The organism is Bacillus sp. 1021, from assembly GCF_014534735.1.
GTDB lineage: Bacteria > Bacillota > Bacilli > Bacillales > Bacillaceae > Bacillus > Bacillus siamensis.
Genome location: NZ_JACVSR010000001.1, coordinates 969474 through 1027144, shown reverse-complemented (window position 1 = coordinate 1027144; position 57671 = coordinate 969474). Strand labels below are relative to the sequence as shown.

Annotated in this window: 26 protein-coding genes and 2 pseudogenes (2 of these 28 cut by a window edge); 25 read left to right on the top strand and 3 right to left on the bottom strand. The window is 48.4% G+C overall.

The features are described from left to right. From ICW23_RS04870 to ICW23_RS04815, 12 genes and pseudogenes are all read left to right on the top strand, one after another. A protein-coding gene (locus ICW23_RS04870) for a non-ribosomal peptide synthetase (RefSeq protein WP_188154118.1) crosses the window boundary here: on the top strand, positions 1–2383 show its 3' portion. It extends 5264 nt beyond the left edge of the window; the window shows 2383 of its 7647 coding nt (coding positions 5265–7647); its start codon lies off the left edge, out of view; its stop codon occupies positions 2381–2383. A gap of 25 nt (positions 2384–2408) precedes the next feature. Further along, entirely contained in the window at positions 2409–13184 is a 10776-nt protein-coding gene (locus tag ICW23_RS04865; RefSeq protein ID WP_188154117.1) for a non-ribosomal peptide synthetase, read from the top strand. Between the two features lie 18 nt (positions 13185–13202). Then, positions 13203–17006, top strand: a complete 3804-nt coding sequence (locus ICW23_RS04860; RefSeq protein ID WP_188154116.1) for a non-ribosomal peptide synthetase — start codon at positions 13203–13205, stop codon at positions 17004–17006. A 72-nt stretch (positions 17007–17078) separates the two neighbouring features. Further along, a complete protein-coding gene (locus tag ICW23_RS04855; protein WP_045927036.1) occupies positions 17079–17459 on the top strand; it encodes a DUF1360 domain-containing protein in 381 nt (126 codons plus the stop codon). A 117-nt stretch (positions 17460–17576) separates the two neighbouring features. Further along, on the top strand, positions 17577–19115 hold the full coding sequence (locus ICW23_RS04850) for a glycoside hydrolase family 10-like protein (RefSeq protein ID WP_188154115.1): 1539 nt from the start codon (positions 17577–17579) through the stop codon (positions 19113–19115). Between the two features lie 139 nt (positions 19116–19254). Next, a complete protein-coding gene (locus ICW23_RS04845) occupies positions 19255–20397 on the top strand; it encodes an acyl-CoA dehydrogenase family protein (protein ID WP_188154114.1) in 1143 nt (380 codons plus the stop codon). 32 nt (positions 20398–20429) lie between these two features. Beyond that, positions 20430–22082: pseudogene (locus ICW23_RS04840) on the top strand (AMP-binding protein); the annotation flags it as partial. Between the two features lie 21 nt (positions 22083–22103). Next, positions 22104–23453 (top strand): acetyl-CoA carboxylase biotin carboxylase subunit, encoded by a 1350-nt coding sequence (locus tag ICW23_RS04835; protein ID WP_188154113.1) that lies wholly within the window; start codon positions 22104–22106, stop codon positions 23451–23453. Continuing rightward, positions 23450–23662, top strand: coding sequence for an acetyl-CoA carboxylase biotin carboxyl carrier protein subunit (locus ICW23_RS04830; protein ID WP_016935929.1), 213 nt, complete (start codon positions 23450–23452; stop codon positions 23660–23662). The genes ICW23_RS04835 and ICW23_RS04830 overlap by 4 nt, the downstream gene beginning before the upstream one ends. A 15-nt stretch (positions 23663–23677) precedes the next feature. Next, positions 23678–24577: a hydroxymethylglutaryl-CoA lyase gene (locus ICW23_RS04825; RefSeq protein ID WP_188154112.1), complete on the top strand. Its 900-nt coding sequence runs from the start codon at positions 23678–23680 to the stop codon at positions 24575–24577. 15 nt (positions 24578–24592) lie between these two features. Then, positions 24593–25372 carry an enoyl-CoA hydratase gene (locus ICW23_RS04820; protein WP_188154111.1) on the top strand — a complete coding sequence of 260 codons (780 nt, stop codon included), beginning with the start codon at positions 24593–24595 and terminating at the stop codon, positions 25370–25372. 17 nt (positions 25373–25389) lie between these two features. Then, the gene (locus tag ICW23_RS04815; RefSeq protein WP_188154110.1) at positions 25390–26919 is read left to right on the top strand and encodes an acyl-CoA carboxylase subunit beta; all 1530 of its coding nucleotides are present in this window, start codon (positions 25390–25392) and stop codon (positions 26917–26919) included. Positions 26920–26974: 55 nt separating this feature from the next. On the opposite strand, the gene uptA is transcribed toward ICW23_RS04815, so the two are convergent. From uptA to ICW23_RS04800, 3 genes and pseudogenes are all read right to left on the bottom strand, one after another. Continuing rightward, a complete protein-coding gene (gene uptA, locus ICW23_RS04810; protein ID WP_016935933.1) occupies positions 26975–27565 on the bottom strand; it encodes an undecaprenyl phosphate transporter UptA in 591 nt (196 codons plus the stop codon). 74 nt (positions 27566–27639) lie between these two features. Next, a complete protein-coding gene (galU, locus tag ICW23_RS04805; protein ID WP_188154109.1) occupies positions 27640–28533 on the bottom strand; it encodes a UTP--glucose-1-phosphate uridylyltransferase GalU in 894 nt (297 codons plus the stop codon). A gap of 6 nt (positions 28534–28539) precedes the next feature. Next, positions 28540–29000: pseudogene (locus ICW23_RS04800) on the bottom strand (GtrA family protein). Positions 29001–29191: 191 nt separating this feature from the next. Here ICW23_RS04800 and ICW23_RS04795 point away from each other — a divergent pair. The 13 genes from ICW23_RS04795 to ICW23_RS04735 form a co-directional block, all read left to right on the top strand. Further along, entirely contained in the window at positions 29192–29962 is a 771-nt protein-coding gene (locus ICW23_RS04795; RefSeq protein WP_188154107.1) for a 6-carboxyhexanoate--CoA ligase, read from the top strand. After that, positions 29959–31305: an adenosylmethionine--8-amino-7-oxononanoate transaminase gene (bioA, locus tag ICW23_RS04790; RefSeq protein WP_016935937.1), complete on the top strand. Its 1347-nt coding sequence runs from the start codon at positions 29959–29961 to the stop codon at positions 31303–31305. The genes ICW23_RS04795 and bioA overlap by 4 nt, the downstream gene beginning before the upstream one ends. Continuing rightward, complete coding sequence (gene bioF / locus ICW23_RS04785; RefSeq protein WP_188154106.1) at positions 31295–32449, top strand: 8-amino-7-oxononanoate synthase; 1155 nt, start codon at positions 31295–31297, stop codon at positions 32447–32449. Before bioA ends, bioF begins: the two co-directional genes overlap by 11 nt. Beyond that, positions 32446–33147, top strand: coding sequence for a dethiobiotin synthase (gene bioD, locus ICW23_RS04780; RefSeq protein WP_188154105.1), 702 nt, complete (start codon positions 32446–32448; stop codon positions 33145–33147). Before bioF ends, bioD begins: the two co-directional genes overlap by 4 nt. A gap of 2 nt (positions 33148–33149) precedes the next feature. Then, the gene (gene bioB / locus ICW23_RS04775; RefSeq protein ID WP_016935940.1) at positions 33150–34169 is read left to right on the top strand and encodes a biotin synthase BioB; all 1020 of its coding nucleotides are present in this window, start codon (positions 33150–33152) and stop codon (positions 34167–34169) included. 1 nt (position 34170) lies between these two features. After that, positions 34171–35367, top strand: a complete 1197-nt coding sequence (locus tag ICW23_RS04770; protein ID WP_188154104.1) for a cytochrome P450 — start codon at positions 34171–34173, stop codon at positions 35365–35367. A 311-nt stretch (positions 35368–35678) separates the two neighbouring features. Then, positions 35679–37124 carry a GntP family permease gene (locus ICW23_RS04765; RefSeq protein WP_188154103.1) on the top strand — a complete coding sequence of 482 codons (1446 nt, stop codon included), beginning with the start codon at positions 35679–35681 and terminating at the stop codon, positions 37122–37124. Between the two features lie 24 nt (positions 37125–37148). Then, on the top strand, positions 37149–37850 hold the full coding sequence (locus ICW23_RS04760; RefSeq protein ID WP_016935944.1) for a CoA transferase subunit A: 702 nt from the start codon (positions 37149–37151) through the stop codon (positions 37848–37850). A 17-nt stretch (positions 37851–37867) separates the two neighbouring features. Next, complete coding sequence (locus tag ICW23_RS04755) at positions 37868–38524, top strand: 3-oxoacid CoA-transferase subunit B (RefSeq protein WP_016935945.1); 657 nt, start codon at positions 37868–37870, stop codon at positions 38522–38524. Positions 38525–38536: 12 nt separating this feature from the next. After that, a complete protein-coding gene (locus tag ICW23_RS04750) occupies positions 38537–39322 on the top strand; it encodes a 3-hydroxybutyrate dehydrogenase (RefSeq protein WP_016935946.1) in 786 nt (261 codons plus the stop codon). Between the two features lie 596 nt (positions 39323–39918). Further along, a complete protein-coding gene (gene fabD, locus ICW23_RS04745; RefSeq protein WP_016935947.1) occupies positions 39919–41118 on the top strand; it encodes an ACP S-malonyltransferase in 1200 nt (399 codons plus the stop codon). Between the two features lie 19 nt (positions 41119–41137). After that, a complete protein-coding gene (locus tag ICW23_RS04740) occupies positions 41138–53086 on the top strand; it encodes a non-ribosomal peptide synthetase/type I polyketide synthase (protein WP_188154102.1) in 11949 nt (3982 codons plus the stop codon). A gap of 45 nt (positions 53087–53131) precedes the next feature. Beyond that, positions 53132–57671, top strand: partial view of a non-ribosomal peptide synthase/polyketide synthase gene (locus ICW23_RS04735; RefSeq protein WP_188154101.1) — the beginning only. 11546 nt of this gene lie beyond the right edge of the window; only the first 4540 of its 16086 coding nucleotides appear in the window; it begins with the start codon at positions 53132–53134; the stop codon falls past the right edge of the window.

The window sequence follows — 57671 nt, the reverse complement described above, 5'->3', positions numbered from 1 at the left end:
ATCACGATTGATTATCGGCGGAGAAGCACTGTCCCCAAGCCATGTCAACCGGGTTCGGGGAGCACTGCCGCATCTTGCAGTATGGAATGGATACGGACCGACGGAAAACACAACGTTCTCGACATGCTTTTTGATTGAACAATCATACGATCATTCGATCCCGATCGGGCGCCCTGTCGGAAATTCAACCGCGTATATTATAAACGGCAGGGGAACACCCCAGCCGATCGGCGTCATCGGCGAATTATGCACGGGCGGAGACGGTGTGGCGAGAGGATATTTCGGACGTCCTGAGCTGACGGAAGAAAAATTTGTCCCTAATCCATTTGTTCCCGGAGAACGAATGTACCGCACCGGAGATTTAGCCCGCTGGCTGCCGGACGGAACGATCGAGTATGCGGGCCGAATGGATGATCAAGTGAAAATCCGCGGTTATCGGGTGGAGCTGGGAGAAATTGAAGCCGCTCTGAGGAGCTTGGACGGCGTGAAAGAAGCCGCAGTGTCAGTCAGAACCGGACAGTCCGGCAATAAAGAACTGATCGCATACATGAGCCTGCAGGCGGACATGAACATAGAAACAGTGCGTTCTTTACTTTCTCAGCGCCTGCCGAATTACATGATTCCGTCCTATATGATGGAGCTTGAGAGGCTGCCGCTTACGCCGAACGGTAAATTGGATCGGAAAAATCTGCCCGAACCGGAGCTCGCGCTTCAAACCGCATACACAGCTCCCCGCAATGAGCTTGAAGAACAGCTTTCCGCAATCTGGCAGGAAGTGCTCGGCGCAAAGCAAGTCGGAATTGAAGACTCATTTTTTGAATTGGGCGGCGATTCAATCAAAGCGCTGCAAGTTTCCGCACGGCTCGGACGCTATGGGTGGAAAATGGCGGCAAGTGACTTGTTCCGCCATCCGACCATTAAGGAACTCGCGCCTCTTATCCGGAAAGCGGAAAGAGTCATCGATCAGCGGCCGGTTGAAGGAGATATTCCTTGGACCCCCGTTCAGCACTGGTTTTTATCACAGCGGATGGAAAACAGAAATCATTTCAATCAGTCCGTCATGATGTTCAGCTCGGACGCTTTGCGTAAACAGCCGCTCAAAGAAGCTTTGCAGCATCTCGTCATTCATCATGATGCACTCCGGATCACTGTCAATGCAGAAAACGGAAGTCTCAGACAAATCAATCACGGCATCCAAAAGGATGAACTGTACAGCTTGGATATATGGGATCTGTCTGAAACGGATTCATGGGAAAGAGAAATAGAAACTGAAGTGGCAACACTCCAACAGCGGATGGACATTGAAAGAGGGCCGCTATTAAAAGCCGGCTGGTTCAAAACCCGGTCTGGGGATTATTTATTCATTACTATCCATCACTTGGCGGTTGACGGAGTGTCATGGCGTATTTTGCTGGAGGATTTATCAGCCGCTTACACTCAAGCCGTAAAAGGTCAGCCGGTTCAGCTTCCGCCAAAGACTGATTCCTTTAAGCAGTATGCAGAAAGGCTTTCAGAATACGCAAAAAGCAGCAAGCTGATGCGTGAAGAAGACTATTGGCGTTTTACTGAAGAAGAAACCGCCGCCGGGCTTCCTTATGAAAAACCGCTGCATCAGACGGGAGCCGACAGCATTCGGCAAACGGTAAGCTTTACGCTCTCAGAAGAAGAAACGTCCGTTTTGCTGCAGCAGGTCAACCGGGCCTACCATACCGATACGCAGGATATTCTCCTGACTGCGGCAGCCTTGGCTTTACGGGACTGGACAGGAGGCAGACTCCGCATCGCGATGGAAGGGCACGGAAGGGAGCATATCATGCCGGAGCTTGACATCAGCCGCACCGTAGGCTGGTTTACTTCCATGTATCCGGTGCTCATTGACTTGAATACAGCCGGTTCAGAACTTGGGACCGCGGTAAAAACAGTAAAAGACACACTCGGAAGAATACCGGATAAAGGAATAGGCTACGGTATTTTAAAATATATGACACCGCCTGAGCAAAAAACAATTCGGTTCGGACAAGCGCCTGAAATCAGCTTTAACTATTTAGGGCAATTCAATGATACAGAAGATCAGCACACGTTCAGTTTATCCGGTCTTGCGAGCGGGCACGACATTACGCCGACATGGCAGCGGGAACAAGCGGTGGAAATGAGCGCGATGGCTGCACAGCACAAGCTTCACTTCAGTTTGAGCTATCCGCCGAGCCGCTTTCGCAAAGAAACGATGGAACAGCTGCTGCAAACCTTACAACAATATTTGCGTGATATTATGGCGCACTGCACTGGCAAAGAAGAATCAGAAAAAACCGTTAGTGATTTTAGCAGCAAAACGTTAACATCTGATGATTTGGACAGCATAGCGAGTTTTGTCGAGGAACTGTAGAAAAAGGCGACGGGGAGATCATAACATGACAAAAAAGAATGCAATTCAGGATATTTATCCGCTGTCTTATATGCAGGAAGGAATGCTTTTTCATTCCCTCCTGCAAAAGGAATCACAGGCTTACGCCGAACAGGCCTCCTTTTCTATCACGGGGAAGGTTGACACCCGCGTGTTTGAAGAGAGCGTCCATGTTCTTTTCGAAAGACATGATATTTTCAGAACGATCTTTATCAGCCAGAACGTGTCCGTTCCGCAGCAGGTCGTATTAAAAGAGCGGAACGTCAGCATCATTGAAGAAAACCTCACCAATTTAAACAAGACTGATCAAACAAAATATATCGAAGAAGCCAAACGAAGAGACCGTGAGAAAGGATTTCATCTGCAAAAGGACATGCTGATGCGGGTGACGCTGCTGCAAACCGGAGAACGTGAATACACGTGCATATGGAGCTTCCATCACATCATTATGGATGGCTGGTGTCTCGGAATCGTGCTGAAAGAGTTCTTCCAGATATACGCCTCGCGGCTCCGCCAAACACCGTTAACGCTTGAGCCCGCTGTGCCGTACGGGACCTATATCAAGTGGCTGATGGAGCAAGATAAAGAAAAAGCCGCTTCGTACTGGGAGCGATATCTTGAAGGCTTTGAACAGCAGACTGTTCTGCCGAAACAGAAAAAAGCCGGCGGCAGCAGACAGGAGGAAGTGACGTTTTCCTTTTCAAAAGGGGACACAGCCAAGCTGAAAGAGCTGGCCGTGAAAGAAGAGGTCACACTGAGCACCATTTTCCACACGCTCTGGGGCATTTTGCTCCAGGCGTACAATCAGACAGAGGATGCGGTTTTTGGTTCTGTCATCTCCGGAAGGCCGTCTGAAATTGAAGGCATCGAGCGAATGATCGGCCTGTTCATTAACACCGTCCCTGTCCGGATCAGCGGAGCGGACATCCCGTTTCAAAAACTGATCAAAAACGTGCAAAAGGACGTTTTGAAAGGGCAGGCTTACAGCTATCATCCGCTTTATGACATACAAGCGAATTCACAAGTAAAACAAGGCTTAATTGACCATATTCTCGTCTTTGAGAATTATCCGGTTGAACAAGAACTTGACGTGCTGAACAGCGAGGGGGATACGAAAGATCTTTTCCACATCCATGATTTCAGCATGGAAGACGAAACCAATTACAGTTTTTATCTTATGGTGGCGCCGGGTGACGAGATTCATTTGAAAATGAGATACGATTCAAGCGTGTATGACCGCCAATTTATCGAAAATATCAAAGGTCATTTGACACATATCGTTTCCCAGATTCTCGACAAACCTGATATCACGCCGGATAACCTTGTAATCATAACTCCTGAGGAAAAAGAGCAGCTGCTTGCTCCAATTTCTGAAGAAACCGAAAAGCCTGAATATGACACAATTCATGCGATGTTTGAACGGCAAGCCGCACAAACGCCGGATCAAATCGCGATCAAGTATGAAGGCGAGTCAGTGACGTACAAAGAGCTGAACGAATCGGCTAATAAGCTGGCCCGCCTTCTGCAAAAACGCGGATTAAAGCGGGAGGAGCCGGTAGGCGTCATGCTCGGCCGTTCCCCTTCTTTAGCGGCGGCCGTTCTCGGTATTTTAAAAGCGGGCGGCGCCTTTGTCCCGATAGATCCCGGCAGTCCAAAGGAGCGTATCCGCTATATCATTGAAAACAGCGGCTGCGTCCATGTTGTAACAGAGCGGCACCAGTCAGTTCCCGCGGAACAAACGCTGCAAGTTACATACATAGAAGAAGCCGGGACAGAAGCGGACGGAAGCAATGTGCAATCCATTAATACAGCGGACGATCTGCTTTATATGATTTATACATCAGGAACGACAGGGAAACCGAAGGGTGTGCTGCTCGAACATAAAAATATGGCCAACCTGCTTTCTGACCAATTGGCGAACACAGACATTGATTTTTGCACAAATGTGCTGCAGTACGCATCTGTGGCATTTGACGTCTGCTACCAGGAGTTATTTTCAGTACTCTTGAGCGGCGGCACTCTTTGTATCGTGCCGGAATCAATCAAACGAGATGTTTCTCAGCTGTATTCGTTTATCGATCAGCATAAAGCGGAAGTGGTATTTTTCCCGACTGCCTTTGTCAAAATGCTTTTCAATGAAGACGATTATGCACAGTCTTTTCCCCGCTGTGTGAAGCATGTCATTACGGCCGGAGAGCAGCTGACCGTCTCGCGGTTGTTCAGGCAGACGCTCCGTTTACACGGTATGCATTTGCATAATCATTACGGGCCGTCAGAAACCCATGTGGTTTCAACGTACACGATTTCTGCGGGAGATGACATACCTGAACATCCGCCGATCGGGAAACCGATCCATCATAACAAGATGTATATTTTCAGCAAAAACAGACAGCTTCAGCCTCTCGGAATTGCTGGAGAATTGTATATTTCCGGAGCGAATACAGGAAGAGGCTATGTGAACAATCCGGCGCTGACCGAAGAGAAATTTTTGCCGGATCCGTTCAGAAAGGGTGCCGTCATGTACCGTACCGGAGATTTGGCAAGACTGCGTGCGGACGGCCAAATTGAATACATCGGCCGGACAGATGATCAAGTGAAGATCAGAGGGTATCGGATTGAACCGAAAGAAATTGAAACCGTTCTGGCAAATCATCATGCCGTGAAAGAAGCTGCCGTGCTGATTCAAACGAATGAGTCGGGCGAAAATGAATTATGCGCCTACTGCAGCGTCTCACAAGCAACTGATCCTTCTCAGCTGCGGAGCGATTTGGCGAAAGAGCTGCCTGATTATATGATTCCGGTTAAATGGGCTTTTGTTGACGCGATTCCGCTCACTGCAAACGGAAAAGTCGACCAGCGTGCCCTTCCGGAAGCTTCGGGGTACGCCGCAGGCCGTCAATACACGGCTCCCCGGAATGTGACAGAGCTGAAACTGACCCGGATATGGGAAGAAGTGCTTCAGAGCGGCCCGATCGGTGTTCACGATCACTTTTTCGAGCTTGGCGGCCATTCATTAAAGGCGACGGCGCTCGTGGCAAAAATAGCCAAAGAGTGCAGCGTGCAAATTCCGCTGAGCGATGTCTTCAGCCATCCGACCGTAGAAGAACTCGCCAATATCATCAGCGAAGCAGAAGAGAATCCGTTCGCATCTATAGAAAAAACAGAAACGAAAGAAACCTATCCTGTCTCATCCGCCCAAAAACGGATGTACGTCCTTCACCAGCTTGAAAATGGAGGAGTCAGCTATAACATTCCAGCCGTTTTAGAGGTGAAGGGGCCGTTTGACCCAAACAGGATAGAAGCCGTGTTCAAGGAACTGATCCGGCGGCATGAACCGCTAAGAACGTCCTTTGAAGAAAAAGACGGACGGCCGGTGCAGAGGATTCATGACGAGGTTCCGTTTGCATTTACACAAGAACAATCAGCTGAAGCGTTTATCCGGCCGTTTGACCTCGGCAAAGCGCCTCTTTTCCGGGCCGGATTTGTCCAAATTGAAAAAGACCGGCACCTGCTTTTAGCTGACATGCATCATATTATTTCAGACGGCGTATCCGTCAACCTTTTGATACGTGAATTCAGTGAACTGTATGCTGGGAGAAGTCTGCCTCCGTTACGGATTCAATACAAAGATTATGCCGTTTGGCAGCAATCATTCATGGCCGGCGCCGCATACAAAAAACAAGAGGAGTACTGGCTGAACCGTCTTGCCGGGGTGCTTCCCGTACTTGAATTGCCGGCTGATAAGCCGCGTCCGCCGGTGCGGAGCTTTTCCGGTGACCGGGTGTCATTTGTCATCAGCGAAAAACATACGGCACAGTTGAAAAAGCTGGCGAAAGAAAACAAATGCACACTGTATATGACGCTGCTCGGTGTGTACACCGTTCTGTTAGCCCGTTTAAGCGGACAGGAAGATATGATTGTCGGGTCTCCGATTGCGGGAAGGCCTCATGCCGATCTTGATAGCGTTCTGGGCATGTTTGTCAATACGCTTGCAGTCAGGACGCGCCCCGCAGGAAGCAAGACATTTAAAGATTATTTACAGGAGATTCGCCAAACAGCGCTTGAGGCCTACGAACATCAGGATTATCCGTTGGAGGAACTCGTCGATAAGCTCGGTGTGCCGCGGGATATGTCCCGAAATCCGCTGTTCGATACAACATTTGCGCTGCAGAACATGGAACAGCAAAAGCTTAGGGCAGACGGGCTTGAACTGCAGCCGGCAGACATCAGCCTGCCGATTTCTAAATTTGATATGTCACTGTACATCTCGGAAAATGCTGGTGAATTGTACTGCCAGTTTGAATACAGTACCGATTTGTTTGAGAGAAAAACGATTCAAAAATGGGCGGGATTTTTTGCGACACTTGCCGAAAACGCCGCTGCTGATCCGGGATTGGAATTAAACGATATTTCCGTCTTATCAGAAAAAGAAGAAATGTCCCTGCTTCACGATTTCAGCCCCTTGCAGAAAACAGCGTTTCCGCTTGAGCAGCCTCTTCATGCTCTGCTGGAACAGCGGGCGGAGAAAACGCCGGACCGTCCGGCAATTTTAACTGACGACATTTCGATTACGTATCAAGAGCTGAACGAAAGGGCAAATGAGCTTGCGCACCAGCTGATAAAGCGGGGGATAAGGCTGGAGGATAAAACCGCCATCATGGGCCGGCGTTCTCCTGACATGCTGATCGGCATTTACGCCATCTTAAAAGCAGGCGGTGCATATCTGCCGATTGATCCGGATTACCCGAAAGAGCGGATTCGCTTTTTACTGAAAGACAGCGGCGTAAGATTCTTACTTGCGGAACCGGAACTTTCGGCCGCAGATCTTTTTGACGGAGAGATCATATCGCTGAAAAGCGGGCGAACAGGGAACCCGGAAGCCGCAGCCAACCCGAATGTTCCCGTAAAACCCGATTCATTGGCTTATATCATCTACACATCCGGTTCTACCGGACGCCCAAAAGGCGTGCAGGTTGAACATCAGTCAGCCGTAAACTTTTTATACTCGCTGCAAACGCGTTATAGATTAAGTGATTCTGACATCATTTTGCATAAAACATCATACTCTTTTGATGCTTCGATTTGGGAGCTGTTTTGGTGGCCGATCGCGGGAGCTTCTGTTTTCCTTCTTCCGCAAGGCGGTGAGAAAGACCCTGAAATAATACTGAACGCACTGGAGAATAACCGCATAACGGCGGCCCATTTTGTGCCTTCTATGCTTCATGCGTTCTTGGAATATATAAATTCCAGAAAACAGTCCGTCAAAAAGACCAGCTTAAAAAGGGTTTTTGCCGGCGGCGAACAATTGGGCCCGCACCTGGTTTCCCGTTTTTATGACCTTCTGCCGAAAACGGAATTGACAAATTCCTACGGACCGACAGAAGCGACTGTGGAAGCCTCGTACTTTGATTTACGCCGAGGAAGTGAATTTCACAATGTTCCGATCGGCATTCCAGGACATAACATGCGGCTGTATGTTTTAAATCAAAAGAAACGGCTTCTCCCGCCGGGATGTATCGGAGAGCTTTACATCGCGGGGGCAGGGGTGGCCCGGGGCTATTTGAACCGTCCTGAACTGACGGCGGAACGTTTTCTCGATGATCCGTTTTATCCGGGAGAGCGCATGTATCAGACGGGCGATATCGCACGCTGGACAGAAGACGGGCTAGTCGAATGGCTCGGCCGGTCAGACGGACAGGTGAAAGTCCGCGGCTACCGGATTGAACCGGGGGAAATCGAAGCGGCGATCCGACGCATTGACGGTATTCGTGAGGCGGCGGTCACCGCCCGGACTGAACACGGCGAAACCGCGCTTTACGCCTATATCGAAGGACGGGGAAGCGATGACGTGCGGGCGGAGCTTGCGACACGCCTACCGGCCTACATGGTGCCGGCTCAGTTTATAGAAATGAGCGAGTGGCCGGTCACACCGAGCGGAAAGCTTGACCGCCGCGCGCTGCCGGCTCCTGACGGAGCGGCAGGCAGACAGGCGTACACCGCCCCGCGGAACGTCACGGAAATGAAGCTTTGCGCCCTTTGGGAAGAGGTGCTGAAAAACGGCCCCGTCGGCATCCGGGATCACTTTTTTGAGCGGGGCGGCCATTCGTTAAAAGCGACGGCTCTCGTCTCCCGCATCGCCAAAGAGTTCGGCGTTCAGGTGCCGTTACAGGACATCTTCGCCCGGCCGACGGTGGAAGAGCTCGCTTCGGTCATTCAGGACCTCGAAGAGAGCCCGTATGAAGCGATTCAGCCAGCGAAAACACAGGATACTTATCCGGTGTCTTCAGCCCAGAAACGGATGTATGTGCTCCAGCAGCTTGAAGACGGCGGTGTCGGCTACAATATGCCGGCTGTGCTGGAACTGACGGGCCCGCTTGACCGCGGCCGGCTGGAGGAGACGTTCCGGCAGCTTGTGGAGCGGCACGAGTCGCTCAGAACGTCCTTTGAAACGGGACATGACGGTGAACCGGTGCAGCGCATCCATGACAGCGTGCCGTTTCAGCTGGATGAAGCCGAGTCAGCTGACGCATTCGTCCGGCCGTTTTGTCTGGAGGAAGCGCCGCTCTTCCGCGCGGCCCTCGTGAAAGAATCGGACGAACGCCATCTTTTATTAACGGATATGCATCACATTATTTCCGATGGTGTGTCCGTCAACACCTTGATTAAAGAATTCGGCGAGCTGTATGCCGGCCGCTCGCTTGCGCCGATGCGTCTTCAATATAAAGACTATGCCGTCTGGCAGCGGGCGTTTCAGCAGAAGGAAGGATACCAGAAGCAGGAAGCCTACTGGCTGAAGCGGCTTGAAGGTGAGCTTCCGGTGCTTGAGCTTCCGGCTGACAAGCCTCGTCCGGCTGTCAGAAGCTTTGCGGGTGGGAACGTCTCGTGCACGCTTGATGCTGAAACGGCATCCGGCCTTCACCGCATCGCCCGCGATCACGGCTCCACTTTGTACATGGTGCTTCTCGCCGCGTACAATACGCTGCTCGCGCGATTGAGCGGACAGGAAGATATCATCGTCGGCTCGCCGATTGCCGGGCGCCCGCACAAAGACCTTGAACCGATTCTGGGGATGTTCGTCAACACGCTCGCCATCAGAACGGAGCCGAAGGGAGACAAACGGTTTACCGATTACTTGGCGGAAGTCCGCCAGGCGGCGCTTGAAGCGTATGAGCATCAGGACTATCCGTTTGAAGAGCTTGTGGAACGGCTCGGTGTGCAGCGGGACACAAGCCGCAATCCGCTGTTTGATGCCATGCTTGTCGTACAAAATATGGAGCATGAGGAATTGCTTCTGGACGGTTTGCATATTCAGCCTGCGGACATGTCCCGTCCGGTTTCCAAATTTGATTTCACTTTGCAGGCTTCTGAAGGCGGGGGACAGATTCATTTTCTGTTTGAATATGCCGCGGCTTTATTCCGGAAAGAAACGATGGAACGCTGGGCTTCCCACTTTTTGACGATGCTTGAACACATTGTCCGTGAACCGGAATCCTCTTTACGGGAGATCAATATGCTGACAGCACCGGAACGAAACCGGATTCTTGCGGATTTTAACGGCATGACGGATAAACAGCTGCCGGAAAAAACAGTTCATGAACTGTTCATCACCCAGGCACAAAAAACACCTGATGCTGCGGCCCTTATCAGCGGGGAAACATTGGTCACATATAAAGAATTAGATGAATGGTCGAATAAAATCGCCAGAGCTCTGCAAAAACGGCAGATCGGACCTGATGCAGCCGTCGGCATTGTGATACCAAGATCGCCGGAACAAATAGCGGCAGTCTTCGGAGTTTGGAAAGCCGGAGGCGCCTACGTCCCGATAGATCCTGAATATCCGGAGGAACGTAAGCAATATATCATCTCAGACAGCGGCGCAGCGATTCTTCTTACCGTACGGGGCGCGATAGATCAAGTGCCTGATCGTTTTAAAGGTGAAGTACTCGCATTGGAAGATATACAAGAACAGGACGCTTCACCGGTTCAGTCACTGTCGGCGCCGGAGGATTTGGCTTACATCATCTATACGTCAGGGACGACAGGCAGGCCGAAAGGGGTTATGGTCGAACATCGATCCGTCAGCCAGACCCTTCAATGGCGGAGCGGATTTTATGATCTGAATGAGAAAGATACGGTTCTTCAGCTCTTTTCATTTTCCTTTGACGGATTTGTAACAAGTATGTTCACACCGCTGATTTCCGGCGCGAAAGTGGCCGTTTTAGCTGAAGACGAAGCGAAAGATATTCTGGCCATTAAACACTATCTCGCTTCTTGCCGCATTACTCACATGATTATTGTTCCCGTGCTGTACCGTACACTGCTTGACGTACTGGAGCCGGGAGATGCCGAGTCTCTCCGGATTGTCACATTAGCGGGAGAAGCGGTCGATCAAAACATGATCAGCCGCAGTCTATCGGTTTGTCCTCACACGGAACTTGCCAACGAGTACGGTCCGACGGAAAACAGCGTCGCCACTGCAGCGGCAAGACATATAGAGCAAAATGAGGAGATTACGATCGGCCGGCCGATTGATCATTCACACGTTTATATTTTAAACGGGGATCATCTGCAGCCGATCGGTGTAACAGGGGAACTTTGCATCTCAGGTTCCGGCCTTGCAAGAGGGTACCGCAATCTTCCTCAGCAAACAGCTCAAGCCTTTGTCCAAGACCCGTTCCAGAAGAACCGGCGCATGTACCGCACGGGCGATCTGGCAAAATGGCTGCCGGATGGCACGCTGCAATATATCGGCCGAATGGACGAGCAAGTCAAAATCAGAGGCTACCGGGTGGAGCTGCAAGAAATTGAGGCCGCCTTAACAGGCATAAAAGGTGTCAAAGAAGCCGCCGTCACTGCTCTGCCCGCATCAGCAGGCCAAACGGAATTATGCGCTTATATCGTGACAGAAGAAGGAACAGAAAGCGAAACGGTGAAGCAGGCGCTCAGAAATGAAATGCCCGCTTATATGGTGCCGGCGCTCTTTGAAACACTTGAGGCCCTGCCAGTCACACCGAACGGGAAGCTTGACCGCCGCGCGCTTCCTGAGCCGCGGAAAAAAATACAAACGGGACGGGCGTTTACAGAACCGGCCAGCGCCATTGAAAAGGAATTGGCCGCGATTTGGAGCGACGTGCTCGGAACTGAAAACATTGCAGCGGATCAATCATTTTTTGAGCTTGGCGGCGATTCCATCAAAGCCCTGCAAGTGTCGGCCCGATTACACCAGACAGGAAAACAGATCGCTGTAAAAGATATTTTCAGCCGGCCGACAATTAAAGAACTTGCGCCTTATGTCCGTACAGAGCGGCAGCCGGTCAGCCAAGCTCCCGCAGAAGGAGAAGTGAAGTGGTCACCTGTTCAAAAATGGTTCTTCGCACAGGACATGAAGGAAGCAAACCATTTTAACCAGTCCGTTATGCTGACGAGAACAAATGCAATTGATGAAGAGGCTTTGAGGAAGACGTTAAAAGCCATTACCGTTCATCATGATGCCTTGCGCCTTGTGTGCAAAAAAGACGGAGAGAAAGGCCTCTTCCTCTTCAACAGACCGGCTGGCCTCCCAGATGAGCAGCTTTACAGCCTGACTATTTTGGAAGCGGCAGGCGATGAGCATGAAAAGGAACGTTTTATAAAACGCCGCGTCGCAGAGCTTCAGAGAAACATGGATTTGGAGAACGGGCCGCTTGTACAGGCAGGGCTGTTCCGCTCTGAAGCAGAAGATTACTTGTTTCTTACCGTCCATCATCTCGCCGTCGACGGGATGTCATGGCGGATTTTATTGGAAGACTTGGCTTCTGCCTATGAGCAGGCTGTCTCCGGAAAAGAAATCAATCTTCCGCCGAAAACCATGTCATTCAAATCATATACGGAGCAGCTGGAGGATTATGCTGAAAGCCGACAGTTGCTTCAGCAGACGGAGTATTGGCGGGAGATAGAACACTATGAAACAGAAAGTCTCCCTTGCGAGCAGGCAGAACGATCTGAAACTTCTGCGGAAAAACGGAACACGGTATCTTTCACATTGACAGAAAGTGAAACAAATGCGCTGTTGAAAGATGTGCACAGCGCCTACAATACGGATACGCAAGATGTGCTTTTGGCTTCCGCCGTGCTCGCTGTTCAGAAATGGTCGCCGCGGGATGCTTTGAAAATCGCCCTTGAAGGACACGGACGCCAATCGGAGCAGGGCGGTGCGGACATCAGCAGAACGGTGGGGTGGTTCACTTCCATTTATCCGGTGCTTTTCCGGGCGGGAGCTTATGAACCTCTTGAAGAATATGAAATTCGCACATTGAAAACCGTCAAAGACACATTGCGGCGCATTCCGGATAAAGGGAACGGATACGGCGTCCTTAAATATTTGACACCGCCGAAGCTTGCCGGGATGACTTTCGGGAAAGCACCGGAGATCAGCTTTAACTATCTCGGACAATTCGATGCGCCCGGCGGGAATCCGGCAGAAACGGAACAGCCTGACGCGTTTCAATTTTCTCCTTTGGGCAGCGGAGATGATGTGACGGATACATGGAAACGGGAGCAGTCACTTGAAATCAGCGCGATTGCGGCAAAAGGCCGGATGACCGTCAGCATTTCCTATGAAACGGGACGCTTCCGGCAGGATACGATCGAACGGCTGTCCGAAAGCTGCCGGTATTTTCTCCTGAAACTGTCGGAACATTGCCTCAGTAAAACCGATACGGAGAAAACCATCAGTGACTTTGATGATCGGGAGCTGACCGAGGAAGCATTGCAGGATATTGCCGACTTACTCAGCTTCCACTAAACCGAGCGGGAGGAACACATGGAAAAAACGAAAAATATCCAAAATATTTATCCCCTCAGCCGAATGCAGGAAGGAATGCTTTTTCATTCCTTCCTGCAAAAGGAGGGGGCTGCATATATCGAGCAATCCGTCTTCACCATAAAAGGCCGGCTTCGTCCGGAATTGTTTGAGCAAAGCGTACAGTCTGTCATCAGCCGCCACGATATTTTCAGAACGGTTTTTTTGCCTCATGTCGCTCAGCTGAACGGCCCCCGCCAAGTCGTGCTTCGTGAGCGGGAATTCCGGCTGCACCGCGAAGATCTTACACATTTGGATGAAGCGGGACAAAACAGCTATATACAGCGATTTAAGGAACGTGACCGGTTAAACGGCTTTGATTTGCAAAAGGATATGCTGATGCGTGTTTCTTTGTTTAAAACAGCTGACGAAGAATATGTATGCGTCTGGAGCCATCATCACATCCTCATGGACGGCTGGTGCCTCGGCATCGTCCTTCAGGAATTTATGCATATGTACCGGGCGATTGAATCTGGCTCACCCGTCACCTTGGAGCCCGCTAAGCCGTACAGCACTTATATTACATGGCTGACCGATCAGGACAACGACGCAGCTTCTGAGTATTGGAAAGGATATTTAGCGGGCTTTGAGACCCCATCAGGACTGCCGAAAATATCGGTCCGGCCCCAGGAAAAAGGCTATCACAAGAAAGAGCTGCTGTTTTCTTTAGATCAAAACCTGACGGATAAGCTGAAAACGACCGCCAAAGAAGAGGGCGCAACGCTTGCAGTTCTTATGCAGACCGTCTGGGGCCTGATGCTGCAGCGCTACAACCGGACGGACGATGCCGTGTTCGGCGCCGTCGTATCAGGGCGGCCTTCTGTCATTGACGGCGTGGAAAGCATGATCGGACTGTTTATCAATACTGTCCCGGTACGCATTAAAACGGGTGATGAAAGCTTTAGAGAACTGCTGGGCCGCTGCCAGAAAGAAATGCTTGATTCAGAGGCGTTCAGTTATCATCCGCTTGCCGACATCCAATCTCAGACTGAGCTGAAACAGGATTTAATCGACCATATTATCGTGTTTGAAAATTATCCGATTCAGCAGCAGATGAAAGACGCGGAAAAGGAATCGGATGCGCCGTTTAGAATCGGGAATGTCAACGTGTCGGAACAATCGGGCTACGACTTTAACCTCATTATAGCGCCCGGCGATGAGCTGCTCATCAAATTCAGCTACAATGCGAACGTTTATGACGAAGTATGGATAGAGAGCGTAAAAGGCCACTTGGAAGAAGCGCTGCGCGGCGCCGCTTTTCATCCCGATGTTCCTGCTGACCGGCTTCCGATGCTCGGACAAAAGGAAAAATCAAGAATAATCGGCGAATTTAATAACACGAAAACAACTTATGAAAGAGACGAAAGCATCATCAGCCTATTCAGCCGTCAGGCGGAGAAAACCCCGGATCATCAGGCGCTTCACGCCGGCGGGCTGACGTTGACGTACCGGGAGCTTGATGAACGGTCAACTGCATTCGCCCGCACCCTGCTGGAAAACGGTTTGGCGCAAAAGGGAATTGCCGGGATTTTAGCCGAACGCTCACCGGAATTTATCATCGCTGTTCTCGCTGTTTTGAAAGCGGGAGGGACGTACCTTCCGCTCGATGCAGATCTGCCTTCCGACAGGATCGCCGATATGCTCACTGAGAGCGGAGCACAGCTGTTAACGGTGCAAAACGGGATTGAGACTGATATTTACTTTTCTCGCATCATCTCTATCCCGGCTGCCGCTGAGAAACAAACCGCTGACGCGGGAAAACTGAATACCGTTACATCGCCTGATGATCTTGCCTATATTATGTATACATCCGGTTCAACAGGAAAACCGAAGGGCGTGATGATTTCCAACCGCAACGTCGTATCGCTCGTGTCCAACAGCAATTACACGTCGGCCGGCACGACGGACCGTCTCATTCTGACAGGGTCCATCGGTTTTGACGCAGTGACGTTTGAAATCTTCGGAGCGCTTTTGAACGGAGCGTGCCTTCATGTAGTTGACCGCACGACAATGCTTGCGCCTGAGAGGTTCGGCCATTATCTTTGTTCCAATCGAATTACGATTCTGTTTTTGACGACGGCGCTCTTTAACCAGTTTGCTCAGGCGGATCCGGAGATGTTTTCCGGATTGCACACCTTATATGTCGGCGGAGAAGCTTTGTCCCCGGCGCTCATCAATAAGGTCAGACACCGCTGTCCGAATCTCAGCCTTTATAACATATACGGACCGACGGAAAATACGACATTTTCCACCTTTTATGAAATCAGGCATGATTTTTCTCAGCCGATCCCAATCGGAAAACCGATCACTAATTCAACCGCGTATATCATTGAGAAAAATGGCGGACTTGCGCCGATCGGCGTGCCCGGTGAGCTTTGTGTCGGCGGTGACGGGGTTGCCAAAGGCTACTTAAACAGGCCTGACTTAACAAGTGAAGCATTTGTCAGCCACCCGATTCATCCTGAAGAAAAGATTTACAAAACAGGCGACTTGGCTTATTGGCTGCCGGATGGAAGCATCGGATACATCAGCCGTATCGACCGTCAATTCAAGATTCGCGGAAAGCGTATCGAGCCGGCCGAAATTGAAGCGCGGCTGACTGAAATTGAGGGAATCAGGGAAGCGGCAGTCATCGTGTCAGACGAAGGACAAGAAGCCATCCTTTGTGCGTATTATACAGGCGCGTATGTTGAAGAAAGAACCATTCGCTCCCTATTGGCAAGGCCGCTTCCCGACTATATGATTCCGCAGTATGTGGTAAAGCTTGACCGTATGCCGCTTACCGCAAACGGCAAAGTGGACCGCCGCAGACTCCCTGCGCCAGAACGGAAAAAGACGTCATCAAAAGCCGTTCCCCCACGAAACTGGGTAGAGCGTGAGCTGATCGACATTTGGTCGCCGATACTCGGCTGCGGGGAGCTGGGCATACAGGATGACTTTTTTGAGCTTGGCGGGCACTCTTTGAAAGCATTGCAAGTCATCCACCAGCTGAAGACCAGACAGCAGATGGATGTCCCGATTGAAATGATATTTGAATATCCGACAATTGAACAATTGGCTGAAAAGCTGTATTCCAGCAAACTGTCAGAAGCCGCCGAACAGCATATCAGCAAACTGAATCAGCCGAAAGGCCGCAACCTTTTCTGTTTTCCGCCAATCTCAGGGTTCGGCATTTTCTTCAAAGATCTGGCGGCGGCATTAAATGGACGGGCTGCTGTGTACGGCTTTAACTTTATTGAAGAAGACAGCAGAATGGAACAATACATTGATAAAATGCTGGAAATCCAGCCGGAAGGCCCTTATATCCTCTTCGGATATTCAGCGGGCGGCAATACGGCATTCGAGGCGGCAAAAGCAATGGAAAAGCGCGGCTTAGAAATCAGCGACGTCATTATCGCAGACGCGTACAGAAAGCTTGACACACTGCCGCCGCAGCCAACAAACGCAACAGCCGAAAATGTCCCGGAAGCCGTCAGGGAAGCGGTCATCAGAAAAACAGAGCGCTATCAAACGTACTGGGCGGAACTGATAAATGACGGCCAAATTGCGGCAAACCTCCATTTTATTGAGGCCGGCATAAAGGGAGAGCACAATGCTGAGCCTGAGCCGAAGAAATGGGAAGGCGCCACAACGGGACTCTATCAGGAATATCAGGGCGAGGGAGCCCATAAAGATATGTTTGAACCCGAGTTTGCACACAAAAATGCCGAGGTCATACTGGACATCGTTGCAAACAGCGGCAGACGCTTGGAACGGAATCTGTAGCATCCGGCAGAATGGTTCAGGATGAAAGAGGACAAGATAGGGGAATCAAACCAGGTTTTTGGAGGCTTTGTCATGACGAACCTATCTTGGCTTACATATGTAATGATCATCCTTGCCAGCTATCGGCTGACCCATTTAATTGTATTTGATAAGATTACCGAATTCATAAGAAAACCCTTTTTAAAGCAAGAAAAAACCATCGATCAAAACGGGCGCGCCGTCCAAAAAAAAGTCCCTTCCTCCGCATTCGGTTATATGCTGCAATGTTATTGGTGTGCGGGTGTCTGGTGCGCCATATTGATCGGCATCTGCTATTTGGTCTGGCCCCGCTATGCACATCCGGTTATTTTCATTTTGTCCATTGCCGGAGCGCAGGCCATTCTTGAAACCTGTGTCGGCGTCGGAACGAAGGTCATTGACGTGCTCGCCGCCATGAAACATAAAAAGTCCTGAAGCGTTTCAACCGCTTTAGGACTTTTTTCTTTTTTTAGGCTGAGAAGAATAAAGCAGGCTTTTTGATTCACCGCCCGGAATGCTTCGGAATACCGTAAAGCTGAAAGGGGGAAAAACATGAAAGGCTGCCGTTCCAGCATCATATGGTTTTTGGCCGTTTTACTGACAGCAGGCATCTTTACAGTCTCAGCACCAGCAAAAGCTGGCGGCACTCAGGCGAAGAGGGAAATGAGAGCCGTATGGATCGCGTCTGTCACCAATATCGACTGGCCCTCTAAAAAAGGGCTGTCACCCGATGAGCAAAAAAAAGAATACAGCAAGCTGCTGGATGACGTTCAGGCAATGGGGATGAACGCCGTGGTCGTTCAAATTAAACCGACGGCTGATGCTTTTTATCCATCAGATTACGGTCCGTGGTCAGAGTATTTGACAGGAACGCAAGGTAAAAATCCGGGCTACGATCCGCTTGCTTTTTTAGTTGAAGAGACACATAAACGGAATCTTGAATTCCACGCTTGGTTCAACCCTTACCGGATCACGATGAATCACACAAATTTGAATGCGCTTTCAGATGATCATCCCGCCCGTTCTCATCCGGACTGGGTCGCCGCATACGGAAATCAGCTGTATTATAATCCGGGCATTCCCGAAGTACGGCAATTTATAACGGATGGGATCAAAGAGGTGGTCAGCCGATATGACATTGATGCGGTTCATATGGATGACTATTTTTACCCTTATAAAATCGCCGGAAAGGAATTTCCCGATCAGGCGGCATACGAACGGTACGGAAAAGCTCACTTTGCATCAGTTGATGACTGGCGCAGGGATAACGTCAACCAGCTTGTAAAAGAGATCAATCAGACCATTAAACGAGAAAAATCTTATGTCAAATTCGGAATCAGCCCATTCGGCGTATGGAGAAATGCCGCAGATGACCCGACAGGCTCCAAAACGGCCGCCGGAGTGCGGAACTACGATGACTTATACGCTGATACGAGAGAATGGATCCAAAAAGGATATATTGATTACATCGCACCGCAGATTTACTGGAGTATCGGCTTTAAAGCGGCGGCATATGACGTCTTAGCGGATTGGTGGGGCAATGAAGTGAAAAATCGTCCCGTGCATTTATATATCGGGCAGGCAGCTTATAAAATCAACAACAACGCTGATCCGCCTTGGGCCGATCCGGAGGAATACGGAAGACAGATTGCTCTTAACAGGGAATCAGCTTGGATTAAAGGCAGCATGCATTTCAGTTTAAAGGATCTGAACCGTAACCCGCTCGATGTGAAAAACCGCTTGATCAATGACATGTACAGCCGGCCAGCATTAATACCCGAGATGCCTTGGCTCGGACATTCCGCTTTAAAAAAACCGGCTGTCAAACGGGCGGAGAAGAACGCTTCAGGCAATACACTCTTTATCGAAGATGCAAAATCCAACGGTAAAAAAACGGCTTATTACGCCATTTACCGCGCAGAAAAGGGAAAGCAGCCTTATTTAGTTGATACAGTCAGAAAAACAGCACCACGGACGCAGACATTTTCAGATACTGATATCCAGGCGAAAGGCGCCTGCACCTATATCGTTACTTCCGTTGACAGGCTTCACCATGAAAGCCGTCCCTCCGCAAAACGGACGGTTAAATAGCATTTCTAAAAAAACTGACAGTTGCCGAGCTGTCAGTTTTTTTGCGGCGGATGAGTCCGAATGTTCAGACTTTATTTGAATGGAATGAATAAAGACCCCCATTAATAAAATGTAGAAAGCAGCAGAAGGAGGAAGGTTAATGAATTTTCAACTGACAAAAGAACAGCAGATGGTGCGCGAAATGGTCAGAGATTTCGCCAAAAATGAAATTGCCCCGAAAGCCCATGAGGTTGATCAATCAGCCGTCTTTCCGATAGACACATTTAAAAAAATGGGCGAACTCGGCCTTCTCGGAATTCCGTTTCCGGAAGAATACGGAGGAGCGGGCGGTGATACCATTTCCTATGCAGCGGCAGTTGAAGAAATCGGAAAAGCCTGCGGAAGCACGGGGCTGAGCTATGCGGCAGCCGTGTCACTCGGTGCAAGCCCATTGTACTATTTCGGTACTGAAGAGCAAAAACAAGAACACCTTACTCCGCTAGCTTCCGGAAAAGCGCTCGGATCATTCGGATTGACGGAGCCGAATGCCGGTTCAGATGCCGGCGGAACACAGACAAAAGCCGAGAAAATGGGTGCTGACTATGTGATAAACGGAGAGAAATGCTGGATCACAAACGCCAATTATGCCCGTACGGTCATTGTCACCGCCGTTACGGGAAAAAACTCCGCCGGAAAACCGATCATTTCAGCTCTCATCGTCCCGACAGACACACCGGGATTTACGATCACAAGTCCGTACGACAAGATGGGTGTGAGAGGATCTGATACTGCCGAACTTGTGCTGGAAGATGTCAGGGTGCCTGCCGACAACCTGCTCGGTGATCCTGAAAAAGGTTTCAAGCAATTTTTATATACATTAGATGGCGGACGGATTTCGATTGCGGCGCTGGCTGTCGGTATCGCTCAAGGAGCATTGGAGGCGTCGCTGTCATATGCGAAGGAACGAAAGCAGTTCGGAAGCCCGATATCGTCATTTCAAGCCATCCAATTTAAGCTCGCTGACATGGCGATGGAAATTGACCTTGCCAGACAAATGGTGCTTAAAGCGGCCTGGCTGAAGGATCAAAACCTGCCATTTACGAAAGAAGCGGCATTCGCCAAGCTCTATGCTTCAGAAATGTCCGTCAGAACATGCCTTCAGGCCATCCAAATTCACGGCGGTTCCGGCTATATGAAGGAGTGCGGTGTCGAACGCATGCTTCGTGACGCAAAGCTGATGGAGATTGGCGAAGGAACGTCAGAAATTCAAAGAATGGTCATTGCAAGACAGCTCTTGAAGTGAAATGAAAACGTTTACCAAAACAAGAATGGAAGGAAGCAGGTCATATGGCTGAACTTATCCATTTAACAGCGGGAAAGCTGCTTGAGCGGACCGCGGAGCTTTTTCCGGATCATGAAGCGGTTGTTTACCCTGAGCGCGGCCTTCGTTATACGTATGCGGAGTTTGACCGGTTATGCCGGCAAACCGCAAAAGGGCTGATGAAGCTGGGAGTTGAAAAAGGAGATCATGTGGCCATATGGGCATCCAACATACCGGAATGGCTCGCGGCGCAATTTGCAACGGCGAAAATCGGCGCCGTCCTGGTCACCATCAATACGAATTTTCAAATCGCAGAGCTCGATTACCTGCTGACACATTCAGACGTCACGTCCCTGATTATCATGGATTCCTACAGGCAGACATCTTATGTTGAAATGGTGAATAAGCTGATTCCGGAGCTGAAAACTTGTGAGCGCGGCAGGCTGCGTTCGAAACGGTATCCCTTTTTACGGACGGTGTTATACATCGGGGATCAAAGACCGCCCGGCATGCACCGGTGGGATTCTTTGCTGAAGGATGCCGAGTCTGTAACGGATGCAGCGCTTGACGGAAGGATGGACAGCCTGGATAAGGATGATTGCATTCATATGCAATATACATCGGGTACGACCGGATTTCCGAAAGGCGTCATGCTCTCACATTTTAATATCGTCAATAACGCGGCCAATATCGCAGAGTGCATGAAGCTTACCCCAAGCGACCGTTTATGCATTCCCGTGCCGTTTTTCCACTGTTTCGGGTGTGTGCTCGGCGTGCTGGCATGTGTTTCCGCGGGTGCAGCGATGATCCCGATTGAACAGTTTTCTCCGCCGGCCGTTCTGAAAACGGTGGAGCAAGAAGCCTGCACGGCTCTGCACGGTGTGCCGACGATGTTTATCGCCCTCCTAAATGACAGCCGTTTTTCTGAATATGATCTTTCTCACGTCCGAACCGGAATTATGGCCGGCTCGCCATGTCCGGCGGAAGTCATGAAAGAAGTGATCGGCAAAATGGGGATGACCGGCATTACCATTGCCTACGGACAGACCGAAGCATCACCTGTCATTACGCAGACAAGAACGGATGATCCGTTTGAAAGAAGAGTGGAAACAGCCGGGCGGGCGCTTCCTCATATCGAAATCAAAATCGTTCGGCCCGGAACATCCGAGGAGGCCGCCCGGGGCGAACAGGGAGAGCTCTGCACCCGCGGATATCATGTCATGAAAGGCTATTATAAAAATCAAGAAGCGACCGAAGAAGCGATAGACAAAGACGGCTGGCTGCATACGGGTGATTTGGCAGTCATGGATGAAGACGGGTACTGCAAAATCACGGGCCGTCTGAAAGACATGCTGATAAGAGGCGGCGAAAATATCTATCCCCGGGAGATTGAAGAAATGTTATATCGGCATCCCGCAGTAGCAGACGTTCAAGTTGTCGGCGTGCCTGATCCGAAATACGGAGAAGAAGCCGCGGCGTGGATAAGGCTCAAAGACGGACAAACCGCTTCCACAGAAGACATCAGAACCTTTTGCAAAGAACATATCGCCCGCTACAAAGTCCCCCGGTATGTGTTATTCACAGATGAATATCCCATGACAGCCTCAGGAAAAATTCAGAAATTCAAGCTGCGGGAAAAAACGATTGAAGAGCTCAAGTTAACTTAATGAAAAAGGAGTGCTTCACATTTGTTTACAAAAATCCTGATTGCCAACAGAGGAGAAATCGCCTTACGAATTATCCGAACCTGCAAACGTCTCGGCATTCCCTCGGCAGCTGTCTATTCAGAAGCCGATCAGAATGCGCTCCATGTAAAAGCGGCAGATGAGGCCTATCCGATCGGAAAATCGAGAGTAAATGAAAGCTATTTACATATCGACAGAATCATAGAAGCCGCTAAAGCCGCCGGAGCGGACGCCATTCACCCCGGCTACGGGCTGCTGTCAGAAAACAGTTCGTTCGCCGAACGCTGCCGGAAGGAACAAATCACATTTATCGGCCCGCCCGGTGACATCATCGCCAAGATGGGCAGCAAGATAGAAGCCCGAAAAACGATGCAAAAAGCAAAGGTCCCGATCGTTCCCGGTGTTTCAGAACCGTTGCCCGATGTACACTCGGCCTTAGCCGAGGCCCGCGCCATCGGCTTTCCGGTCATGCTGAAAGCGTCCGCTGGAGGCGGCGGAATCGGCATGCAGATCGTACATTCAGAAGAAGAGCTGGCCAAAGCGTTTGAAGGCAATCAAAAGTGGGCTGCATCCTTTTTCGGAGACGGCGCGATGTATATGGAAAAAGTCATTGAAAACGCCCGTCATATTGAAATTCAGATTCTCGCAGATTCTTTCGGCAATACCGTTCATCTGTTTGAACGTGACTGTTCAGTGCAAAGGCGCCATCAAAAAGTGATAGAAGAAGCGCCGTCCCCGTTTGTTGATGATGAATTAAGACAAAGACTCGGCGAAACCGCCGTTAAAGCCGCTAAATCGATCGGCTACCAAAATGCGGGCACAATAGAGTTTCTCGTCGACCAAAAGAAACAAATCTATTTCTTAGAAATGAATACAAGACTGCAGGTAGAGCATCCGGTGACAGAAGAAATTACAGGACTGGATCTTGTGGAAGAGCAGCTGAAAATTGCCGCGGGGCAGCCGCTGACTTTCTCACAGAAAGACATCACACATCACGGGCATGCGATCGAAGTGCGGATTTATGCGGAAGATCCGGTCACCTTTTATCCGTCACCCGGCACCATCTCGTCTTTCTCCGTATTACGGCATCCGTCAGTGAGACACGAATGCGCCGTTGAAAAGGGAAGCACCATTTCTCCGTTTTACGATCCGATGATTGCCAAAATGATCGTCACGGCGAATACGAGAAAACAAGCCATTGAACAACTGAAAACCGCTCTTCGCGAATACCATGTAGAAGGGATTAAAACCAATATTCCCCTGCTGTCAAAGATTGCCCATTCAGAAGCGTTTGAAAAGGGTGAAGCGACAACCGGATTTTTACAAACCATGAACGGGGAGGCGTCCAAATGAGCGAGATAAAAATTCAGATGGCGGGAAATCTGTGGAAAATTCATGTGAAACCGGGCGATGTCATCGAAAAAGGACAGGAAGTAGCTGTCTTGGAATCAATGAAAATGGAAATTCCGATTATTGCTGATGTATCCGGAACGGTGAAAGAAGTGAGAAAAGCAGAAGGCGATTTCACCGATGAAGGAGAGGTCCTGATTGAGCTCCAATAAAACGGGAGGTGCAGCATGAACTGTCCGAAGCATGTCCGCATCAATGAAGTAGGGCCTCGTGACGGCCTGCAGAATGAGTCCGCGTGGGTGGATACAGAAGATAAGATTGAGTGGATCAATATGCTGTCAAAAACAGGACTTTCCTATATCGAAGTGACTTCATTCGTGAATCCGAGGTGGATTCCGGCGCTGCGTGACAGTCTGGACGTTGCAAAGGGAATTGCCAGAACAAAACATACAGTATACGCGGCTCTCGTTCCAAACCTCACCGGGCTGCAGCATGCGGCAGAAGGCAGAATTGATCAAGCCTGTGTGTTTTTATCAGCAAGCGAAACCCATAACCAAAAAAACGTCAACAAACCGATTGACCGGACCGTTCAAGAGCTCAGGCAGGTCATTTCTGAAGCAAAATCTGAAAAAATGGCAACGAGAGCTTATCTTTCCACCGTATTCGGATGCCCGTATGAACAAAACGTACCGATCGAACAAGTCATCCGGCTCACAGACACGCTTCTTGAAATGGGCGTTGATGAATTATCACTCGGCGACACAATCGGCGCGGCGAACCCCTTGCAGGTCATAGCCGTGCTTGAAGCTCTTTTGCCGAGAGTTCCCGCCTCAAAAATCGCACTCCATTTCCATGATACAAGAGGCACGGCTCTTGCAAATATCATTCCCGCTCTTGATATGGGGATTACATCCTTTGATACCTCCTCAGGCGGGCTTGGCGGCTGTCCGTATGCTCCGGGATCAGCAGGAAACGCCGCCACAGAAGACGTCATTTATATGCTTGAACAAATGGGGATTGATACTGGGACGGACATGAATAAACTACTTGAAGCCGCCGGCTGGATCGGGGATAAAATCGGCAAAGACCTGCCAAGCAGAAACCTGCAGGTCTTCAGAACGAAATGAGAGAGAGGAGAAGCCATGGGAGATTGCGTATTGTTTTCCGTCTGTCAAGAAACAATCGGCCTGATCACGCTGAACCGCCCGCATGCGGCCAACTCACTGTCATCAGAAATGATTGATGATTTACAGCGTGTGATTACAGACATCAAAAATTCGCCATCCATTCGCTGTGTCATTCTCACCGGCTTCGGAAACACATTCTGCGCTGGTGCTGATTTAAAAGAAAGAGCGGGGATGAATCATGAACAAGTCAAACAAAGCGTCAGGCGTATCGGTGAAACCGCCGCCTCAATTGAAGCACTCCCGCAGCCGGCCATTGCAGCGCTGAATGGAACGGCAGTCGGCGGCGGACTTGAACTCGCCCTCGCTTGCGATATCAGAATCGCCGCCAGCCGGGCGGGCCTCGGCCTCCCTGAAACAGGCCTTGCGATCATACCCGGGGCGGGCGGAACACAGAGACTGCCTAGGCTTATCGGACCCGGTGCGGCAAAAGAGTTGATCTACACCGGCCGGAGGCTCACGGCCCAAGAGGGAAAAGACATAAAGCTGGTCGAGCATGTATGTGAAACCGAAGAACTTTTGGAAAAAGCAAAAGCACTGGCCGGCCGCATCGCCGCCAATGGGCCGATCGCCGTCAGACAAGCAAAATTCGCGATAAACAAGGGGCTGGAGACTGATCTCAATACAGGGCTCGAAATCGAACGAAAAGCATATGCACAAGTCATCCCGACACTTGACAGAGAAGAGGGGCTGCGCGCTTTTAAAGAAAAAAGACCCCCTGAATACAAAGGAAAATAAAACATGGAGGGACTCGGATGGATTACGAAAAAGAACGGCAGACACGCAGCAAAACGATTGAAAAGGGAGGAGCCGCGAAATATCACGCAAGCAATGAAAAGAAGGGAAAACTTTTTGTAAGAGACAGGCTGAAACTTTTATTCGATGACGGCATATCCGTTGAAGACGCTTTTTTCGCCGAGTGCATGTCAGACGGACTGCCGGCTGACGGGGTCGTTACCGGGATCGGAACCATCGGCGGCAGAACCGTTTGTGTGATGGCAAACGACTCAACCGTAAAGGCGGGCTCGTGGGGCGCGAAGACGGTGGAAAAAATCATCCGCATTCAGGAAACGGCTGAAAAACTGCAGTGTCCGCTTCTGTACTTAGTCGATTCAGCAGGTGCAAGAATTACCGATCAGGTCGACATGTTCCCGGGCAGAAGGGGAGCCGGCCGCATTTTTTATAATCAAGTAAAGCTGTCGGGACGCATACCGCAAATCTGTTTATTGTTCGGTCCTTCCGCTGCGGGCGGCGCTTACATTCCTGCCTTTTGCGACATTGTTATTATGGTTGAAGGCAATGCATCCATGTACTTAGGCTCTCCGCGCATGGCGGAAATGGTAATCGGCGAAAAGGTATCGCTTGAAGAAATGGGCGGCGCCCGTATGCATTGTTCCGTATCAGGCTGCGGTGATCTCCTCGCCCGGACGGAACAGGAAGCAATCACGATGGCGCGGACATATCTCAGCTACTTTCCGGCAAATTATACGGAAAAAGCGCCTGTCAGCGAATCCAAGAACCCGAAAGATTTTGAAAAACCGCTCTCAGATGTCATCCCGGCACATCAAAATGCACCGTTCAACATGCTGGATTTAATTGAACGTGTCATCGATGAAGACTCTTTTTTTGAGATTAAACCGTTATTTGCGCAGGAATTAATAACGGGACTTGCGCGGATTCACGGACAGCCGGTCGGCATTATCGCCAACCAGCCGCGTGTCAAAGGCGGGGTTTTATTTCTCGATTCGGCGGATAAAGCCGCAAAATTCATCGCTTTGTGCGATGCATTTCATATTCCGCTTCTGTTTTTGGCAGACATCCCCGGATTTATGATCGGAACGAAGGTTGAGCAGGCGGGCATCATCAGGCATGGCGCAAAAATGATCTCCGCAATGGCGGAAGCGACTGTTCCGAAGCTTTCCGTTATTGTCAGAAAAGCCTACGGTGCGGGATTATATGCGATGGCGGGCCCGGCTTTTGAACCGGATTGCTGCTTAGCGCTTCCGACTGCGCAAATTGCCGTAATGGGGCCAGAAGCAGCGGTAAATGCGGTCTACGCAAACAAAATCAGCGAACTCACTCCAGAAGAAAGGCCGGCTTTTATTCAGAAAAAGCGAGATGAATACAAGGAAGACATTAACCTTTACCGTCTTGCCTCTGAAATGGTGATTGACGGCATCGTTCCCGCTGATTCCTTGCGGGACGAACTCAATAAACGCCTCACTGCTTACATGTCTAAACAACTGACTTTCACACACCGGAAACACCCCGTATACCCAGTATAAATAAAAAAGACCGCATAGATCCGGCCCGCGGCCGTTCTTCTATGCAGTCTTTTTTTCATAGTCTTGATCTCATCTTTTTCACGACAAAATAAACAACAATAAATACAAGAGCCAATATAATGATCGGAGTCGTGTACATTCCGGCATAGCTGTCTACATCTTTCCATTGTCCGCCGAGCTGATACCCGAGATAAACGAAAATGACAGACCACGGAATAATCGCAAGCGTCGTCAAGGTGACAAACTTGGAAAGCGGCATTTTCGCGAGGCCGGCCGGTATGGAAATCGCGTGTCTGACGACCGGGATAAACCGGGCCGAGAATACTACGCCCGCGCCGTAACGGCGAAACCAGTTTTCGGCAACATCAATATGATGCTTTTTCAGCAGTAAGTACTTGCCGTACTTGTCCAAAAACGGCCGCCCCCCATAACGGGCGATCCAGTAAATAAAGCACTGCGCGATCGTTCCCCCGATCACGCCGGCGATAACGGCGCCGATAAAACTGATCGTGCCTTCTGACACCATATAGCCTCCATAGGCCAAAACGATTTCACTCGGAATGATTTCGATCATTAATCCGAGCGCAATCCCGAAATAGCCCATACTTGTCAGCCAGGATAATATTTCACTAATAAAATTGCCCACACTGTTCACAACCTCTTTATCTTTTTACCCAATTATATGACTGATTGACAAGCAAAATGGTTACAAATTATTTTTTAACGCACGTTTTCTTCAGATTCTCTTTTTAACACCTCTTCTAAGTAAGCTAAGAGTTTCGGTCTCATTTCCTTCCGCAGCAGCCCGATCTCCGTGCCAGCCTTAAAACAGCCGAGCTTGTCGCCTATATCAAACCGTCTTCCTTCGAGCTCCCGCGCGTAGATACTTTGGGTGCGGCACACTTCGCGCAGCGCGTCTGTCAATTGGATTTCGTTGCCTGCGCCTCTTCCGATCGTCTTCAGCGCTTTAAAAATGGCAGGGGTTAATATGTAACGGCCCATCACGGCAATTTGAGAGGGCGCCTTTTCAACAGCCGGCTTTTCAATCAGATCCTCAACCTGGTACACATGACCGTTCTGCCGCCCCGTCTGTATAATACCATATTTGCTGACATCGGCGGGGTCGACGGGCTGTACGCCGATCGTTTCTGTGCCGTGTTGGTTATAGACGTCTATGAGCTGCGAGAGCGCGGGGGTGTCAGATACCATAATATCATCACCTAAGAGAACGGCAAAAGGTTCTTCTCCGATAAAATGCTCCGCACACAGCACCGCATGACCTAAGCCGAGCGGCTCTTTTTGGCGGATGTAATGAATATTGGCCAAATCGGCAATCTGCTGCATTTCCTTCAGCATCTCCGTCTTGCCTTTTTCCCGCAGATTGAATTCCAATTCCGCCGACCGGTCAAAATGATCTTCAATCGAGCGCTTGTTTCTTCCTGTAATAATCAGAATATCTTCAATCCCAGACTCAGCGGCCTCTTCTACGATATATTGGATTGCCGGTTTGTCAACGATCGGCAGCATTTCTTTCGGCTGCGCCTTTGTCGCCGGCAGAAATCTCGTTCCTAAACCCGCTGCGGGAATAACCGCTTTTCTCACTTTTTTTCTCATTCATCTTCACTCCTGATCCTGTATGTTTTTCAGCGAATCTCCGAATACCCAGATTCGGTTTCCGATAAAATTCATCATCATTCCGCCGATAGTGGCGGCGAGCTTACTCACCAAAAGCGAACAGCCGCCTTTTTGAAACGCGTACAGCAGCAAAAAGGTGATCCCCGACGCGGCAAGATTAATGATGAGAAAGCGCATGATCTCTTTCCCGTCAGCCTTGCGCTTTACACGAAACGTCCAATTCCGGTTCCACACATAACTGTTGATCATTCCAGCCGAATAGGAGCAGATCTGTGCCGGCAGATAAGGAACACGGCAGGCGGTAAGCAGAAAGAAGACCCCAAAATCGATCAGCGTATTGCCGGCCCCGACCGTGCAGAAACGGCCTAATGTCTTTATTTTTCCTTTCAGCATAACGGTGACCTCCCCTCTAATAAGATGCGGATGGCTGTCCTATTTGTTGATATCGATTACTTTAGCGGACAGCGTTGAAAAAACAATGACTAAAATATGAACAAAACATGAAAACGTTAAGTTAACAGTTTGATAGGTTAGGTTGACATATTTCGAGAAGGGCACTAATATTCTGTATAAGTGTTAACCTTTAATTATTTTGGTTAACATTATTTTTCAAGGCAAGAGAAAGGAGGGGAAAGGAATGGAGGAAGAAACATATTACAGCGTCAGAATGAGAGCTTCCCGAAATGCCTCTCATGAACAGGGCGGGAAACACATTTCCGGCGGAGAACGGCTTATCACTTACAGCGGAATACAGGAAGCGGTGAATGGCTTATTACATAAAGGCTTCTCGCATTCAAGAGGGACACCTGATTTTATGCAGATCCAGCTTGAAAGCGTCAATGAACCGATCAAAACGATCCGCCCTTTGCCGATTACCGTACATCAAACAGATACGGCAGAGAAAGGACAAGCAATCGCCCGGACGCTTTTGCAAAAAGCAGGAATTCCTCCGCGCCTGATAGAGAAAGCCTATCAAAACATCGCGGAATATGCAGAAGCAAGAGGAGCGGTCCTGTTTGACATCCGGACAGGAAAACGCATTGACGGCAGAAGGGAAAGAGGTGTGCGGGTATCCCGAATGGATTGGCCGGCACACGATTTTCAAAAATGGGCTTTAGATCACAACATGCCGGAAAATTCACGAATCAAAGAAGCACATGCCATCGCGGCAAAGGTTTGCGCGCATCCGGGAATCATAGCTGAAGTGTGCTGGTCAGATGACCCTGATTACATAACGGGCTACGTTGCCTCAAAAGAGCTGGGCTATCAGCGGATTACCAAGATGAAGAATGACGGCGATGAGAGCGGCTGCCGGATTTTCTTTACAGATGGAATCACAGATACAGAGAGCTGTATCCATTTTTTAGAGAAACAGCCTGTATTCATTCAGCGGGAGGGGAACATATGAAACAATCAATGATTGAAAAAAGCAAAAAGCATCTTTGGCTGCCTTTCACACAAATGAAAGATTACGATGAGGATCCGTTAATGATTGAAAGCGGAAACGGAATCATGCTGAAAGACACAAGCGGCAAAGAATACTATGACGGCTTTTCCTCAGTATGGCTCAATGTACACGGCCACCGCAAAAAAGAAATGGATGAGGCGATTCAAAAACAGCTTAAAAAAATCGCTCATTCGACCTTGCTGGGCATGACGAATGTTCCCGCGACAGAACTTGCCGAGATGCTGACGGGCATTACACCTGAAAATCTGACACGTGTTTTTTACTCTGACAGCGGAGCGGAAGCAATGGAAATCGCTCTGAAAATGGCCTTTCAATATTGGAAAAACATAGGGAGACCTAAAAAGCAGACATTCATTTCGATGCAGAACGGCTATCACGGCGATACGATCGGAGCGGTCAGCGTCGGTTCTATTGAACTCTTCCACCATGTATACGGCCCGCTGATGTTTGAAAGCTACAAAGCGCCGATTCCTTACGTATACAGATCTGAAAGCGGCGACCCCGTACAGTGCCGGGATGAATGTCTGAACGCGCTCGAACAGCTGCTTGCAAAGCATCACGAAGAGATTGCCGCACTTACGATTGAATCGATGGTGCAAGGCGCATCCGGCATGATCGTCATGCCTGAAGGCTTTCTGGCAGGCGTACGAAAGCTGTGTACGGCATATGATGTCTTGATGATCGTTGACGAAGTGGCGACGGGGTTCGGCCGCACCGGAAAAATGTTTGCCTGTGAGCATGAAAATGTCCAGCCGGACTTGATGGCCGCAGGGAAAGGAATTACGGGAGGCTATTTGCCGATCGCCGTGACGTTTGCCGCAGAAGCGATTTATGAAGCTTTTTATGATGACTATGAAAACATGAAAACATTTTTCCACGGCCACTCCTATACAGGAAATCAGCTGGGCTGTGCCGCGGCAATTGAAAATCTCCGTTTATTTGAATCAGAGCGCATCGTTGAACAAGTTGCCGAAAAATCAAAAACGGCAGCGATGCTTCTTCATGATCTGAAGCAGCTTCCTCATGTCGGCGATGTCCGCCAGCTCGGTTTCATGTGCGGCATAGAGCTCGTGCAGGATAAGGGGACAAAACAGCCTTATCCGCCTGAAAAGCGTGTTGGATATAAGGTGTCTTTGAAAATGAGAGAGCTCGGTATGCTGACGAGGCCGCTCGGAGACGTAATCGCCTTTCTTCCGCCGCTCGCCAGCACGACTGATCAGTTAAAAGCCATGATCTCCATTATGAAAGAAGCGATAGCCGAGGTGACCGGCCGTGGATTTTGACGGATGGCTCTTCGAAAGGCTCGATGCGGTGAAAAGAGACGGGCTGTATCGGACGCTGCGGAAACAGGAAACCGCTCTCAAAAACAAAGAGGAAAAGATCTGGGCATCCAATGACTATTTAGGCCTGTCTAAAGATGAGCGCCTGATCACAGCCGCGCAAACGGCGCTAAACTGCTTCGGAGCGGGAAGCAGCGGTTCCCGGTTAACGACAGGAAATACTTTTTGGCATGAAACACTTGAACAAACAATCGCAGATTTTAAACAGACGGAAGCTGCTTTATTGTTTTCCAGCGGTTACTTGGCGAATATAGGCGTGCTTGCTTCACTGCCGCAAAAAGGCGATGTCATTTTAAGCGATCAATTGAACCATGCGAGCATTGTTGACGGCTGCCGTTTATCGAAAGCGGAAACCATCGTGTACCGCCATATTGATATGGCTGATCTTGAGGAAAAACTTGCCTCCGTCCAGTCTCGGAACCGCCGCTTTATCGTCACGGACGGCGTCTTCAGCATGGACGGCACCATTGCGCCTCTTGACCGCATAATGGCGCTTGCAAAGCAGTATCAGGCATTTGTGATAGCAGACGACGCGCATGCAACCGGAGTACTCGGGGAAAACGGCGGGGGAACCAGTGAATATTTTGGTGTTTGTCCTGATGTTGTCATCGGCACGTTAAGTAAAGCGGTCGGAACGGAAGGAGGTTTTGCCGCGGGGTCAAACATTTTCATTGATTTTTTGCTGAATCATGCGCGGACGTTTATTTTTCAGACAGCCCTTCCGCCGGCAATTTGTGCGGCTTCCCATACGGCATTTGACATCATATCAGATATGTACGATACGCGCCGTGAACTGCTGTCGTCTGTCAAAACGATCAAAACCCGTCTGACCGATATGGGTTTTACCGTAAGAGGCGGAGATACACCAATCATCGCCGTCATCATCGGTGATGCAAAAACAGCGGTTTCAGTTGCTGCACTGCTGGAGAAAAAGGGGATCTGCGCCCCGGCCATCCGCCCGCCATCCGTTCCTGACGGTGAAAGCAGAATCAGGCTGACCGTCACGGCGGACCGCAGCTTACAGGACATAGATGGGCTTACAGAAGCATTTGATTCCATCAGAAAAGAGCTGAATTTAAACAAATGAGAAGTTTTTTTGTTACAGGAACAGATACCGGCGTCGGAAAAACCATCGTTTCTTGCGGACTTGCTGCGGCATTCCGGCAGAAACAGGCGGATATCGGAGTGTTTAAGCCGTTTTTAAGCGGTGTGCCGCGGACTCATCCGGAAAGTGACACCTCGATGTTGAAAGACATGTCACAAACCGCACTGTCTCATGAAGAGATTACGCCATTTGAATGGAAAGAGCCGCTTGCACCGTACACGGCCGCCATGCTTGAAGGAAAATCCGTGAGCATGGAAGAGGTCACGGCCCACTGGAGAAAGATCAAAAATCGTCATGAGTGTTTCATCGTCGAAGGGGCAGGCGGCATTTCCGTCCCGCTTGGTGAAAATTACTTAGTCAGTCATCTGATAAAAGCCTTGGAATTGCCGGCAGTGATTGTGGCCAGGCCTGATCTCGGAACCATCAACCACACGTATTTAACCGTTGAATATGCGAAAAACATGGGGATAGAGGTTCTCGGCATCATTATCAACGGCGTAAATAGCCGGCCGGGGCTGGACGAAAAGACAAACCCGAGCATCATTGAAACCTTATGCAAAGTTCCGATTTTAGGAATGACACCGAAGCTGGATCACGTTTCAGCAGAAAACATTCAACACATGATTGAGAAACATGTAGATGTTTCCTCTTTCATGAATCTGACACAAATGGGGAGATAAACATGAATCAATGGATGGATCTTGCAGAGAGAGTGCTGGACGGGGCGGAAGTAACGAACCAGGAAGCGCTTGCCATTTTAAATTGCCCTGATGAGGATCTTTTATTGCTGATGCATGCCGCTTTTCATATTAGAAAACGATTTTACGGAAAAAAGGTAAAGCTGAATATGATTATGAATGCAAAGTCAGGCCTGTGTCCCGAAAATTGCGGGTACTGTTCACAATCTGCAATATCAAAAGCGCCGATTGAGTCTTATCGGATGGTGGATAAGCATATATTGCTTAAAGGGGCAAAACGCGCCCATGACCTGAATATAGGAACATACTGCATCGTCGCCAGCGGCCGGGGACCGTCAAACAGAGAAGTAGACCAAGTGGTTGATGCTGTCAAAGAAATTAAAGAAACGTACGGTTTGAAAATCTGCGCATGCCTCGGTCTGTTGAAGCCGGAACAGGCGGAGCGGCTGAAACAGGCAGGAGTCGACCGCTACAATCATAACATCAATACGTCACAAAGGAATCACGCAAACATTACGACCTCACACACGTATGACGACAGGGTCAATACGGTACAAATGGCGAAACAATCAGGGATGTCACCTTGTTCGGGTGTCATCGTCGGCATGAAAGAGACGAAACAGGACGTCATTGATATGGCGAACAGCTTGAAAGCGCTTGACGCCGACAGCATCCCGGTTAATTTCCTGCATGCGATAGACGGAACTCCGTTAGAAGGGGTAAGCGAATTAAATCCGGTGTATTGCCTGAAAGTGCTCGCCTTGTTCCGTTTTATCAATCCGGCAAAAGAAATCCGTATCTCAGGAGGCCGGGAAGTCAACCTGCGTTCGCTGCAGCCGCTCGGCCTGTACGCGGCAAACTCTATATTCGTCGGCGATTACTTAACAACCTCAGGACAGCATGAAACAGAGGATCATAAAATGCTCCATGATCTAGGTTTTGAAGTTGAATCCGTCGAAGAAATGAAAGCCGGCTTACAATCCGCCTGCAAAACGGAGGTATAAGATGACGGCGGGCGTATCAATTTCACATCCGTCCCTCCAGGCGGATTCAGATTTTTGGAATGACCCTTACCCGTTTTATGACAACCTGCGGGCCATTGATCCTGTTTATAAAGGAACCGTATTAAAATATCCGGGCTGGTATGTCACCGGGTATAAAGAAGCGGAAGCGATTCTGAAAGACAACCGGTTTAAAAACCGCATTCCTCTTCCGGAAGCTTCAACGAAATATCAAAATCTAACGCATATCCAGCACGATATGCTGTTATTTAAAAATCAATCAGACCATAAGCGGATCCGGATGGTTATAGGGAAAGAATTCACCGCAAAGACGGCGGAATCACTCCGCCCCTGTATAAAAGAAACGGCGCATGACTTATTGGATCAAGTCCAAAACAAAAAAACCGCAGACCTTGTTTCAGAGTTTGCCTTTCCGTTGGCAAGCCTCATCATTGCGAAGATACTCGGAGTGCCGAAAGAGGAGAGATATCAATTCAGACAATGGACGGCAGACGTCATTCAGGCCATTGATTTTACCCGGTCAAGAAAGACGTTAGTCAGAGCAAGCGGCACCGCAGGCAGGATGACGTCATATTTCAGAGATTTGATTCACAAGCGGAAAACCCAGCCTCAGGAAGACTTGATCAGCAGGTTTATTGTGGAAGAACAGCTATCCAAAGAGGAAGTGCTCGCGACATGTGTATTACTTATCATAGCCGGACACGAGACGACGGTAAACCTCATAAGCAACGGTGTGTATACTTTATTGAAACACCCTGAACAGCTTAGCGCACTGAGAGAAAACCCCTCGCTTATTGAAACTGCAGTCGAGGAATGTTTGCGTTATGACAGCCCTACGCAGCTGACGGCCCGCACCGCTTCAGAAGACTGTGAAATAAATGGGAAGATCATAAAAAAAGGAGAGCAGGTATATATCCTTTTAGGTGCAGCCAATCGCGATCCAAGCATATTCGATCAGCCTCACAAAATGGACATTGAAAGAAAACCGAATCGGCATCTTGCATTCGGAAAGAACGCCCATTTTTGCGTAGGTTCACGATTAGCGCACATTGAAGCGCAAATAGCCATTCTCGCGCTGTTAGAGCGGATGCCTAAGCTTCGGCTGGCTGCACCCAAGCTTGAATACCGGAAGCTCATTGGTTTTAGGTCACTCACAGAGCTTCCAGTTGTCATCGGCTGATGACCATGCAGGAGGAGGCGGATTTTACCAGTTCCTCCTGCAGGAAATAAATGAAAGAAAAAAGAATACATATTTATAAAGCAAAAATCCTCTCTCTCATATTCAAAAAAACTCACCGCTCAGCCATTCAATATAACGTAACAAGGGCTTCCTTTTCTTTCCGCCAAAATGGAAACTTCCGATTGTCCGGAATTCATGCGTCTTTTTCGAAAAAACGAAGCATGATGTAAGCTTGGCATGGTTGTTGCATTTTCTTCCTTCGAATCAATTTGTAAGCGTTTGCTATCATGAAGCAGAAAAGAGGGGGATTTGTGGACATTGTCATTATTTTATTGGCATTATGCTTGCTGATGTTTGCGGCTTACCGGGGTTTTTCAGTCATTTTATTTGCCCCGATTTGCGCGCTGTTTGCTGTGCTTCTGACAGATCCGAGCTTCGTACTTCCTTTCTTCTCGAATATATTTATGGAGAAGATGGCGGGCTTTATTAAACTGTATTTTCCCGTATTTCTTTTGGGGGCTGTTTTTGGCAAGGTTGTTGAAATATCCGGGCTCGCCGAGTCGATCGCAAAAACAATCGTCAGGCTTGTGGGAGCAAAAAGAGCCATTCTCGCCATCGTCTTAATGGGTGCGATTTTAACGTACAGCGGCGTCAGTCTCTTCGTAGCGGTGTTTGCCGTCTATCCGTTTGCTAAAAACCTATTTATGAAAGCTGATATTCCCAAACGTCTGATACCCGGAACGATTGCATTGGGCGCTTTTACATTTACAATGGATGCGCTTCCCGGCACACCGCAAATTCAAAATGTCATTCCGACAGCATTTTTTAAAACAAACATTTATGCCGCTCCCTGGCTCGGACTGATTGGTGCAGCGTTTGTGCTTACGGCCGGGATGTTTTATTTAGAATTCCGTCGCAAGAAAGCGGCCGATGCAGGAGAAGGCTATGCTGGGTTTCCGTCTGAAGTTTCCGCTGCAAAGGAATCCTCAGGTCTGGCTTATGAAAAAAACACGCCTGATTTATCGCAGGAGGCAGAACCCAGTACCGCGCGGCAAGTGCTCGCCTTTATTCCGCTTATCCTTGTCGGGGTATTGAACAAATGCTTCACGATGTGGCTCCCGCATTGGTATCCCGCCGGATTTGATTTTGCGCCGCTCGGTTTAGAAGCGTTCGGAAAGATTGATCTTTCTTCCGTCACTGCGATCTGGTCAGTAGAGCTCGCACTGTTCATCGGTATCATGACAACGATTTTGTTCGATTGGAAAAAAGTGCTCTTCAATTTGAAGGAAGGACTGAATGTGGGCATCGGGGGCGCCTTGCTGGCGTCAATGAATACAGGAGCCGAATACGGATTTGGCGGCATCATTGCAGCGCTTCCCGGCTTCAAAGCAGTCAGCAGCGGCATATCGCAGACGTTTACTGATCCGCTTGTCAACGGAGCTGTGACGACCACTGCGCTTGCCGGGATTACAGGGTCGGCCTCAGGAGGAATGGGCATCGCTTTAAGTACGATGTCCGCAGCGTATACAGAAGCAATCCATACATTTCACATCCCGCCGGAAGTCATGCACCGGGTGATCTCGATGGCCTCCGGCGGGATGGACACTCTTCCGCATAATGGCGCCGTCATTACGCTGCTCGCGGTCACAGGGTTGACTCACCGCCAATCCTACAGAGATATCTTTGCCATTACCGTCATTAAAACAGCCGCTGTGTTTGTCATCATCGGTATTTACAGTCTGACGGGCCTTGTGTAGCCAAAACAGAAAGGGGAAGCGAATATGGGAAAAGGGAAAATCATGGATTCGTTTAAAGAAGCTGCTGAACTGATCAAAGACGGAGACACCCTCATCGCAGGAGGATTCGGCCTGTGCGGCATTCCAGAACAATTAATTCTCGCGATCAGGGACAGCGGCGTGAAAAACCTGACCGTTGTCAGTAATAACTGCGGTGTTGATGACTGGGGATTGGGCCTCTTGCTTGCAAATCGGCAGATCAAAAAAATGGTCGCATCCTATGTGGGAGAAAACAAAACATTTGAACGGCAGTTTTTAAGCGGGGAGCTGGAAGTCGAATTGGTTCCCCAAGGAACGCTCGCAGAACGAATTCGCGCGGGAGGGGCGGGCATCCCGGGTTTTTATACATCTGCGGGCGTCGGAACATCAGTAGCCGAAGGAAAAGAACAGAAGACATTTGAAGGACGCACCTATCTTCTGGAGAAAGGGATTACAGGGAACGCCGCCATCGTAAAGGCCTGGAAAGCTGATCCTCTGGGCAACCTGGTTTTCAGAAAGACGGCGAGAAACTTCAATCCGCTCGCTGCCATGGCAGGCAAAGTGACGATTGCAGAGGCTGAAGAAATCGTCGATATCGGTGAGCTTGATCCGGATCACATTCATACACCGGGTATCTTTGTTCAGCATGTGCTCAAAAGCACAACACAAGAAAAACGGATCGAACGCCGCACCGTCCGGGAAGCATGAAGAAGGGAGCTGATCTCATGAAAGATGGCAGAAAACGAATGATCGCACGGGCAGTAAAGGAAATTAAAGACGGAATGAATGTGAATTTAGGGATAGGCATGCCGACGCTTGTCGCCAATGAAATCCCGGATCATTACAATGTGATGCTTCAGTCGGAAAACGGCTTGCTCGGAATCGGCCCTTATCCCCTTGCCGGAACGGAGGACCCAGATCTTATTAACGCCGGGAAAGAAACCATTACCGAAGTCAAAGGAGCCTCGTATTTTGACAGTGCCGAATCGTTTGCTATGATTCGCGGGGGGCACATTGATGTCGCCATCCTCGGCGGCATGGAAGTGTCCGAACGGGGAGATTTGGCGAACTGGATGATCCCCGGAAAAATGATTAAAGGAATGGGCGGCGCCATGGACTTGGTTCACGGAGCAAAACGGATCGTTGTCATCATGGAGCATGTGAATAAATATGGAGAGTCCAAAGTGAAATCGGAATGTACGCTGCCTTTAACCGGCAGGCAGGTCGTCGATCGGCTGATCACAGATTTGGCGGTATTCGATTTCCGCCAAGGCCGTATGACGCTGACCGAATTGCAGGAAGGCGCGGCATTAGAGGAAGTCCTCGAGAAAACCGAAGGCCGGTTCACTGTCAGTGAAGCATTAACGTCCCGGCGGAAATAAGGAGGTATCATCATGCATTCAATGCTGAAACACAAAACAGCTGTAGTGACAGGGGCAGCCAGAGGAATCGGATTTGAAATCGCTCAAGAATTCACCCGTGAAGGAGCCTCCGTTCTCATAGCGGATGTTAATGAACAGGCAGGAAAAGAAGCTGCTGCAAAACTCAGCGGAGAAGGCGCCCATGCCATCAGCATCACGTGTGATGTAACAGATGAAAAACAAACGGCCGATATGATTCAAACAGCTCTGACAGAATTCGGCCGGCTCGATATTCTCGTAAATAACGCGGGCATTCAGCATATCGCGCCCATCGAGGAATTTCCCGCGGAACAGTTTGAAAGGCTCATCCGCGTCATGCTGACTGGACCGTTTCTCACCACGAAACATGCATTCCCCGTCATGAAAAAACAGCAGTTCGGACGGATCATCAATATGGCGTCTGTCAACGGACTGATCGGCTTTTACGGAAAAGCGGCATATAACAGCGCCAAGCATGGCGTCATCGGCTTAACGAAAGTCGGCGCACTTGAAGGCGCGGCTGACGGCATTACCGTCAATGCGCTTTGCCCAGGATATGTGGACACTCAGCTTGTCCGCAATCAGTTAAAGGATATTTCCGCAACAAGGAATGTACCGTACGAACGGGTGCTGGAGGACGTCATCTTTCCGCTCGTTCCCCAAAAACGGCTGCTGTCAGTGAAGGAAATTGCGGATTACGCCGTATTTTTGGCCAGCGACAAAGCAAAAGGCGTCACCGGTCAGGCCGTCGTTATGGACGGCGGGTATACCGCTCAATAGTTCTGATAAAAAACAGCCATTCTGAGCGGCTGTTTTTTTCTGTCCAAATAAGATTGGGGTTCTTGATAAGCAAGATGGTGAATGCTGACGGAAGGTTACAAAACAATGTAAACAAAAAAACAGCCGGAATTTAATCGATTGAGAATGCATCAATCGGTATGGAGCAGGATCATCCATATGTTCTGCACCGCATTTCACTGCAGATTTTCCTCTTCCAATCCCATTCCTGCACAACCAGTTTACAATCCTTCACAGATATACAAATGAACTTTTACAATAAACAGAAAAGATGTAATTTCTGACACAATTATGCCTATATACCCAAAAAATATGAAACATTAAGGGCGCTCCCTAAGTGAAGAAGAGTCGGAAACAGGCTTCCGGCCCGGCTCTCATCACCTCTCTTTAAGACTGATTTTTCAGTGTCAGCTCCATCTTATATTTTATGAACAATTATAACCAGTTCGTTTGTGAAATCGAACAATAACTCCTTCGAAAGTATTCTATACACCTTTGTTATAATCATGCTACGATGTTATATAAAGGGATATATTGTATGATATTGGATCAATGTTCAATGCGATCGGAGGGAGCTCATGAACAATCTTGCCTTTTTATTTCCTGGACAAGGATCTCAATTTGTAGGAATGGGCAAACAATTTTGGAATGATTTTGCGGTCGCAAAAAGATTATTTGAAGAAGCTGGCGACGCGATCTCCTTGGATATAAAAAAGCTGTGTTTTAACGGTGATATGAATGAATTAACAAAAACAATGAATGCGCAGCCCGCTATTTTAACAGTCAGTGTGATTGCGTTTCAAGTGTATATGCAAGAAATAGGGGTTAAGCCGCGCTTTCTTGCAGGTCACAGCTTAGGAGAATACTCGGCGCTTGTCTGTGCCGGCGCCCTTTCTTTTCATGATGCCGTTACACTTGTAAGGCGGAGGGGGATTCTTATGCAAAATGCGGATCCCCAGCAGCAGGGGACAATGGCTGCTGTGACCCGGCTCTCTCTTCAAACATTGCAAGAAATGTGTGCGAAAGTGTCGACAGAAGACTTTCCGGCAGATGTAGCCTGCATGAATTCAGACCGGCAGCATGTCATTTCCGGACATCGGCAAGCTGTGGAGCGTGTCATCAGGATGGCGGAGGATAAGGGGGCGGCATACACTTATTTAAATGTAAGTGCACCTTTTCACAGTTCAATGATAAGATCGGCATCCGAACAATTCCAGAGTGCATTACAGCAGTATTCCATCCGGGATGCCGCATGGCCGATCATTTCAAATGTCACCGCGCGCCCTTACAGCAAAAATTCGATCAGCGAACATCTCAAGCAGCACATGACGATGCCGGTAAGATGGGCGGAATCAATGCATTACTTGCTTTTACAAGGAGTCACGGAAGTCATCGAAATGGGGCCGAACAATGTCTTATCCGGTCTGCTGAAAAAAATAACGAATCACATTGTACCTTATCCCTTTGGACAGACATCTGATATTCACCCGCTTTCCAATTCAGCGGAAAGAAAGAAGCATATTGTCCGTTTACGCAAAAAACAACTGAATAAATTGATGATTCAATCCGTTATTGCGCGAAATTATAACAAGGATTCAGCGGCTTATTCCAATATGACGACGTCATTATTTACACAAATCCAAGAGCTGAAAGAGAGAATGGAAAGGCATGAAGAAGAGCTTTCAGAACAAGAGCTCGAACATTCGATCCATTTATGCAAATTAATTTGCGAGGCTAAACAGCTTCCGGCATGGGAAGAATTGCGGATTTTAAAATAAAGCGCCCAGGAGGGGACCTATGTATACCAGTCAATTCCAAACCTTAGTAGATGTCATTCGGGAAAGAAGCAATATCTCTGATCGCGGAATCCGTTTTATCGAATCCGATAAAAAAGAGACGGTTGTCTCTTACCGCCAATTGTTTGAAGAAGCGAAAGGCTTTCTTGGCTATTTACAGCATATCGGCATTCAGCCCAAGCAGGAAATTGTTTTTCAAATCCAAGAAAACAAATCATTTGTCGTTGCTTTTTGGGCTTGTATATTAGGAGGAATGATCCCGGTACCGGTCAGTATCGGAGAAGATGATGACCATAAGCTGAAGGTGTGGCGCATTTGGAATATATTAAATCATCCGTTTCTGATTGCCTCTGAAAAAGTATTGGACAAAATAAAGAAATACGCTGCAGAACACGATTTACAGGATTTCCATCATCAATTAAACGAAAAATCTGACATCATTCAAGGTCAAACCTACGATTACCCCGCTTCGTTTTATGAACCTGATGCGGATGAACTGGCTTTTATCCAATTTTCTTCCGGATCGACAGGAGATCCAAAAGGAGTCATGTTAACGCATCACAACTTAATACATAACACGTGCGCCATTGGGACTGCCCTAGCCATTCATTCGAAAGACTCTTTCTTATCATGGATGCCTTTAACGCATGATATGGGGCTCATCGCCTGCCACCTTGTTCCCTTCATAACCGGAATCAATCAAAATCTAATGCCTACAGAATTATTTATTCGCAGACCTATTCTTTGGATGAAAAAAGCTCATGAACATAAAGCCAGTATTCTATCCTCTCCTAATTTCGGGTACAACTACTTCCTTAAATTTCTGAAAAACGAACCAGACTGGGATTTATCCCATATCAAAGTCATCGCAAACGGTGCAGAACCGATATTGCCGGAGCTCTGTGACGAATTTTTGAAAAGATGCGCAGCATTCAATCTGAAAAGATCCGCTATTTTGAATGTTTACGGTTTAGCGGAAGCTTCAGTTGGCGCAGCGTTTTCTAAAATAGGTAAAGAATTCGTTCCCGTTTATTTGCATCGTGACTATTTAAATCTTGGTGAACGGGCTGTAAAAGTCAGCAAAGAGGATCAACATTGCGCTTCATTCGTCGAAGTGGGACAACCCATTGACTATTGTCAGCTTCGGATCTCCGATGGAGCAAATGAAAGAGCAGAAGACGGAATCATCGGTCACATTCAGATTAAAGGAGACAATGTGACTCAAGGGTATTATAACAACCCCGAGAGTACGGAAAAAGCGCTGACTTCTGACGGCTGGGTAAAAACGGGAGACCTCGGATTCATTAATGAAAGTGGCAACTTAGTCGTAACCGGAAGAGAAAAGGACATTATTTTCGTGAACGGAAAAAATGTCTATCCTCACGATATTGAGCGGGTCGCGATTGAAATGGAAGAGGTTGACTTAGGAAGGGTTGCCGCCTGCGGTATATATGATCAAAAGACGCGAAGCGGAGAGATCGTGCTCTTTGTTGTTTACAAAAAATCACCTGAAAAATTTGCCCCGCTTGTTAAAGAGATCAAAAAGCATTTATACCAGCGGGGCGGCTGGAGCATAAAAGAAGTACTCCCGATCAAAAAGCTGCCAAAAACGACGAGCGGGAAGGTGAAACGTTATGAACTGGCCAGACAGTATGAAGCAGGGAATTTTTCAGCAGAGTCTGCCGCCATTAATGAATGTTTGGAGAGCAGCCCGAAAACTTCCGGACAGACTCCCATTCATGAAATCGAAACGGAATTACTGTCTATCTTTTCCGATGTGCTCGATGGGAAAAAGGTTCACCTCACTGACAGTTATTTTGATATGGGCGCAAATTCATTACAGTTATCGCAGATTGCCGAGCGTATAGAACAGAAATTCGGACGCGAGCTTGCCGTCTCCGATCTCTTTACGTATCCTTCTATCACTGATTTAGCGGCATATCTGTCTGAAAGCCGGGCTGAAATCAAGCAGAACGTGACAGCAAAACCAAGCCATGTGACACCGAAAGGTATCGCCATTATCGGGATGTCGCTCAATGTCCCGGGAGCATCGACCAAAAGTGATTTTTGGGATTTGCTAGAAAAAGGAGAGCACAGCATTCGAGAATACCCTGCATCCCGGCTGAAAGATGCGGCGGATTATTTAAAGTCCATCCAAAGTGAATTCAATGAGAATCAGTTTGTGAAGGGCGGTTATTTAGATGAAATCGACCGTTTTGATTATTCGTTTTTCGGTTTAGCGCCTAAAACCGCTCAGTTTATGGATCCTAACCAAAGACTGTTTTTGCAGTCTGCATGGCATGCGATTGAAGATGCGGGCTATGCCGGGGACGGGATAAACGGGAGCCGGGTCGGGGTATATGCGGGGTACTCGAAGGTGGGCTACGATTATGAACGCCTCCTTTCTGCGAATTATCCGGAGGAACTTCAGCAATATATAGTAGGCAATCTTCCTTCCGTGTTAGCCAGCCGGATTGCTTATTTCTTAAATTTAAAAGGGCCGGCGGTCACGGTGGATACGGCCTGCTCTTCATCGCTTGCCGCCGTTCATATGGCATGCAAATCTTTAATTTCCGGCGAGTGTGACATGGCTCTTGCCGGCGGGATCCGGACATCGCTCTTGCCGATCCGTATCGGACTTGATATGGAATCCTCGGATGGGTACACGAAAACGTTCAGCAAAGATTCAGACGGCACGGGCTCGGGTGAAGGCGCGGCGGCAGTCCTATTAAAACCTTTGCAGGATGCAGTTCGCGACGGAGACCATATTTACGGCGTGATTAAAGGAAGCGCGATAAATCAAGACGGAACGACCGCCGGGATTACCGCACCGAATCCGGCAGCTCAGACTGAGGTCATTGAGACGGCCTGGAAAGACGCGGGCATTGCTCCTGAAACGCTGTCTTTCATCGAAGCGCATGGCACCGGAACAAAGCTCGGCGATCCGGTTGAATTCAACGGGCTTTGTAAAGCGTTTGAAAAACACACGGCAAAAAAGCAATTTTGTGCGATTGGTTCTGTTAAATCGAACATCGGTCATTTGTTTGAAGCAGCAGGCATCGTCGGGCTGATCAAATCTGTTCTCATGCTGAATCATAAGAAAAACCCGCCTTTAGCGCACTTTAACGAACCTAATCCGCTCATTCATTTTCACTCTTCACCATTTTATGTGAATCAGGAAGCTGCGGAGTTCACATCCGGTGATGAGCCGCTGCGAGGCGGAATCAGCTCGTTCGGTTTTAGCGGAACGAACGCTCATGTGGTATTGGAGGAATATACTTCTCAAAATGAGGATGCATCCGAGGACGAACATGAGCCGCACCTATTTGTTTTATCTGCTCATACTGAAAAATCACTCTATGAACTCGCACAGAAGTACCGTCAATATGTAGCAGATGACAGCCAAGCTTCATTGAAGTCCATTTGCTATACAGCCGGCACGGGCAGGGCTCATTTGGATCATGGCATTGCCATGATTGTATTCAGTAAGCAGGAATTATGTGACAAGCTGACTTCCGTAATCCAAGGAGACAGACATCTTCCCGGAGTATACGTTGGTTATAAGAACTTGAAGGAAATGCTGCCTGCCCATAAAGAGGAGCTGAATAAACAAGCAGCCGCTCTGATGGAGCAGCGTATACGAACGCATGATGAACGGATCGCATGGCTGAATCGCGCCGCCGAATTATTTGTGCAGGGAGCCGTAATAGACGGGAGCGCCATTTACGCCGGTGAAACCGTACAAAAAACGCCATTGCCCCTGTATCCGTTTGAACGGAACCGCTGCTGGGCTGAAGCTGACCAATTGCGCCTAAACGAGGGCCGAGAGAAAGGAGAAGCCGCATTGAACATCAATCAATCGAAGGCGCATATTGAATCCTTCCTGAAAACAGTCATCAGCAATTCTTCTGGAATCAGAGCGGAGGAACTCGATCTGAATGCCCATTTTATCGGGCTCGGAATGGATTCTATCATGCTGTCTCAGGTCAAAAAAGCTATCGCGGACGAATTTGGGATAGACATCCCGATGGATCGTTTTTTTGATACGATGAACAACCTTCAAAGTGTCATCGATTACTTGGCTGAGACTGTTCCATCACCTCATGCATCCGCTCCGGCTCAAGAGAATGTTCCGGCGCAGGAAACACTGGTCATTCCAGAAGCACAGCCTGAATCTGGTCACAGAGAAGATCATCAAGGAAATATGCTCGAAAAAATAATTGCTTCTCAGAATCAATTAATCCAGGACACCTTGCAAGCTCAGTTAAATAGCTTTAATTTGCTGAGAAACGGCGGTCATCATTCCGATGTGAAAAAACACGATAAAGCAAAAGAGAAATCAATTCCTTCTGTCAAGCAGGGGCCTCCGGCTGTCACTGCAGAAAAGACATTGACTCGAGAAACGAAACCTTATGTTCCTTTTCAGCCTCAGAACCTGCATGAACAGGGACACTATACCGCACGGCAAAAACAATATTTAGAAGATTTCATCGTGAAATATGCAGATAAAACGAAAGGTTCCAAACAGTATACGGACAAAACCCGATTTGCTCATGCAAATAATCGCAACTTGTCCAGCTTCCGTTCATATTGGAAGGAAATCGTGTACCCGATTATTGCCGAACGTTCTGATGGTTCCAAGATGTGGGATGTTGACGGCAACGAGTACATTGATATCACCATGGGATTCGGGGTTAACCTTTTCGGACACCATCCTTCCTTTATTACACAGGTTATCGATGATTCAGTCCGTTCATCATTGCCTCCGCTCGGCCCGATGTCGAATGTCGCAGGAGAAGTTGCCGATCGGATCCGCACATGCACTGGGGTGGAAAGGGTCGCTTTCTATAATTCCGGAACAGAGGCTGTTATGGTTGCCCTTCGTTTAGCGCGGGCGGCAACTGGAAGAAAGAAAGTTGTGGCCTTCTCTGGGTCTTATCACGGTACGTTTGACGGCGTATTAGGGGTTGCCGGCACTAAAGGCGGAGCCTCGTCTGCGAATCCGCTGGCTCCGGGTATACTGCAGAGCTATATGGATGATTTGATTATTTTACATTACAACAATCCCGATTCGCTCGATGTGATTCGCAGCCTCGGTGATGAATTGGCAGCCGTACTGGTGGAACCTGTACAAAGCCGCAGGCCGGATTTGCAGCCGCGGGCATTTTTGAAAGAATTGCGGGCGATCACGCAGCAATCCGGAACAGCTTTGATTATCGATGAAATTATTACCGGATTTCGGATCGGTCTCGGCGGCGCCCAGGAATGGTTCGGTATTCAGGCTGATTTAGTGACCTACGGAAAAATCATCGGCGGCGGACAGCCGTTAGGGATTGTTGCCGGAACAGCTGAGTTCATGAATGCGATCGACGGGGGAACCTGGCAGTATGGGGACGATTCCTATCCGCAAGATGAGGCGAAACGCACGTTTGTGGCCGGCACCTTCAATACTCACCCGCTTACCATGAGAATGTCATTAGCCGTGCTTCGCCATTTACAAACCGAGGGAGAACACCTGTATGAACAGCTGAATCAAAAAACAGCCTCCTTGGTTGATCGGCTAAATCGCTTCTTTGAACAATCGCAAGTGCCTATCCGCATGGTTCAATTCGGTTCTTTATTCCGGTTTGTCTCATCGCTTGATAACGACTTGTTCTTTTACCATCTCAATTATAAAGGGATCTATGTGTGGGAAGGACGCAACTGCTTCCTATCCACGGCGCATACCGCGGATGATATTGAACACATCATTCAGGCTGTTAAAGACACGGTGAAGGATCTTCGCCGAGGCGGATTTATTCCGGAAGGCCCCGATTCTCCTGATGACGGCGGCCATAACAAATCAGGGGCGTACGAGCTTTCAGATGAACAAAAACAATTGGTTATGGCATCCCATTATGGGAATGAAGCTTCTGCAGCTTTAAACCAGTCCATTATGCTGAAAATAAAGGGTGAACTGCAGCATACACCATTAAAACAAGCCGTCCGGCATATCGTCGACCGTCATGAAGCTTTACGTACGGTGATTCATCCCGATGACGAAGTACAGCAAGTGCAGGAACGGATGACTATAGAAATACCAGTCATTGATTTTACCGGTCACCCGGAAGAGCAGCGGGAAACAGAAATTCAGAAATGGCTGACTGAAGATGCCAAGCGGCCTTTTCACTTCCAAGAACAAAAGCCCTTGTTTCGAATCCATGTGCTTACATCGGCTCACAATGAACATCTGATTGTGCTCACGTTCCATCATATCATTGCCGATGGATGGTCAATCGCCGTTTTTGTTCAAGAGCTGGAGACCAGCTACGCGGCAATCGTACAAGGAAAATCAATTCAGCAAAAAGAGGCCGCTGCTTCATTTCGCCAATATTTAGACTGGCAGCAGGCGCAAATTGACAGCGGCCATTATGAAGAAGGAGTCCGGTATTGGCGGCATCATTTCTCAGAACCGATACAGCAGGCAGTCCTGCCGGGCGCCGCTTCTCCCCGCCATCAGAACGGATACGAGGGAGACCGGTGTACCGTCCGGCTTGGGCGGCCTTTAAGCGAGGCCTTAAAGTCTTTAAGCATTCGGATGAAAAATAGCGTATTTGTAACGATGCTTGGTGCATTTCACCTTTTTCTGCACCGGCTTACCAAACAGACGGGCCTTGTAATCGGGATGCCGACAGCCGGTCAATCCCATATGAAACAGCATGATCTGATTGGAAATTGCGTCAATATGATTCCGGTAAAAAACACGGCTTCTTCAGAAAGTACTTTATCCGGCTATCTGGACCGGATGAAAGAAAACGTGAATCAAGCCATGCGCCATCAAGCCGTTCCGATGACACTGGCGGCCAGAGAACTTCCGCACGATCATGTGCCGGACATGCGTATTATTTTTAATTTGGACAGGCCTTTTCGAAAGCTTCACTTCGGAAAGGCGGAAGCTGAGCTCGTTGCTTACCCTATGAAATGCATTTCATACGATCTCTTTCTTAACGTAACGGATGTGGATCAAGAATACATTCTTGATTTTGATTTTAATACGAATGTCGTCAGTCCGGAGATCATGAAAAAGTGGGGAGCGGGCTTCACGACATTGCTGCAAAAGATGGTTGAGGGGGATTCAGTCCCTCTTAACGCCTTGGTGATGTTTTCCGATGAAGAACAGCATCATTTACAAGAACTTTACGCCGAACACCAAAAGCGGGTTTCTTCAATTGTAAGCAATACGGAAAACCTTGCTGATGCCTACGAGGCGCCGGCAAATGAAACGGAGCGGCAGCTGGCGCAGATTTGGGAGGAGCTTTTCGGCCTTGAGCGGGTTGGCAGATTAGATCGCTTTCTGGAACTGGGAGGAAACTCACTCCAAGCCACGCTTATGCTTTCCAAAGTTCAGAAGACATTTCAGCAAAAAGTTTCCATCGGACAATTTTTCAATCATCAGACTGTTAAGGAATTAGCACGTTTCATTCAGAATGAAACGAAAGTCATGCACCTCCCAATCAAAGCTGCTGAGAAAAAAGCGTATTACCCGACATCGCCGGCGCAGCAAAGAGTCTATTTCCTCCACCAAATGGAGCCGGATCAGCTGGCTCAAAATATGTTCGGGCAAATATCAATTATAGGGAAGTACGATGAGCAAGCCTTGATTTCTTCCCTTCAGCAAGTCATAGAGCGGCATGAAGCGTTTCGCACATACTTTGAAATGATAGACGGGGAAATCGTTCAGAAACTTGAAAACGAAGTCGATTTTAACGTTAAAGTCCGGACCATGAGCCGGAACGAATTTGAAGCTTATGCAGACCGATTTGTAAAACCGTTCCGCTTGGAACAAGCTCCTTTGGTTCGCGCGGAGCTGATCAAGATTGAAAACGAGCAGGCCGAACTGCTCATCGATATGCACCATATCATTTCGGACGGTTATTCCGTCAACATCCTTACAAATGAATTGCTGGCTCTATATCATCAAAAACCGCTACCGGATATTGAATTTGAATATAAAGATTTCGCAGAATGGCAAAACCAATGGCTGAATGAGGATGCCATGAAGCGGCAGGAGGCATATTGGCTGGAACAATTTCAAGACGAAATCCCGGTCCTTCAATTGCCGACAGACGGCTCAAAAGCGGCGGAGCAGTCTTCCGAGGGACAGCGCGTGACGTGCTCCTTACAGCCTGATGTCATCCGTTCGCTGCAAGAGCTGGCGCAAAAAGCGGGAACGACTCTCTATACGGTGATGCTGGCCGCCTACAAAGTGCTGCTACATAAATATACGGGCCAAGAAGATGTTGTCGTAGGTACGCCTGCTTCAGGAAGAAATCATCCGGATATTGAAAATATCATCGGTATTTTCATACAAACCATCGGAATCCGAACGAAGCCGCACGCCAATCGAAAGTTCTCGGATTACCTGGAAGAAGTAAAGCGGCAGACGCTTGACGCTTTCGAAAACCAAGACTATCCACTCGACAGGCTTGTGGAGAAATTAAATGTCCAGCGGGAAACAACGGGAACATCGCTGTTTAACACGATGTTTGTGTTTCAAAATATTGAATTTCATGAGATCCGGCATGATGAATGTACGTTTAAGGTGAAAGAGCGAAATCCCGGAGTCTCTTTATATGATTTGATGCTGACGATCGAAGATGCCGGACAACAAATCGAGATGCATTTTGATTTTAAATCGGGACAGTTTGAAAAAGACACCATTGAACAGATCACCAGACACTATACCGGCATTTTAAACAGCCTTGTGGAGCAGCCGGAGATGACGCTGTCTTCCGTTCCTATGCTGTCTGAAACCGAACGGCATCAATTGCTGACGGAGTGTAATGACACAAAGACGCCGTATCCGCATAAGGAAACAGTAACCCGATGGTTTGAAAAACAGGCGGCACAGCGGCCCGATCATGCAGCCGTTATTTTTGGCAATGAGCAGTATACGTACAGACAGCTCAATGAACGGGCGAACCAATTGGCGCGGACGTTACGGATAAAAGGCGTACAAGCGGATCAATTCGTTGCCATCCTTTCTCCGCATTGCCTTGAGCTGATTGTTGGAATTTTGGCAGTTCTGAAATCCGGCGGTGCATATGTGCCTATTGACCCTGAATATCCGGAAGATCGGATTCAATATATGCTGAGAGATTCAAAAGCGGAGGTTGTGTTGACACTTCAGAGCCTGCAAGATCAATTACCGTATGATGGTGACGTTGTGCTTTTGGATGAGGAAAGTTCATATCATGAGGACCGCTCGAATCTTGAATTGGATAGCAATGCACATGATTTGGCCTACATGATCTATACGTCGGGTTCTACGGGAAATCCGAAAGGTGTACTCATTGAGCACCAAGGGCTGGCTAATTATATTTGGTGGGCGAAAGAGGTTTATGTAAAGGGTGAGAAAACCAACTTCCCATTATACTCTTCCATCTCTTTCGATCTGACGGTGACTTCGATATTTACACCGCTGGCTACAGGAAATACCATCGTTGTCTTCGATGGAGAGGACAAAAGCACCGTGCTTTCTGAGATTATAAAGGACACAAGAATAGACATGATCAAATTGACACCGGCACATTTGCACGTCATCAGGGAGATGAATATAGCAGGCGGCACCGCAATACGGAAAATGATTGTGGGCGGAGAAAATTTAAGCACCCGTCTGGCCAAAAGTGTCAGCGAGCAGTTTAAAGGCCGGCTGGACATTTTCAATGAATACGGACCGACGGAAGCTGTCGTCGGATGTATGATTTATCACTTCGACGCAGAACGGGACAAGCGGGAATTTGTACCGATCGGCACTCCGGCTGCCAATACGGATATTTATGTGGCCGATGCAAGCAGAAACCTGGTTCCGATCGGGGTAATCGGCGAAATGTATATCAGCGGACCGGGTGTGGCCAGAGGGTATTGGAACCGCCCGGATTTAACGGCAGAGAAATTTATTGAAAACCCATTTATACCGGGAGCGAAGATGTACAAAACAGGGGATTTGGCTAAACGATTGAAGGATGGAAATCTTGTATATATTGGGCGCGCTGATGAACAAGTCAAAATCAGGGGACACCGAATCGAGCTTGGTGAAATCGAAGCGGCGATGCATAACGCGGAAGCGGTGCAAAAAGCCGCGGTTACAGTGAAAGAAGAAGAAGACGGCTTAAAACAATTATGCGCGTATTACGTAAGCGACAAGCCTATAGCGGCTGCGCAGCTTAGGGAACAACTGTCATCCGAGCTTCCGGACTACATGGTTCCTTCTTATTTTGTCCGTCTGGACGATATGCCGCTAACGTCCAACGGGAAAATAAACCGTAAGGCACTGCCCGCGCCAGAAGCGAGTCTTCAGCAGACAGCTGAATATGTTCCGCCGGGCAATGAGGCGGAGTCCAAACTCGCAGATTTATGGCAGGAAGTGCTCGGAATAAGCCGTGCGGGGATTAAACATAATTTCTTTGATCTCGGAGGAAACTCCATTCGCGCAGCGGCCTTAGCCGCCAGAATTCAAAAAGAGCTGGATGTGAATCTGTCTCTAAAAGACATATTCAAGTTTCCTACCATTGAACAATTGGCTGAAAAGACGTTACACATGGACAAAAATCAATATATACCGATCCCGGCCGCAAAGGAAATGTCCTATTATCCGGTTTCTTCAGCTCAGAGACGGATGTATTTGTTAAGTCACGCAGAAGGCGGCGAGCTGACTTACAATATGACGGGTGCCATGAGCGTGGAAGGAGACGTTGATCCCGACCGGTTAAACGACGCTTTTCAAAAATTAATCGAGCGTCATGAAGCGTTGCGCACCAGCTTTGAATTATATGAAGGTGAGCCGGCGCAGCGAATTCATCAGAGCGTCGAATTTACAATAGAACAAATTCAAGCAAGCGAAGAAGAAGCGGAAGACCGTGTGCTTGAATTCATCCAAGCGTTTGATTTAGCCAAACCGCCTCTGATGCGAGCGGGATTAATTGAACTTGAACCTTTGCGGCATGTGCTTGTGGTTGATATGCATCATATCATTTCTGACGGCGTGTCCGTCAATATTATGATGAACGATCTGAGCCGGCTCTACGCAGGGAACCAACCGGACCCGCTTTCAGTTCAATATAAAGATTATGCGGTCTGGCAGCAATCGGACATTCAGAGACGGAACATTAAGAGCCAGGAAGCGTATTGGCTGGAGCAGTTTCACGATGACATTCCCGTACTGGATATGCCTGCGGATTATGAGAGACCTGCCATACGCGATTACGAAGGCGAATCCTTCGAATTTGTTATACCGGAACACTTGAAACAGCGTTTAAGCCATATGGAAGAAGAAACAGGCGCAACACTGTATATGATTTTATTGGCGGCCTATACGATTCTTTTATCTAAATACAGCGGACAAGAGGATATTATCGTAGGAACGCCGTCTGCCGGGCGGACTCATTTGGATGTGGAGTCCGTTGTGGGAATGTTCGTCAATACGTTAGTCATTCGGAATCACCCGGCGGGCCGTAAAACATTTGATGCCTACTTAAACGAAGTAAAGGAAAACTTGCTGAACGCCTATAAAAATCAAGACTATCCGTTGGAAGAATTGATACAGCATTTACATCTTCCGAAAGATTCAAGCCGCAACCCTTTATTCGATACGATGTTTGTGCTGCAAAATCTCGATCAGGCTGAATTGACATTTGATTCCCTGCAGCTCAAGCCGTATCCATTTCATCATCCGATTGCCAAGTTCGATTTGACCTTGTCGATTCAGGCGGATCACGACAACTATCACGGGCTGTTTGAATATTCGAAAAAACTGTTTAAGAAAAGCAGAATCGAGATTCTATCAAACGACTATTTACACATCCTATCAGCGATTCTGGAACAGCCGGACATTCTGATCGATCAAATCGGATTGAGCGGAAGTATTGAGGAAGAAGAGAACGCGCTTGATTCTATTCAATTGAACTTTTAGGGAATAGCATTTATTTCTTTAAATTATATAAAATGAGGTGCTCCAATGTCGGTATTTAGAAATCAAGAAACGTACTGGGAAAACCTGTTTGACGAAGAGGACGGCCTAAGTGCATTCCCTTACTTTAAAGCAGCGGATAATGCGTCATTGGCCCGTACCGGCTATCAGGAAAAATATATCTGCCGTTCCTTATCTCCGGAAGTATCTCAAAGAGTCATGACAATGGCGAATCATTCCGATATGGCGGCCTATTTGATTTTATTAGCAGGTATTGAATGCTTGCTGTATAAATATACCGATCGAACGAGCCTGATTCTCGGCATTCCAACGGTATCGAAGCAAAAAAGAAGCCTGTCAGCCGTTAACACCGTTGTTCTTTTGAAAAATACGCTTTCAAACGAGAGTACATTTAAAACCGTGTTTGAACAGCTGAAAGAAGCCGTTAATGATTCTCTGAAGAATCAAAACCTGCCGTTTAGAAAAATGGTTCAGCATCTAAACGTGCATTACAACGATGAGCGTCTGCCGCTGATTCATACTGTCGTTTCGCTTAACGAAATTCATTCTTTGCAATTTAAAGAAGATATTGCAGCCGATACGCTTTTTCACTTTGATTTGGAGAACAACGGGATTCATTTAAAGCTTTTTTATAACGGCAATCTGTACGATGAGCGCTATATGGATCAAATGACAGCCCATTTGGATCAGCTGCTCTCCGTAATCTTGTTTCACCCTCAAGCGGAGATCCATACGGCAGAAATGATACCCGAAGCGGAAAAGCAGAAACTATTGTTTGATTTTAATGATACCGACAGAGATTACTCCGGGAGCAGAACCGTCTATCAATTATTTGAAGAGCAGGCAGAAAGAACGCCTGAGCATGCGGCCGTCAAGTTTAAAAACGCCCATTTGACGTACAGGGAATTGAATGAAAAGGCAAACCGTTTGGCAAGAACATTGCGTAATTGCGGGGTTCAAGCCGATACATTGGTCGCCATTTTGGCTGATCGTTCGTTAGAGATGATCGTGTCGATCATAGCCGTTTGGAAGGCGGGGGGCGCTTATGTGCCCCTGGACCCTGAATATCCAAACGAGCGGCTTCAATATTTGCTTCATGATGCGAATGCAGACGTTCTCCTTGTTCAGCAACATTTAAAAAACAGCCTCGCCTTTGACGGCCCGGTGATTGATTTGAATGATGAAACATCATACCATGCGAATGCCTCATTGTTATCACCGATAGCGGAACACAGCCATTTAGCCTATGTTATATACACCTCGGGCACAACAGGAAAGCCGAAAGGAGTCATGGTTGAACACGGCGGTATTGTGAATTCGCTCCAGTGGAAGAAGGCGTTTTTCAAGCATTCTCCGGCGGATCGCGTGCTTGTTTTGTACCCGTATGTTTTTGATGCGTTCATTTTAAATTTCTTCGGCCCGCTTATCTCGGGTGCGACTTTGCACCTTTTGCCGAATGAAGAAAATAAAGACCTTTTCGCCATTCAAAATGTCTTGAAACAAGAGCGGATTACACATTTTTCAACTTCTCCCCGTCTTTTGAAAACGATGATCGAAGAGATGAACGCGGACGACTTCATTGATGTTCAGCATGTTGTTGTAGGCGGAGAGCAGCTGGAAACAGACACAGTTGAGAAGCTGTATTCTCTGCAGCCTCACATTCGGATCAATAATGAATACGGACCGACAGAAAACAGCGTGGTATCGACCTTTCACCCTGTTCAGTCTGCTGATGAACAGATCACAATCGGCAAACCGGTGGCGAACCATCAAGCCTATATTTTAGGAGCGCACCAGCAAATCCAGCCGATCGGCGTACCGGGAGAGCTGTATGTCGGAGGCGCCGGGGTGGCCCGCGGCTACCTGAATCGGCCTGAGCTGACGGAGGAAAAATTTGTTCAGCATTTGCATCTCTCCGGTCAAAAGATGTATAAAACGGGGGATCTCGCCAGATGGCTGCCAGATGGAAGAATCGAATATGCAGGGCGGATCGATCATCAAGTGAAAATCCGCGGCTACCGAATCGAAATCGGCGAGGTAGAGGCGGCCATGTTCAATCTGGAAAATGTTCGTGAAGCTGCAGTCATTGCGCGGGAAGGCGCAGACGGAGCCAAGCAATTGTATGCCTATTATGTCGGCCAGCCTTCTGTGACTGCTGCGCAGTTCAGAGCCGAATTATCCCGTAAACTGCCGGATTATATGATTCCCTCCTACTTTATCCATTTGGAACGCATACCGCTCACTTCCAATGGAAAAATTGATTTGAAAGCTTTGCCTGCTGATGAAGAAAATACGCTGACGGATAACGAATACATAGCCCCGCGGAACACAACAGAAGAACTGCTGGCGTCTATCTGGCAAGAAGTATTAGGGGCAGAACGTATCGGAATTATGGATAATTTCTTTGATTATGGCGGAGATTCGATTAAATCAATTCAGGTGTCTTCCAGATTGTATCAAGCCGGATACAAGGTTGATATGAAACATCTGTTTAAATATCCCGCGATTGCAGAACTAAGTCAATTTGTCTTGCCGATCGGCAGGATGGCTGATCAAGAGGAAGTGACCGGCAGCACAAACCTGACCCCGATACAGCATTGGTTTTTTGAACAAAAAATGCCGCAAGCTCACCATTACAATCAGGCCGTCATGTTATATTCGGCGGAAGGCTTGAAAGAGGCTCCGCTTCGCCGGACGATGGAACGGCTCGCATCACATCACGATGCCCTTAGGATGGTTTTCGAAAAAACACCGAACGGGTACGCTCCGCGAATTACAGGAACGGATGAAAGTGAATTATATCATCTGGAAGTGATGAATTATAAAGGCGAAACCGATCCTGCTCAAGCAATTTCCGATAAAGCGAATGAGATTCAAAGCAGCATGGCATTAGACCGGGGGCCTTTGATGAAGCTTGGTTTGTTCCAATGCCCCGACGGAGATCATTTGCTGATTGCAATTCATCATTTGGTGATTGACGGAGTATCGTGGCGCATTTTACTCGAAGATTTTGCAAGCGGTTATGAGCAGGCAGAGCGCGGACAAACGATCCGCCTTCCGCAAAAAACAGATTCATTTCCATTCTGGGCTGATCAATTGTCCAAATATGCGAAAGAAACCGACATGGAAGAAGAGATTGCTTATTGGGCCGAGCTTTCAAGCACGGAGCCGCAGCCATTGCCTAAGGACAAAATAAGCGAAGGTTCATTATTAAGAGACAGCGAAGAAGTGACGATTCAATGGTCAATAGAGGAAACGGAGCAATTGTTAAAACAAGCGAACCGCGCCTACAACACGGATATCAATGATCTGCTGCTGACTTCGTTAGGTCTCGCGGTTCACAGGTGGACTGGCATGGAAGACATTGCCGTAAATGTGGAAGGGCACGGGAGGGAGCCGATTATTCCGGATGCGGATATCTCCCGCACGATAGGATGGTTTACAAGCCAGTACCCTGTCGTCCTGAGAATGGAAGCCGGAAAAGACTTGTCACAGCGGATTAAGACCGTGAAAGAAGGGCTGCGCCGTATCCCGGATAAAGGAATGAATTACAGCATCATCAAATATGTATCCGGGCATCCCGAAGCCGACAGCCTGCAGCTGAATCCGGAAATATCGTTTAATTACTTGGGGCAGTTTGATCAAAACCTGAATCATCAAGCTTTGCGCATGTCGCCTTTTTCCACAGGGTTATCGATGAACGAAAACCAAGAGAGAACAGCCGTTCTTGATTTAAACGGCATGATTTCTGAAGGGACATTATCGCTGACACTGAGTTACAGCAGCAAACAATACGAAAGATCTACTATGGCGCAATTTGCCCGGGAATTGAAAGAAAGTCTGCAAGAAGTCATTGCGCATTGCGTAAGCCGGCAGCAGACTTCTCTCACACCAAGTGACATCCTGTTAAAAGACATCTCAATCGACGAACTGGAACAGCTTTTGGAGCAGACGCGTGAATTAGGCGAAGCGGAAAATATTTATCCATTAACGCCGATGCAGAAGGGCATGCTGTTTCACAGCTTATTTGATCCGAATTCAGGTGCTTATTTTCAGCAAACGATGTTTGATCTGCACGGAGAGTTAGACATTGATGCATTTTCAAAAAGCTTGGATGGCTTATCGCAAAAATATGATATTTTCCGGACGAATTTTTACAGAGGCTGGAAGGATCAGCCGCTGCAAATCATATTGAAAACGAAAAAGATCGGTTTTGAATTCATTGACTTACGCGAGATGAAGGAATCAGAAAAAGACGCGATGATTCAAGAATATGCCAGAGAAGATAAGATGCGGGGGTTCGATTTAGAGAAAGGCGCGTTAATGCGGTTATTCATCCTTCGTACGGATGAAAAGACATACCGTTTTATCTGGAGTTTCCACCATATTTTGATGGACGGCTGGTGCCTGCCGCTGATTACAAAAGAAATATTCGAGCATTATTTTGCCTTGCTTCACAAAAATCAGCCTGAACAATCGCCAATTACTCCGTACAGTCAATATATTGAATGGCTCGGCCGGCAAGATGCAAAAGAGGCCATGGCTTATTGGGATCAATACTTGGAAG

Excerpts from the sequence above, each read along its gene's own strand:
- ICW23_RS04820 (WP_188154111.1), top strand. The coding sequence starts at position 24,593 with ATGGGAGATTGCGTATTGTTTTCCGTCTGTCAAGAAACAATCGGCCTG.
- ICW23_RS04755 (WP_016935945.1), top strand. The coding sequence starts at position 37,868 with ATGAAAGATGGCAGAAAACGAATGATCGCACGGGCAGTAAAGGAAATT.
- galU (WP_188154109.1), bottom strand. The coding sequence starts at position 28,533 with ATGAGAAAAAAAGTGAGAAAAGCGGTTATTCCCGCAGCGGGTTTAGGA.
- ICW23_RS04760 (WP_016935944.1), top strand. The coding sequence starts at position 37,149 with ATGGGAAAAGGGAAAATCATGGATTCGTTTAAAGAAGCTGCTGAACTG.
- ICW23_RS04825 (WP_188154112.1), top strand. The coding sequence starts at position 23,678 with ATGAACTGTCCGAAGCATGTCCGCATCAATGAAGTAGGGCCTCGTGAC.
- ICW23_RS04770 (WP_188154104.1), top strand. The coding sequence starts at position 34,171 with ATGACGGCGGGCGTATCAATTTCACATCCGTCCCTCCAGGCGGATTCA.
- ICW23_RS04750 (WP_016935946.1), top strand. The coding sequence starts at position 38,537 with ATGCATTCAATGCTGAAACACAAAACAGCTGTAGTGACAGGGGCAGCC.
- fabD (WP_016935947.1), top strand. The coding sequence starts at position 39,919 with ATGAACAATCTTGCCTTTTTATTTCCTGGACAAGGATCTCAATTTGTA.
- bioA (WP_016935937.1), top strand. The coding sequence starts at position 29,959 with ATGAAACAATCAATGATTGAAAAAAGCAAAAAGCATCTTTGGCTGCCT.
- ICW23_RS04815 (WP_188154110.1), top strand. The coding sequence starts at position 25,390 with ATGGATTACGAAAAAGAACGGCAGACACGCAGCAAAACGATTGAAAAG.
- ICW23_RS04740 (WP_188154102.1), top strand. The coding sequence starts at position 41,138 with ATGTATACCAGTCAATTCCAAACCTTAGTAGATGTCATTCGGGAAAGA.
- ICW23_RS04795 (WP_188154107.1), top strand. The coding sequence starts at position 29,192 with ATGGAGGAAGAAACATATTACAGCGTCAGAATGAGAGCTTCCCGAAAT.
- ICW23_RS04850 (WP_188154115.1), top strand. The coding sequence starts at position 17,577 with ATGAAAGGCTGCCGTTCCAGCATCATATGGTTTTTGGCCGTTTTACTG.
- ICW23_RS04865 (WP_188154117.1), top strand. The coding sequence starts at position 2,409 with ATGACAAAAAAGAATGCAATTCAGGATATTTATCCGCTGTCTTATATG.
- ICW23_RS04830 (WP_016935929.1), top strand. The coding sequence starts at position 23,450 with ATGAGCGAGATAAAAATTCAGATGGCGGGAAATCTGTGGAAAATTCAT.
- ICW23_RS04845 (WP_188154114.1), top strand. The coding sequence starts at position 19,255 with ATGAATTTTCAACTGACAAAAGAACAGCAGATGGTGCGCGAAATGGTC.
- bioD (WP_188154105.1), top strand. The coding sequence starts at position 32,446 with ATGAGAAGTTTTTTTGTTACAGGAACAGATACCGGCGTCGGAAAAACC.
- ICW23_RS04860 (WP_188154116.1), top strand. The coding sequence starts at position 13,203 with ATGGAAAAAACGAAAAATATCCAAAATATTTATCCCCTCAGCCGAATG.
- ICW23_RS04855 (WP_045927036.1), top strand. The coding sequence starts at position 17,079 with ATGACGAACCTATCTTGGCTTACATATGTAATGATCATCCTTGCCAGC.
- bioB (WP_016935940.1), top strand. The coding sequence starts at position 33,150 with ATGAATCAATGGATGGATCTTGCAGAGAGAGTGCTGGACGGGGCGGAA.